The sequence below is a fragment of the Janthinobacterium sp. LPB2021202312-11-4 genome, from assembly GCF_037049705.1.
In the GTDB taxonomy this organism is placed as follows: domain Bacteria; phylum Pseudomonadota; class Gammaproteobacteria; order Pseudomonadales; family Pseudomonadaceae; genus Aquipseudomonas.
Genome location: NZ_JBAGKV010000036.1, coordinates 1 through 55,452 on the forward strand (window position 1 = coordinate 1; position 55,452 = coordinate 55,452).

General features: G+C 58.9%; 54 protein-coding genes and 2 pseudogenes. 21 read left to right on the forward strand and 35 right to left on the reverse strand.

Translation table 11 applies throughout. From position 1 onward, the window contains the following. Positions 1 to 339 (reverse strand): annotated as a pseudogene (locus V5E99_RS26950) (hypothetical protein); the annotation flags it as partial. Between the two features lie 45 nt (positions 340 to 384). Next, positions 385 to 981 (reverse strand): TetR/AcrR family transcriptional regulator, encoded by a 597-nt coding sequence (locus V5E99_RS26955; protein WP_499805345.1) that lies wholly within the window; start codon positions 979 to 981, stop codon positions 385 to 387. Positions 982 to 1,601: 620 nt separating this feature from the next. Between V5E99_RS26955 and V5E99_RS26960 the strand changes: the two genes are divergently transcribed. The 8 genes from V5E99_RS26960 (at position 1,602) to V5E99_RS26995 (ending at position 12,595) form a co-directional block, all read left to right on the forward strand. After that, positions 1,602 to 2,615 carry an SDR family oxidoreductase gene (locus V5E99_RS26960; RefSeq protein ID WP_499805346.1) on the forward strand — a complete coding sequence of 338 codons (1,014 nt, stop codon included), beginning with the start codon at positions 1,602 to 1,604 and terminating at the stop codon, positions 2,613 to 2,615. Between the two features lie 79 nt (positions 2,616 to 2,694). Then, the gene (locus V5E99_RS26965; RefSeq protein WP_499805347.1) at positions 2,695 to 4,218 is read left to right on the forward strand and encodes a class I adenylate-forming enzyme family protein; all 1,524 of its coding nucleotides are present in this window, start codon (positions 2,695 to 2,697) and stop codon (positions 4,216 to 4,218) included. Next, the gene (locus tag V5E99_RS26970) at positions 4,205 to 4,816 is read left to right on the forward strand and encodes an HAD-IB family hydrolase (RefSeq protein ID WP_499805348.1); all 612 of its coding nucleotides are present in this window, start codon (positions 4,205 to 4,207) and stop codon (positions 4,814 to 4,816) included. The genes V5E99_RS26965 and V5E99_RS26970 overlap by 14 nt, the downstream gene beginning before the upstream one ends. Before the next feature lie 3 nt (positions 4,817 to 4,819). Continuing rightward, positions 4,820 to 6,580, forward strand: coding sequence for an FAD-dependent monooxygenase (locus tag V5E99_RS26975; RefSeq protein WP_499805349.1), 1,761 nt, complete (start codon positions 4,820 to 4,822; stop codon positions 6,578 to 6,580). A 118-nt stretch (positions 6,581 to 6,698) separates the two neighbouring features. Continuing rightward, complete coding sequence (locus V5E99_RS26980) at positions 6,699 to 7,784, forward strand: acyl carrier protein (RefSeq protein ID WP_499805350.1); 1,086 nt, start codon at positions 6,699 to 6,701, stop codon at positions 7,782 to 7,784. Positions 7,785 to 7,904: 120 nt separating this feature from the next. Beyond that, entirely contained in the window at positions 7,905 to 11,276 is a 3,372-nt protein-coding gene (locus V5E99_RS26985) for a beta-ketoacyl synthase N-terminal-like domain-containing protein (RefSeq protein WP_499805402.1), read from the forward strand. 58 nt (positions 11,277 to 11,334) lie between these two features. Then, entirely contained in the window at positions 11,335 to 11,808 is a 474-nt protein-coding gene (locus V5E99_RS26990; RefSeq protein ID WP_499805351.1) for an SRPBCC family protein, read from the forward strand. A gap of 136 nt (positions 11,809 to 11,944) precedes the next feature. After that, on the forward strand, positions 11,945 to 12,595 hold the full coding sequence (locus tag V5E99_RS26995) for an outer membrane protein (RefSeq protein WP_499805352.1): 651 nt from the start codon (positions 11,945 to 11,947) through the stop codon (positions 12,593 to 12,595). 28 nt (positions 12,596 to 12,623) lie between these two features. Here the strand turns inward: V5E99_RS26995 and V5E99_RS27000 are convergent, their stop codons facing one another. The 3 genes from V5E99_RS27000 to V5E99_RS27010 form a co-directional block, all read right to left on the reverse strand. Then, positions 12,624 to 13,577, reverse strand: coding sequence for a GGDEF domain-containing protein (locus V5E99_RS27000; RefSeq protein ID WP_499805354.1), 954 nt, complete (start codon positions 13,575 to 13,577; stop codon positions 12,624 to 12,626). Between the two features lie 3 nt (positions 13,578 to 13,580). After that, positions 13,581 to 14,573 (reverse strand): response regulator, encoded by a 993-nt coding sequence (locus V5E99_RS27005; RefSeq protein ID WP_499805355.1) that lies wholly within the window; start codon positions 14,571 to 14,573, stop codon positions 13,581 to 13,583. Between the two features lie 267 nt (positions 14,574 to 14,840). After that, on the reverse strand, positions 14,841 to 15,797 hold the full coding sequence (locus V5E99_RS27010) for an AraC family transcriptional regulator (protein WP_499805356.1): 957 nt from the start codon (positions 15,795 to 15,797) through the stop codon (positions 14,841 to 14,843). Positions 15,798 to 15,894: 97 nt separating this feature from the next. Here V5E99_RS27010 and V5E99_RS27015 point away from each other — a divergent pair, with 97 nt between their 5' ends. After that, the gene (locus V5E99_RS27015; RefSeq protein WP_499805357.1) at positions 15,895 to 16,641 is read left to right on the forward strand and encodes an SDR family oxidoreductase; all 747 of its coding nucleotides are present in this window, start codon (positions 15,895 to 15,897) and stop codon (positions 16,639 to 16,641) included. A gap of 68 nt (positions 16,642 to 16,709) precedes the next feature. Here the strand turns inward: V5E99_RS27015 and V5E99_RS27020 are convergent, their stop codons facing one another. After that, on the reverse strand, positions 16,710 to 18,197 hold the full coding sequence (locus V5E99_RS27020) for a DASS family sodium-coupled anion symporter (RefSeq protein WP_499805358.1): 1,488 nt from the start codon (positions 18,195 to 18,197) through the stop codon (positions 16,710 to 16,712). 235 nt (positions 18,198 to 18,432) lie between these two features. Here V5E99_RS27020 and V5E99_RS27025 point away from each other — a divergent pair, with 235 nt between their 5' ends. Then, entirely contained in the window at positions 18,433 to 19,302 is an 870-nt protein-coding gene (locus tag V5E99_RS27025; protein WP_499805359.1) for an AraC family transcriptional regulator, read from the forward strand. A 96-nt stretch (positions 19,303 to 19,398) separates the two neighbouring features. Here the strand turns inward: V5E99_RS27025 and V5E99_RS27030 are convergent, their stop codons facing one another. Then, the gene (locus tag V5E99_RS27030) at positions 19,399 to 20,301 is read right to left on the reverse strand and encodes an AraC family transcriptional regulator (RefSeq protein ID WP_499805360.1); all 903 of its coding nucleotides are present in this window, start codon (positions 20,299 to 20,301) and stop codon (positions 19,399 to 19,401) included. Positions 20,302 to 20,423: 122 nt separating this feature from the next. On the opposite strand from V5E99_RS27030, the gene V5E99_RS27035 reads away from it, so the two are divergent. Next, positions 20,424 to 20,924, forward strand: coding sequence for a hypothetical protein (locus tag V5E99_RS27035; RefSeq protein ID WP_499805361.1), 501 nt, complete (start codon positions 20,424 to 20,426; stop codon positions 20,922 to 20,924). Between the two features lie 97 nt (positions 20,925 to 21,021). Here the strand turns inward: V5E99_RS27035 and V5E99_RS27040 are convergent, their stop codons facing one another. Both V5E99_RS27040 and V5E99_RS27045 read right to left on the reverse strand, forming a co-directional pair. After that, positions 21,022 to 21,240 (reverse strand): hypothetical protein, encoded by a 219-nt coding sequence (locus V5E99_RS27040; protein WP_499805362.1) that lies wholly within the window; start codon positions 21,238 to 21,240, stop codon positions 21,022 to 21,024. A gap of 102 nt (positions 21,241 to 21,342) precedes the next feature. Then, positions 21,343 to 21,555 (reverse strand): hypothetical protein, encoded by a 213-nt coding sequence (locus tag V5E99_RS27045; protein WP_499805363.1) that lies wholly within the window; start codon positions 21,553 to 21,555, stop codon positions 21,343 to 21,345. Positions 21,556 to 21,850: 295 nt separating this feature from the next. Here V5E99_RS27045 and V5E99_RS27050 point away from each other — a divergent pair, with 295 nt between their 5' ends. After that, the gene (locus tag V5E99_RS27050) at positions 21,851 to 22,048 is read left to right on the forward strand and encodes a hypothetical protein (RefSeq protein ID WP_499805364.1); all 198 of its coding nucleotides are present in this window, start codon (positions 21,851 to 21,853) and stop codon (positions 22,046 to 22,048) included. 51 nt (positions 22,049 to 22,099) lie between these two features. Here the strand turns inward: V5E99_RS27050 and V5E99_RS27055 are convergent, their stop codons facing one another. Continuing rightward, on the reverse strand, positions 22,100 to 23,098 hold the full coding sequence (locus tag V5E99_RS27055; RefSeq protein WP_499805366.1) for an acyltransferase family protein: 999 nt from the start codon (positions 23,096 to 23,098) through the stop codon (positions 22,100 to 22,102). Between the two features lie 198 nt (positions 23,099 to 23,296). Between V5E99_RS27055 and V5E99_RS27060 the strand changes: the two genes are divergently transcribed. Next, positions 23,297 to 23,497, forward strand: a complete 201-nt coding sequence (locus V5E99_RS27060; protein ID WP_499805367.1) for a hypothetical protein — start codon at positions 23,297 to 23,299, stop codon at positions 23,495 to 23,497. Positions 23,498 to 23,534: 37 nt separating this feature from the next. Here the strand turns inward: V5E99_RS27060 and metC are convergent, their stop codons facing one another. The 11 genes and pseudogenes from metC to V5E99_RS27115 all read right to left on the reverse strand — a co-directional run bounded on the left by metC (position 23,535) and on the right by V5E99_RS27115 (position 34,218). Further along, positions 23,535 to 24,731 carry a cystathionine beta-lyase gene (gene metC, locus V5E99_RS27065; RefSeq protein ID WP_499805403.1) on the reverse strand — a complete coding sequence of 399 codons (1,197 nt, stop codon included), beginning with the start codon at positions 24,729 to 24,731 and terminating at the stop codon, positions 23,535 to 23,537. Continuing rightward, positions 24,717 to 26,270, reverse strand: a pseudogene (locus V5E99_RS27070) (rhodanese-like domain-containing protein); the annotation flags it as partial. The pseudogene V5E99_RS27070 and the gene metC, both read right to left, overlap by 15 nt. A gap of 24 nt (positions 26,271 to 26,294) precedes the next feature. Then, positions 26,295 to 26,951: a glutathione S-transferase N-terminal domain-containing protein gene (locus V5E99_RS27075; protein ID WP_499805368.1), complete on the reverse strand. Its 657-nt coding sequence runs from the start codon at positions 26,949 to 26,951 to the stop codon at positions 26,295 to 26,297. Further along, positions 26,948 to 27,544, reverse strand: a complete 597-nt coding sequence (locus V5E99_RS27080) for a cysteine dioxygenase family protein (RefSeq protein ID WP_499805369.1) — start codon at positions 27,542 to 27,544, stop codon at positions 26,948 to 26,950. Before V5E99_RS27080 ends, V5E99_RS27075 begins: the two co-directional genes overlap by 4 nt. 15 nt (positions 27,545 to 27,559) lie before the next feature. Continuing rightward, a complete protein-coding gene (locus V5E99_RS27085; RefSeq protein WP_499805370.1) occupies positions 27,560 to 28,396 on the reverse strand; it encodes an amino acid ABC transporter ATP-binding protein in 837 nt (278 codons plus the stop codon). After that, positions 28,383 to 29,171, reverse strand: coding sequence for an amino acid ABC transporter permease (locus V5E99_RS27090; RefSeq protein ID WP_499805371.1), 789 nt, complete (start codon positions 29,169 to 29,171; stop codon positions 28,383 to 28,385). Before V5E99_RS27090 ends, V5E99_RS27085 begins: the two co-directional genes overlap by 14 nt. Then, on the reverse strand, positions 29,161 to 29,895 hold the full coding sequence (locus V5E99_RS27095; protein WP_499805372.1) for an amino acid ABC transporter permease: 735 nt from the start codon (positions 29,893 to 29,895) through the stop codon (positions 29,161 to 29,163). Before V5E99_RS27095 ends, V5E99_RS27090 begins: the two co-directional genes overlap by 11 nt. Then, positions 29,892 to 31,103 carry an aminotransferase class I/II-fold pyridoxal phosphate-dependent enzyme gene (locus V5E99_RS27100; RefSeq protein WP_499805374.1) on the reverse strand — a complete coding sequence of 404 codons (1,212 nt, stop codon included), beginning with the start codon at positions 31,101 to 31,103 and terminating at the stop codon, positions 29,892 to 29,894. The genes V5E99_RS27095 and V5E99_RS27100 overlap by 4 nt, the downstream gene beginning before the upstream one ends. Next, positions 31,100 to 32,524, reverse strand: a complete 1,425-nt coding sequence (locus V5E99_RS27105; RefSeq protein ID WP_499805375.1) for an FAD-binding oxidoreductase — start codon at positions 32,522 to 32,524, stop codon at positions 31,100 to 31,102. The genes V5E99_RS27100 and V5E99_RS27105 overlap by 4 nt, the downstream gene beginning before the upstream one ends. Next, entirely contained in the window at positions 32,521 to 33,372 is an 852-nt protein-coding gene (locus V5E99_RS27110) for a transporter substrate-binding domain-containing protein (protein ID WP_499805376.1), read from the reverse strand. The genes V5E99_RS27105 and V5E99_RS27110 overlap by 4 nt, the downstream gene beginning before the upstream one ends. Positions 33,373 to 33,417: 45 nt before the next feature. After that, positions 33,418 to 34,218 (reverse strand): transporter substrate-binding domain-containing protein, encoded by an 801-nt coding sequence (locus V5E99_RS27115; RefSeq protein WP_499805377.1) that lies wholly within the window; start codon positions 34,216 to 34,218, stop codon positions 33,418 to 33,420. Positions 34,219 to 34,499: 281 nt separating this feature from the next. On the opposite strand from V5E99_RS27115, the gene V5E99_RS27120 reads away from it, so the two are divergent. After that, positions 34,500 to 35,351: a LysR substrate-binding domain-containing protein gene (locus tag V5E99_RS27120; protein ID WP_499805378.1), complete on the forward strand. Its 852-nt coding sequence runs from the start codon at positions 34,500 to 34,502 to the stop codon at positions 35,349 to 35,351. Positions 35,352 to 35,566: 215 nt separating this feature from the next. On the opposite strand, the gene V5E99_RS27125 is transcribed toward V5E99_RS27120, so the two are convergent. Together V5E99_RS27125 and V5E99_RS27130 are read right to left on the reverse strand one after the other, a co-directional pair. Next, positions 35,567 to 35,764, reverse strand: a complete 198-nt coding sequence (locus V5E99_RS27125; protein ID WP_201119648.1) for a YbdD/YjiX family protein — start codon at positions 35,762 to 35,764, stop codon at positions 35,567 to 35,569. Between the two features lie 15 nt (positions 35,765 to 35,779). Next, positions 35,780 to 37,837: a carbon starvation CstA family protein gene (locus V5E99_RS27130; protein ID WP_499805379.1), complete on the reverse strand. Its 2,058-nt coding sequence runs from the start codon at positions 37,835 to 37,837 to the stop codon at positions 35,780 to 35,782. Positions 37,838 to 38,115: 278 nt separating this feature from the next. Between V5E99_RS27130 and V5E99_RS27135 the strand changes: the two genes are divergently transcribed. Both V5E99_RS27135 and V5E99_RS27140 read left to right on the forward strand, forming a co-directional pair. Next, entirely contained in the window at positions 38,116 to 39,471 is a 1,356-nt protein-coding gene (locus V5E99_RS27135) for a cache domain-containing protein (RefSeq protein WP_499805381.1), read from the forward strand. Positions 39,472 to 39,508: 37 nt separating this feature from the next. Further along, entirely contained in the window at positions 39,509 to 40,141 is a 633-nt protein-coding gene (locus tag V5E99_RS27140; RefSeq protein ID WP_499805382.1) for a response regulator, read from the forward strand. A gap of 89 nt (positions 40,142 to 40,230) precedes the next feature. Here the strand turns inward: V5E99_RS27140 and V5E99_RS27145 are convergent, their stop codons facing one another. After that, a complete protein-coding gene (locus V5E99_RS27145) occupies positions 40,231 to 40,446 on the reverse strand; it encodes a TOBE domain-containing protein (protein ID WP_034150404.1) in 216 nt (71 codons plus the stop codon). Positions 40,447 to 40,673: 227 nt separating this feature from the next. Between V5E99_RS27145 and V5E99_RS27150 the strand changes: the two genes are divergently transcribed. After that, positions 40,674 to 41,627, forward strand: a complete 954-nt coding sequence (locus tag V5E99_RS27150; RefSeq protein WP_499805384.1) for an aliphatic sulfonate ABC transporter substrate-binding protein — start codon at positions 40,674 to 40,676, stop codon at positions 41,625 to 41,627. A gap of 167 nt (positions 41,628 to 41,794) precedes the next feature. Here the strand turns inward: V5E99_RS27150 and V5E99_RS27155 are convergent, their stop codons facing one another. Genes V5E99_RS27155 through V5E99_RS27175 form a run of 5 tightly spaced genes read right to left on the reverse strand, consistent with a single transcriptional unit; the run spans position 41,795 to position 46,219 of the window. Beyond that, entirely contained in the window at positions 41,795 to 42,568 is a 774-nt protein-coding gene (locus tag V5E99_RS27155) for an ABC transporter permease (RefSeq protein WP_499805386.1), read from the reverse strand. After that, positions 42,568 to 43,767: an ABC transporter substrate-binding protein gene (locus tag V5E99_RS27160; RefSeq protein WP_499805388.1), complete on the reverse strand. Its 1,200-nt coding sequence runs from the start codon at positions 43,765 to 43,767 to the stop codon at positions 42,568 to 42,570. Before V5E99_RS27160 ends, V5E99_RS27155 begins: the two co-directional genes overlap by 1 nt. Beyond that, complete coding sequence (locus tag V5E99_RS27165; protein ID WP_499805390.1) at positions 43,733 to 44,575, reverse strand: ABC transporter ATP-binding protein; 843 nt, start codon at positions 44,573 to 44,575, stop codon at positions 43,733 to 43,735. The genes V5E99_RS27160 and V5E99_RS27165 overlap by 35 nt, the downstream gene beginning before the upstream one ends. Then, positions 44,572 to 45,642, reverse strand: coding sequence for an acyl-CoA dehydrogenase family protein (locus V5E99_RS27170; protein ID WP_499805391.1), 1,071 nt, complete (start codon positions 45,640 to 45,642; stop codon positions 44,572 to 44,574). The genes V5E99_RS27165 and V5E99_RS27170 overlap by 4 nt, the downstream gene beginning before the upstream one ends. A gap of 19 nt (positions 45,643 to 45,661) precedes the next feature. After that, positions 45,662 to 46,219 carry a carboxymuconolactone decarboxylase family protein gene (locus tag V5E99_RS27175; RefSeq protein ID WP_499805392.1) on the reverse strand — a complete coding sequence of 186 codons (558 nt, stop codon included), beginning with the start codon at positions 46,217 to 46,219 and terminating at the stop codon, positions 45,662 to 45,664. Between the two features lie 103 nt (positions 46,220 to 46,322). On the opposite strand from V5E99_RS27175, the gene V5E99_RS27180 reads away from it, so the two are divergent. Beyond that, on the forward strand, positions 46,323 to 47,240 hold the full coding sequence (locus V5E99_RS27180; RefSeq protein WP_499805393.1) for a cupin domain-containing protein: 918 nt from the start codon (positions 46,323 to 46,325) through the stop codon (positions 47,238 to 47,240). Positions 47,241 to 47,387: 147 nt separating this feature from the next. Here V5E99_RS27180 and V5E99_RS27185 read toward each other — a convergent pair whose 3' ends face one another. The 6 genes from V5E99_RS27185 to V5E99_RS27210 are packed head-to-tail and all read right to left on the reverse strand — an operon-like array spanning position 47,388 to position 53,407. Then, positions 47,388 to 48,149, reverse strand: a complete 762-nt coding sequence (locus tag V5E99_RS27185) for an ABC transporter ATP-binding protein (RefSeq protein WP_499805394.1) — start codon at positions 48,147 to 48,149, stop codon at positions 47,388 to 47,390. Positions 48,150 to 48,155: 6 nt separating this feature from the next. Further along, positions 48,156 to 49,487 carry an ABC transporter substrate-binding protein gene (locus tag V5E99_RS27190; RefSeq protein ID WP_499805396.1) on the reverse strand — a complete coding sequence of 444 codons (1,332 nt, stop codon included), beginning with the start codon at positions 49,485 to 49,487 and terminating at the stop codon, positions 48,156 to 48,158. Between the two features lie 45 nt (positions 49,488 to 49,532). After that, complete coding sequence (locus V5E99_RS27195) at positions 49,533 to 50,600, reverse strand: branched-chain amino acid ABC transporter permease (RefSeq protein ID WP_499805397.1); 1,068 nt, start codon at positions 50,598 to 50,600, stop codon at positions 49,533 to 49,535. Positions 50,601 to 50,621: 21 nt separating this feature from the next. After that, positions 50,622 to 51,503, reverse strand: coding sequence for a branched-chain amino acid ABC transporter permease (locus V5E99_RS27200; RefSeq protein ID WP_054050750.1), 882 nt, complete (start codon positions 51,501 to 51,503; stop codon positions 50,622 to 50,624). Between the two features lie 2 nt (positions 51,504 to 51,505). Next, entirely contained in the window at positions 51,506 to 52,306 is an 801-nt protein-coding gene (locus tag V5E99_RS27205; RefSeq protein ID WP_499805398.1) for an ABC transporter ATP-binding protein, read from the reverse strand. 9 nt (positions 52,307 to 52,315) lie between these two features. Further along, the gene (locus V5E99_RS27210) at positions 52,316 to 53,407 is read right to left on the reverse strand and encodes an AMP-binding protein (protein WP_499805399.1); all 1,092 of its coding nucleotides are present in this window, start codon (positions 53,405 to 53,407) and stop codon (positions 52,316 to 52,318) included. Between the two features lie 283 nt (positions 53,408 to 53,690). Between V5E99_RS27210 and V5E99_RS27215 the strand changes: the two genes are divergently transcribed. From V5E99_RS27215 to V5E99_RS27225, 3 genes are all read left to right on the forward strand, one after another. Next, a complete protein-coding gene (locus V5E99_RS27215; protein WP_403018647.1) occupies positions 53,691 to 53,852 on the forward strand; it encodes a hypothetical protein in 162 nt (53 codons plus the stop codon). Then, complete coding sequence (locus tag V5E99_RS27220; RefSeq protein WP_499805400.1) at positions 53,849 to 54,496, forward strand: helix-turn-helix domain-containing protein; 648 nt, start codon at positions 53,849 to 53,851, stop codon at positions 54,494 to 54,496. The genes V5E99_RS27215 and V5E99_RS27220 overlap by 4 nt, the downstream gene beginning before the upstream one ends. Positions 54,497 to 54,704: 208 nt before the next feature. Continuing rightward, positions 54,705 to 55,214: a hypothetical protein gene (locus V5E99_RS27225; RefSeq protein ID WP_499805401.1), complete on the forward strand. Its 510-nt coding sequence runs from the start codon at positions 54,705 to 54,707 to the stop codon at positions 55,212 to 55,214. Positions 55,215 to 55,452 lie beyond the last annotated feature (238 nt).

Here is a 55,452-nt window from a genome sequence, read left to right on the forward strand (position 1 = left end):
AAGGCGTTCGACCACAACCAGCGGTGTCTTGCTGGTTTGCGAATACAGTACCGCGAAGTTGTCGGAACACAGGGTCAAGGGTTTCATCGTGGCCGACACAATCGCCGTGCTGATCGGTTTTGCTGCCGGGAATAGATCGGCGCAACCGTCAAACGATGCCTGTTTCTGTTGGTTTGAATAGAGGTCCAGGGCCGCGCTCTGGCTGATCGAGCCCGAGCGTGACGCGTGTTCCTGATGCTGGGTGGGCGCGTTGAAAAGGTCCAGCAAACCTCGGGCTTCTGCCCCGGTGGAGAGCAAAACAAGGGCCGACAGCCCAACTGCAATTTTGCGTAGGTGCATGGTTTAATTCTTCAATTGGAACAAAGGTGGGAATTGGTAAATATTTTATAAGGGCTCTGCTGTCTGGATAAGCGAGTTCAATACCAGTTTTATTTCAGAGGCCGGGTCTTTATGCCCCTGCAGTATCAAACCTTCCGACAGCGCAGTGAACGTCTTTGCAAGCGTGGCACACTCCAACGGAGGCTTCTTTCCTGCATGATTGAAGATAATCGTAATCAACTTACCCAAGGCTTCACTATTTTCCTCATGCAGTGCGTAGTAATGCGCTGAGAACTCCTCGTCACGCAAAGCAATTAGTTGTAATTCAGCATCAAGAATCGCACAACAGGTATTATTTTTGAGTGTATCAATGTAAGCATTCAACCCGTGAGTCAGTTCTTCCGATGAATACCCAGCAGCCAGAGTAACCCCCAATCGATCGATTTCAACCCGCTTGAATCTCTGGGTGAGTTGTAGAAGCAAGTCTGACTTGCTTGTAAAGTTTGAAAAAAAAGCGCCCTTTGAAAAACCAGCCTCTTCAGATATCGCGTTGACACTGGCGGCATGAAAGCCTTTCTTAACCATAAGATCAGTAGCAGTATCGAACAACTTGTCTCTTGTTACTTGCTGACTTTCTTCGCGACCTAATCTCTTCTTAATCACACCTTCGGCTCCTCTGGCCAAACAAAATAATATCTACTTGTAACTGAATGCAACAATCTTGCTATTCACTGAAAAATATGGCTTTAACCACTATACCTGATACTAGCCCATCTTAATCAATTTACATTTAAGCTTTTAACAGTGCCATGTAAATGCCATGTAGGGGAACGACGGCTGCGAGATGGGCTGCATCGACAGGTAGCGCCAGTAATGCCAGCGCTTGCAACTACTCATAAAGAGGCGTGATCTCCAGCGTGCTCGGGCATTCCGGCATCCGGCCCCCCCGCGTCCCCCCCCTGATCAATCGAATCGACAAACCCGCCTTGCGACGCTCCCGAGATAAAGACGACAAGCGGAAAAAATTTCCGGCCGATGACCTTGCTCCGCCCACCTCAAGTGAAATCCATGCAGCCTTTAAGTCGTTAACATTATGATTTTTATCGCTTTAATTCAAAATCATGAACATCACTTCTAGGGCTATAACGAAATACCGCTTGATTTTCAGATACCGAATGGTTTTTACTTGCATCGTTGGTTCAGCCAACACCTGATCAGAGCATCGAGGCCCGAGACATCAATCTCAATGCTGCAGCAGGTTACCCCACAGGAGCTGGATTTTAATGGAATATGCCTTTGTTACAGGCGCTACTGGCCTGCTCGGTAATAATTTGGTGCATGCGCTTTTAAAGCGAAATATCAAAGTAAAAGCACTGGTTCGTTCCGTAGAAAAAGCCAAGAAGCAGTTCGGCAATCTGCCTGTCGAGTTTATTGAAGGCGACATGCTTAATGTCGACGCCTTCAGTTACGCCCTACAAGGTTGTGATGCCTTGTTTCATACAGCCGCCTATTTCCGCGACAGTTACAAAGGTGGAAAACACTGGCAGAAACTATATGACACCAATGTCACTGGTACCGAGCGATTATTACAAGCCGCTTATGCCGCCGGCATTCGTCGCGCAGTCCATACTTCATCCATTGCCGTATTGAAAGGCAACAAAGACCAACTCATCGACGAGACGATGTCTCGCAGTGCATCGGACGCCGACGATTACTACTTGAGCAAAATACTGTCCGAGCAAAAAATCCAGGAATTCTTGTTGCAACACCCGGACATGTTCATCGCAATGGTATTACCGGGCTGGATGTTTGGTCCCGGGGATATTGGTCCGACGTCATCAGGACAGTTCCTGCTCGACTTTGTCGAAATGAAATTACCTGGTGTACTGCCTGGAAGCTTTTCCGTAGTCGATGCCCGGGATGTGGCGGAACATCAACTCGCGGCAATGACACGAGGCAGGTCCGGAGAGCGCTATCTGGCCGCCGGTAATCATATGAACATGAAAAGCATTTTCCAGGCGCTCTCCAGTGTCAGCGGTGTAAAAGCACCGGAGCGAAAAATCCCGCTATTCATGCTGCGAGTAATTGCCTTGGTGTATGAAGGCTATTACCGAATCACGAAAAAGCCGGTACTGATCAGCACCTCCACCGTCAAACTGATAGAGCAAGAGTTGGGACGCACTAATTTCAGCCATAACAAAAGCCTGAAAGAATTAGAGTGCAAATTCCGCCCCGTCGCTGAAACACTGACCGACACCCTGGACTGGTATCGGAAAAACAACTACATAAAAGCTTAATTGATATAACTTTTATAATGTCTGCCTCTGTAGATTTTTTTGTCTAACCATTACTTCAAGGATTGAGAGAGGTTGGTAAATGAAAAGCCTTTCATATAAAGAAGGTTTTCTGCATCGTTTCGTCGGTTTTTCAGAATCTTTCCCAGACCACATCGCTATCAGGAACCTGGACGCGGAAGCAGAAACTGTCACCTACCGTGAGTTGCGAATAAAGGCTGAAGAGTGCAACGGTGCACTCAAAAGTCTAGGTGTATTACCAGGCGACAAAGTAGCGGTTGTTCTACCCAATGGGGTGGAGTTCATCGCTTACTACCTGGCGATCATCGGGCGTGGGGCGACTCCGGTTATCCTCAATTACAAACTGACGTCATTCGAAATGAACAGCGTCATCAGCATTGCCCGGCCGGCGCTGGTCGTGACGACCGAAACACTGTTCGAACAACATCGCGAGACATTTCAGCCGGACTACGGTGTTCATCACGCCTTGTTGTTGAACGCCGCAAGCGAGCCATCCTCGCCGCTGCCCGACAACGCAACGGCCGATTCTCGACTGGTTAGACAGGCCGAACCGTTGTTACTGCCCGAAGGCAATCCGATCGTGTCGGTGCAGTTCACCTATAGGGGCACCGGTAAACCTCTGGCCGTTTCCCACCGTTACCTCGACCTGACGCAATCGAGCGATGGTTTGCATGAGCAATTTCACCTTCAAGGGGTCGGCTCCGTTCATCTGGTGACGCTGCCGCTGTATGCCATCTTCGGACTGTCCGTGATGATGGTCTTTCCATTGAGCGTGGGCGCCACCCTGTTAATGACCAACACCCTGCTCAACAGGGACCTGGCGGAGATCTTGTCCGAGCATCAGGTCACCTTTGCCTGCCTGGTACCCGACGTCATTCGCTACTTCAATACGCGACTGGCCAAACGCAAAGGCGCGCTTTTGCCGATGCACCCGCAACTGATGATTTATTCAGGAGGCAGCCATCTACCGGCGGACGAAGCCGAGAAACTCGGAAGGCTGCTGGGGTGCAATCCGGTGCTGCAAGGCTATGGCTTGACCGAAAGCATGCCGGTGATTGTCCAGAGTTCGATTGGCGAGGTTCATCGCGGCGCCATGGGGCAACCGATTCGTAACGTAGAGCTGAGGGTCGTCGACGCACAAGGTCTAGACGTCGCGCCCGGGCGTATCGGCGAACTGCTGATACGCGGCTCGATGGTGATTGACGGATACAACGACGCCGTGGACGCCAATGCCCGGTTCTTCCGGGATGGCTGGCTACACACGGGGGATCTGGTCTGGCGGGACGACGATGGACATGTGTTTTTCTATTGCCAACGCCTGCGAATCTCGAAAATAAAAGCACAAATGGTCGACCTGACCGAAATCGAATCCATTGCCCTGAAGCATCCTGGCGTGGTCCGCGCGAAGGCTTACATCGTTCCAGACACCAAAGAGGTCAACGTGTTGCACCTGTGCGTTGCGGGGTACGGCGACCTGACCCAGAGCGCTATTTCCACCCAGCTCTCGCGTTACCTCTCAGGCTTCAAACTGCCCAGAACCATCGAGATTGTCTCTCTCAAGGAAGAGATCCATGCAAGCAACTAGCACACAACCGGTACTGGCCGTTTTCGACTTCGACGGCACATTGACCGACAGGCACACGTTCTGGCGGTACATGCGTTTTATCGTCGGGACGCAATCGTTTTGGCTGAGGATCGTTCCGCTGCTGCCAAAAATGCTCAGCGTGATCGTTGGCATCACACCGTTGATGCAGGCACGCCTGGCATTCATTGCCTGTTACCTGGGCGGCCTGTCAGTTGAGCAAGAGCGCGAACACGCCAAGTATTTCATTACCGAACAGCTACCCCTCTGGCTCAGGCCCGAGGCCCTGCGCCGCCTGCAATGGCACCAGTCCATGGGGCATGTCACCGCGCTGGTCAGCAACTCGCCGGAGAACTACCTGCTTCCCTGGGGGCAGGCAGCAGGTTTTGACTACGTATGCGGCACCCGCCTGGCGACCGCGAAGAACAAACTGACCGGCGGGATATCGGGCACTAACTGTGTTGAGAGAGAGAAAGTCACACGGCTCAAAGGCTGTTTGAACAACCTTGATGACTTTTACATTTATGCCTACGGCGACTCGTCAGGCGACGATGCGCTGCTCGGCATTGCCAACTCTCCCTTCTATAGAAACTGGTACTGACCGATGAACACTCTGAGCACCTTGGCACCCAAGCATTTCGGCCCCGGTAACACTCCGACAGTGATGATCGTCGGCGCTGGCCCTATTGGCCTGTCCCTGGCAATCATGTTGAAAAAGTGGGGCGTCTCCTTTCGCATTATTGAAAAGAATGCCGGCCCCTCGACCGCAACCAAAGCGATGGCCATCCATTCCAGAACCCTGGAAATTTTTCGAGATCTGGGGGTTGCCGATCAGGCCATCAGCGACGGGTTCACGATCAACCAGTTTTCGGTGCAGTCGAACGCCAAACGGGTGCTCAACTACAACTTCTCCTACCTGGATACCACCTATCCCCTGCTCCTCAGCCTGCCACAGCCGCAAACAGAAAAAATTCTGCTTGAGCGACTTAATGCGCTGGGGGTGGATGTGGAGTGGAGTACCGAACTGGTCGACATAGAAAACCAGCCGGGATCTGTGCGAATGACGCTCCATCATGCCGATGGCCGCGACGAAGCCTTCGCCAGTCGCTGGGTAGTCGCGTGCGACGGTGCTCGCAGCAACATCAGAAAACGTCTTGAGATGACCTTCGAAGGATCGTCTTACGACCGATTCTTCATGCTGGCCGATGCCGATATCGAGTGGTCTGGAAGCAAGGACGAAGGGGCTTTCTTCCTCGGTGCGCAGGATGGTTATGTGGCGGTCGCGCCGATCAGCGCCCAGTCCCGTTATCGGCTGTTCATCGAGATGCCCTACGACCTGCCGCCAGAAGGTGAGCGCCCGTCCCTGAGCCTGGAGAACTTTCAGCGGTTGTGCGAAGGACGCGGGCAAAAGATGACGCTGTCCAATATTTCATCGACCACGATCGCCTCTTTCCAACATCGTCGCGTGCAGTCGCTGCAACAAGGCTCTGTGTTTCTGGTGGGCGATTCGGCGCATATCGGCAGCCCGATCGGTGGGCAATGGATGAACCTGGGCGTTTCCGAAGCCTACAACCTGGCGTGGAAAATGGCCTATGTCGATCAGGGCCTGGCGGATCAATCACTGCTGGATAGCTACAACGAAGAGCGCTACCCGGTCGCCCTGGAAGTGGAGAACACCGCACACCGACTGACTGGGCTGATTACGCTTAGGCATCGCGCCCTCGTCTGGCTGCGGGACAATGTTCTGCCACTGTTGAGCAACCGACGTAAAGTTCAGCGCAAGTTGCCTACGATGATTTCCGGCCATCAATATCACTACGGTAAAAGTGATTACTTTCAAGAATCGCTGACAAAAAAGCAGCGCATGAATTGGGACAAAAAAGGCAAGAAACCCGAATTCCCGACGTCTGCGCCCCGCGCAGGTCAACTGGCGCCGGATGTCGAGTTGTGGCAACTGCAAGGGTTGCCGCCTAAACGCTTGATTGACTTGTTCCAGGGCACTTTCACGCTGCTGATTTTTAGCGCGGCCGATCAGTTTTCACCCTTGTTACCGGGCTATTACTCGCTGGCCGAGTCGGTGGAGAAGGATTACCCAGGCATCAAGGCGTATTGCATCATCGATGCTCTGGGCAGCGCCGATCTGCCGCGTTGGCACTCGACGTTGCTGGACCCCGATTGGCGGCTGCACAAGCGCTACCATGCCAAAGAGGGCACATTGATGCTGATTCGTCCTGACGGCTACATCGCTTTCCAGGGGGCTGATGCAATCACGCTCTTCACTTATCTGAACGTAAGATCCGGGCTGCTCAAGGGAGCCAGAAAAACAACATCTTCCGAGATCGACATAGTAGAACTCCAACTTTAAGTCTCTATATGGCTACTGCCGGTTTGCTTCATTGAGTGACACAAGGCCCGCCCCTGGGCCATGACTTTTGATTTCTTGTTGATAGAAAACATATACCGACTTTGGTTAGGAGAACCTCATGCGCGTCCAACTCAACGATGTTGTGCAGGAATTCATCGTGTCCAATGGAAAAATAGCCCATAGCTATTTCTCTCTTTCAGAAAAAATCATTGATTCACTTTGCGATTCCAATATCGAAAAAGAATCAATATTGATGCGTGTACTGGAGCAGGCCGAATCGGTCACTGCGCATTACTTCAATGCGCATCAACAAGTCCTGGAAGGCGTTTATGCCCACGGGGTTGAAGCGCCAGTCAACAAAAGTTTGCCAGTCCTGGAGCCCGTGCACTCGAACCCGGTAGTGCTGGCATCGGCCCCCGTTGTGCAGCAAACGCCTGCGCTCAGCTACGGGCAATGGCTGCGCGCCGAAATAAGCTCGGTCACTGGATTCAAAAGGGAACAAATCGACTTCGATCAAAGTTTCGAGAGTCTGGGCATCGACTCCTTGGGGCTGGTCGATATTTTCGAGTCCCTGGCTCAGCACTTCCCGGAAAAGAAAGAGCTCACCTCATCGCTCTTTGATGCGCCCTCGCCTACTGTTTTGCTGGCACGGCTTGACGCCAATCCGCAGGCACCTGCCCTGGATGTCGAAGCCTGGGTACTTGATCAACTGGCGACGATCACCGGTTTTACGGTTGAGCAGATCGACCAGAAGCAAAGTTATGAAAGCCTGGGCCTGGACTCCCTGGTGCAACTGGACTTCCAGGAAGCCGTTGTCGCTGTGTGGCCGCAACTCAAGGCCAACAGCACTGAGTTGGTCAACGCCAAGTTTCCACAAGAAACTATCGCACTGATTAAAGCCGCCCTGGCCTCCCCCGAGTCGACCTCAGTGGTACTCAGCGAAGCACAACCAACAAGCACCACAGCCCCTCAAGAGCAGATAAGCCATCAGCTTTTAAACGCCCTGTCCCCGCTGATCCCCGACGCCCAAACGTCGATCGACATCAAGATGCCTTTCGCACAGTTGGGGCTCAGCGGTTTTGCCCGAGAAACACTCTGCCAATCAATGGCGCAACAGTGCCCTGTCAGCGAATTTGCCGGTGAGGCGCTGATGTCACGGCGTACCCCGCAAGACGCAGTGTCGTTGCTGACAAGACTGGGCTGAGCCGTTGTAGCAAATGGAATGGAATCCGGGTGATCGCAAAGGTCACCCAGCATTTTGACAACCGGGAGAACGGATATGAGTGGCGCGGTAGCGACAGAGGACGATTTTTGTTTCAGTGCAATGGCAGGAGAGTTTCCCGGGGCACCGTCAACGGATGCGCTTTGGCACTTGCTCTCGCAGGGACAGGTGGCGCCCATTCATTCGATGCTGACACGCTGGGAGCTGAACAAAGCGTCCATCTATTCAGCCAAGAAAGGCGAAAAAGATCGCACTTACCTGGACAGTGCTTATTGCCTGACGGACGACGCATCGACCCCCTCGCGGCATGAAGGACGGCAGGTCGCCATCGGCAAGAAAGTGCTCCAGACACTCCTCACCCAGCTCGCCGCGCAAGGCTCGGTATTGATCAACGAGCGCACGGCGTTGGTGGTCGCGACGTCTTGGAGTGATGAGAGTTACTTCGTCACGGGCGTCAGCGGAACAGCCGATACACCACGGGGCTATACGCCAGGTGAACAAGTTGCCGAGCTGGCGGCGACTTTCGCTTTGGGTGGCCCGGCATTATCGGTAGACACCGCCTGCAGTTCGTTCCCCTACGCCATCGACATGGCTCAAGCCTTAGTCAACAGCGGCCAGGCGGATAACGCGATTGTCATGGCACTGAACACCGTACTGCCGCCAGCGCTGTTTCTGGGATTCTCGCAGCTCACAGCCTTTTCCTCCCGAGCCCAAATGCAGGCGTTCGGACAGGACGCTGACGGCATTGTGCCCGGCGAATGCGCGGTTGCCTTTCTGGTCGAGCCAGTCTCCGGGGCCTTGATTGCCAAGCGCCGCCCCCTGGGGGTTTTGCGGGCATTGGGACTCTCGGCCGATGGCGCCGAAGGCTCAGTGTTTGCGCCTGGCAAACAGGCTCAGTGCACGGCTTACCAGCGTGCCTATGCCGGTATTGATCCCAACGACGTGGACTACATCGAGACCCATGGCACCGGTACTCCGCTGGGGGATGCGACAGAACTGGATTCGTTGAACAGCTTCTTCGCCCCTCATCGCACCGCTGGCAAAAAGATAACGATCGGTTCGATCAAGTCGGTCATTGGTCACCCATTGGCCGCCGCTGGAGGCGCTTCACTGGCCAAAGCGCTGATGATCTTGCGTCACAAGGGTATTCCACCTCAGCCCGACTACCGCCCCAGCGCAAAAGTCGATGAGACTTGCCTGCAGTTGGCCACAGAGCAGGTACAACCCCTTGCCGATCGTCAGTCGGCGATCCGGGTCGGCATCTCCAGTTTTGGTTTTGGCGGCGCCAATGCGCATCTGGTGGTGGAGGAATACATCCCCGACAACCGCCCTGCCATCCCCCGGGTCGCCCCCGGCGTGCTGATGCTGGACTTGGCCATTGTCGAAGCCGAAGCGGCGATCGGCAGTCACTTCTCCTTGCAGTCACTCAAGCAACAACTCGATCATCCCGCAGCACCGTCAGTCAGCTTCCCTTATGGACGCTTCGTTGATTGCGCGGCCACTGCGGGTCAGCCTTTGCTGGGCCAATTCCTCGCGCAGGATCGCGTCATTGATATCGACGGTTTCGGCATGGGCCCAAAACCACTGGCACATGTCGATCCGTTCAAGCTGTTGATCACCGATCGGATCAATCATCTACTGCGACGCTTGCCGGGTGTGGCCGGTTCATCCGGGACCGCGATGGTCATGTGCTGCAACATGGGTGGGGAGCGTTTCAGCAATGCGTATAGCGGCGCCCACACGTTCTACTCCCAGGCCCAAGGCGTGCCACCGGGTGTCGAAGTGACGGACGTGGCAACCATGTTGCCGAACATGCTGTCCGGCTACCCGGCGAAAATTTTTGACTTCAAAGGCTTCCATCAAACCCTGGTTGGCACTCCCGGTTTGTTTTGGCAAACCTTGCTGGCATCGCCGCAATGGTTCAAGGAAGGCGTGACGACTCTCTTGCTCGGTGCCGGGCGTTTTATCAGTGGCGAAATAGAGATCGAACGCGCCCGGCACTCGGCGACACTGCAAGGTGAAGGGTTGGGGGTGATTGCGCTGCGTCCCTATCGACCAGGCTCCAGCGACAAGCCTTTACTGGTGATCCGCGCAGCGGTGCTGGGCCATGCGGCGAACTCGCTGGAAGAAGCTTGCCAACTGCTGGGCAAAGAACGGAGTCAATACCAGCACATTGAGGTCTGCGAGCTGCAACCGGACGCAACGCATCCAAGCAGCTCACTGCAAGAGATGACCGGTTTCCTGGCGGAAGCCAGTGGCATCGAAACCCTGTTGGCGGTGCTGTTGCGTGCCTCGGCTCACACGGTGATCGAGGTGCGCGAGGCCGGCAAGGCCGTGCTGTGGTTATTTACTGAAAAGCTTCAGGAATGGCGACCGGCTGCAATCGAATCCGCCACTGCCGTCAAGCACCCGTTCACGTTGCGTTTCGCTCACGCGGCGCCCCAGGAACTGCAACCCGTCATTCCGCCTGCCCGTCCTGTCAGCCTGGTCAGGGAACCGCGTCACGACGGCGTCGATGTGCTGGAACTCAGTAACTTGCTGACCAGCACCGTGCTCTCAGGACTGCGTGTCAGAACTCGTGCCATGGAGGGGCTTTTCGCCCTGCACCGTGGGTCTGATGCCCAGCGCCCCGCGCACTGGAAACGTCGCCCGGAAAATAGTGTGATCACCAACGTCCAGCGTGGCCCTCAGTCACTGCACGCCCAGCTTGTGGTGAATGAAGCGCACCCGTATTTCTTCGACCATCCCCTTGATCACATCCCTGGCATTTTATTGCTCGAAGGCGTGTTGCAACTGATTGAACTGGCCACGCCGCCCCTGAGTGGCCGAGTCGCCTATGTCAAAACCCTGAGCATCAAGTTCCAGCAATACGTGCAGAAACAGGGCGCGATTGATATTCATCTGGAACAAGGCAACGACCCACAGGTGTTCAATGCCAAGGTCATGCAGACCGGCAAGCTGATGTGCACGTGCGTTCTTGGCATGGCCTACAACTCGGCGTTCGAGACGTCGCCCGCCGGCGAGTTCACGGCTACACGCTGCCGCGACAAGGCGTTGCTGCACAAGGCCCGAGAAGAAAACATCATCGTCAGTGACATGAGCGGTATCACCCAGGGCTTGAGCGTAGACACGGTAAAAGTGCCGGAGGAGCACATCTTCCAGGAGGGCGACCCGGAGCACTATTCGATGGTCTATTTCCTCGAAGTTGCTCGCCAGTGCTACATGCAGATTGCCCACCGTTATCTGCAAATCCCACTCAATACCCCGATGAACCTGCTGGCCTTGAGTTTCACCCTGGATCGGCCCATCCCCAGGAACAGCCCTCTGTCGTTGGCACCGCAAGCCGGTTTTGACGCACAGGATCAGCCATTCAAAACGAACCGCATCTATATCGACCTGTTCAATCGGGGCGAAAAAATCGGTCAGGCCAGTATTACCGCTCAAGTGTTGAGTCAATCCGCGCCCGCTGCGTAAGGCATTGAGTTGCCTCACGCTCCAGCATGACCGCGCCCCACACAACGAAGGTGTCGCCGTGAACGATGTAAATGTACAAGTCAGCGTCAAATCGCCGCCTTCTGAAATCTGGAAGATCTGGAGCAACTTCTCCGACGCGCCGTTATGGGATACCGACGTCCGCCATTGTGAACTCGATGGTCCGTTCCAGCCTGGAACACGGGGCAAGTGCATCCTCAAGAATGGCCTGAACATGCCGCTGAAACTGGAAGCGGTGCGAATGCATGAAAGCTATCGGAACACCGCAAGACTGCTTTGGATCGACCTCGAGTTCGATCACCAGATGTATCGACTTTCCCCCGCTGAAACCCGGGTCACCCACAGCGCAAAAATCTCCGGCCCCTTGAGTTTTTTATACCGCGCGCTGTTACGAAAAATGCTGACGGCAGCCATGACCACCGCACTGGAAAACCTGCGCACGCTGGCAGAACAACGAGCGCATGTGATGAGCCATCTCGTGCCTGACAATCCTGACACGCATTGGCAACGCTGATGAAAGACCCCGGGAGCGGGCGTGTTGAACGCTCACGCCTGAGCCCCCCTTCGCTTACTTATCGATAACGGCACACTTCGGACCGAGCATGAACCTACTCAAAAGCACTCAGTATCTTGTTACAGGAATCATTGGCATGGGCTTTATCACCCCGGCGTCCAGTTCCGCCGACACGCTCGGCCCTTACATCGGTGTCATGGGCGGCCTGAACTGGGTTGCCGCGCAGGACCTTAATCAGAACCACCTCGATTTTGTCGAAATGCAGTTCAACCAACCGCTGGACTCCGGCTACGCCACCGGACTGGCACTGGGCTGGCGATTTCCCGTCGGCCTCAGGCCTGAACTGGAGCTCAGCTACCGCAAAAACACCCTGACCCAGTTCAATCACCGGGTCTACGAAGGCGGCGGGAGCATCCCCGGCAAAGGCAAAGAGGAAGTCACCAGCCTGATGGCCAACCTCTGGTATGACGTCTTGAATCTGCCGGCGCCCTTCAGTCGGTTCACGCCCTACATTGGCGGCGGCCTGGGCTACAGCACTGTGTCGATCAGTGGCCTGGAAGCCGGCGGCGTGCACTTCGGCGATACTCATCGCGACACCGTATCGGCCTACCAACTTGGGGCCGGGGTAGGTTTCGAGCTCACCGATCAATGGTCCATGTCCCTGGATTATCGATACCTCAAGACTCGCGATGCGCACTTCGGTGACATTCAGGGCCTGCCCCAAGGCGATGTACGCACGGGCTACAGCGCCCAGTCATTAATGCTCGGCCTGCATTATGGGTTTTAAGCGGTTACACAGATCGGCGCCTGGCACGCTACTCGGATACCGTCACCCGATTACGCCCGGCGCTCTTCGACACATATAGCGCCTGGTCCGCCCTGGCAATCAGGTCGGCGTGGCTGGTCGAAGACGAGCTCAGGTCGGCCACGCCCAGGCTGATAGTGAAACGGATGCGGTGCCCATCATGCAGGACTTCCAGCGCTTCGACGGCCTGGCGCAGCCGCTCGGCAAAAAAATGGGCGCCGACCTTGTCGGTGTCCGAAAGCATTACTGCGAACTCCTCCCCTCCATAACGCCCCGCTACATCGCTGTCGCGCACATGTTCGCGGACCAGCCTGGCCACTTGTTCAATGACCTGATCGCCCGCCGGGTGGCCATAGGTATCGTTGACGCGTTTGAAGTGGTCGATATCAAACATCACAAGGCTGGTGGCATTGCCATAGCGCTGATGTCGGGCAAAAGCGACTTTCAGGCTTTCCTCCCAATGGCCGCGGTTATACAGCCCCGTCAGCCGATCAGTACTGGAGAGTTGTTGTAATTGGACATTAACCGCCTGGAGCTGATGCCGATTGGTTGCGACATCGGTGACGTCATAGATCACCAGGCAAATATGATTGATGTGGCTGTCGGTGGAGCGTAACGGCAACAACGTAGTGTTCTGGTACATGAACTCTTCCTGGCCGGTGATCGGCTGGTAGTTCTTGAAACGCACCAGATAAGGTCGCTGCTCCCAGATCGTGAACGCTGGCGTCCCCAGAGTGGCGACACTTTCCACCTTGCGGGTGAACCATTCGCGATTCACTTCGGGAAACAAACCAAAAAAACACTGATTGTGAGCGTCCTTGGGCTGCACGCCGGAGCGGTTCTCCATAAAGGTGTTCCACACCTGCACACGATAATCACGGTCCAGCACCACCACCCCGACATCGATGCTCTGGACGATCGCCAGCAACCAATGGAATTCATTCAGATCGATCGAATCGTTCATGGCTCAGTTCATCAGGTAGGCGAGTTTATGGGTTAACCGTTCGATGGAGTCTTCCGTAAACAGCAACAACAAGTCGAAGCGAATATCGTGCCCTTCCAGGCTGTAGCTGATTTCCACCGCCAAGGTCTTTTTCCAGTGCTGCCGGTTGACCCGGATCAGTTCGTCGATAGCCGTGTGTTGGCCGAGGACTTGTGGATGGCCTTGGGAAAACACCACATCAATCTGTTCCGCAATACTGCTCAGGCAAGCGCCAATCAGAACACTGGCCAGGTCCAGCAGCATTTCCAGGTCCGAATACTCGGCGCTTTGTCGTTGCATCAATTGGGCGATGTCGGCAATTTCCGAATCGTGGAACATCAGCAACGCTTCGCCGGCGATGCCACTGCCGATAAATCCCTGGCAGATGGCCGTGAGATCCTTGCAACTGCCGGCGTCGCTCAAGGCCATGTGCAATTCGCCGACTTCAAGGATGTTCACGTTCGGTACCGGTAACTGGACAAAGACCCCCAACACTTTTGCGATCAATGCTGCCGCCCGGCCGATGGCAACGTTAACTGTTTCGCGGAATGCATCTTGGAAACTGATGACCGTGCTCGCCGCCGGACGACTCCCTGGAGCAGGCTGGCCGACTTCTGCCAAAAGGCCCAGTTGGCTAAGCGTCTGGCGCAACTCGCTTTCGTCGAAAGGCTTTTTCAGGAACGCCAGTGCTCCCAGCTCATGCACCCGGCGCACCGCTTCTTCCTGAACGTCACCGGAGATCACGATGACTTGCGCCATCAATCCTTCGGCACGTATAGCGCTCAATACTTGGTAACCGTCCATTTCCGGCATGGTCAAGTCAAGCAGTACTACCTTGCCCAGCCCCTGCCGGATAGCGTCCATTCCCTGGCGACCATTACTGGCCTCGGTGACCGAAACCGGCCAGTCAGCCGGCAGCGCCCGTAACACCTGCTTTCGGGCCATGTTGGAGTCGTCACATACCAGTAGAGGGATCACTAACCATCTCCGCGTTCATCGCCTTGGGCATCAGGAAAAACCTGTGACATAGCGGCATTTTTTATAAAAGACAAACTAAGTTGTGGTTTTTTCTTCAACACACACGCCGAGTGTTCATTCAGGGACAAGATTGATAACGCTTGTGAGTCGCGGCCTCCCTGTCGTGGCCGATGTATTCATCAACATGAAAGCATAAAGCAGTCCAGCAAAGTCATTGTGATGGTGATCAACACACTGAATGGCTTGGGAATTAGAACACTGCACGGTTTATTGCTTCCCGTTGAGAGGGGTTTTCGTGGGCCGGGGGTCTGTCGTCAACGGCCTGAGACCCGCGCCTCTGGCGTAGTGGCTGGGCGGCACGCCAACGTGCCGGGTGAACGCGGTGCTGAACGCACTGGCGGAACGGTAGCCGACGCCTTCAGCAATCTCGGCCATGCCCTGTTGCGTGCGACGAAGCAAATCCTTGGCGACGGCCATCCTCCACACCAACAGGTATTCCATCGGCGCCTGGCCCAGGGTGCTGATGAATCGCTTGAAAAACGCAGAACGCGAAAGTGTGGCAATGCCTGCCAATTGCGCCACCGTCCACCCATGTGCGAGGTTTGCGTGCATCTGTCGCAGCGCCTTGGACAGGCGCGGATCAGTGAGCCCGCGTAACAGGCCAGGGGGCGTCTGCTGCGCCGTTATGGAGCGCAACGCCTCGATCAGCAGCACCTCGACCAACCGCGTCAGAATCAACTCACGGCCCACTTCCTGCGCCGTCGACTCTTCACGCAGCAGCCGCACCAGTGTCGCCAGGCGCTCGACGCCGCGCACGTGCACGCACCCCGGGAGCATCGCCACCAGCAACGCCGCGTCGGGAGACTCAAAGTCGAAATGACCACCCAGCAGCCGCACATCCGCAGGCCCCTCGGGATCGCCGTGGCGCAATTCGTCTGTCTGAGTGGTGCCATAAACCGGCACCATCGCGACCGGTTCAACAGGATCGAACCCGGAGAGTGTGAAAGCAGGTGTCTTCGGCAACAGCAGAAAATCACCCGCTAGCAGGATCATTTCAGGCTGCCCATCGACGGCCAAACGACAACTGCCCTCCAGGACTGCACAGAAACTCGGCAGGCCAAATTCGCAATAACGCACGCCCCAGCGCCCGGCGCCGCTGATGCCTTTGGAAAACACGGCGCGGGGTTTGAGCAGCGCGATAACGTCAGACAGCGGATCGCTCATAAGGAGACTTATACGAATGAAATGTGGACTTCAGATTATAGAGAGTCTTAAGCGGTAAGGTTATCTTCGTCATGGTACCCACCACCTGGAAACACCCATGAAAACCGTTCTAATCACTGGTTGCTCGTCTGGTTACGGCCTTGAAACAGCGCGTTACTTCCTCGCCAAAGGCTGGAACGTGGTCGCCACCATGCGCAGACCCGACACGGCGCTGCTGCCAGCCTCGGAGCGCCTGCGTATCCTCGCGCTCGACGTGACCGAGCCGCAGAGTATCGCCGCAGTACTTCAAGCCAGTGGGCCGATTGATGTGCTCGTCAATAACGCCGGCATCGGCCTGTTCGGTGCTTTCGAAGCGACGCCTATGGCCACTGCACGACAAATTTTTGAAACCAACACTTTCGGCGTGATGGCCATGACCCAGGCAGTGATCCCGCAGATGCGCGCCCGCCATTCAGGGGTTGTGGTGAACGTCACCAGCAGTGCGACCCTGGTGTCCATGCCGATGGTCGCCGTGTACACCGCCAGCAAACAGGCCATCGAAGGTTTTACCGGCTCACTGGCCCTGGAACTGGCCACCTTCAACGTCAGCGCCAAACTGGTGGAACCTGGCTACGCCCCCACCACCCGCTTCAGCGATAACGCCGGCGAACGTATGGCGGGGATGATTCCCGAGGCGTACGTCGACTTTGCTCAACGTATTTTTGCCACGTTGGGCGCCGCACAATGCACCACCGAACTCGACGTGGCTGAGACCGTCTGGCGCGCGGCAAACGATACGACCGGGCAATTGCACTTCCCCGCAGGTGCGGATGCCCAGGCATTGGCGGCTAAATCACGCCTTTGATGCAGTACAGCGAGTGCCTGCCCTTTGGCAAGGGCGACGTCAACGATCAGGGGTGGCTCGGGGTCGCCTCACATCCACCCCAGCCACGCCCAGTAAGTACTGGCAAACACCAACAGCAAGCCATAACCGATCAGCGTAATCACCACGCCAACCCGGGCGAATTGTTTTGGATTGAAGGTGTCTGTGCCCAGGCACACCATATTTTGCGGCGCATTGATGGGCAGTATGAAGCCGAAGCTGACGACGAATCCCAGCAGCATGGTCATGCCCAATCGACTGAAATCCCCGGGCAGGGTTTGCAGGACAGCCATCAGGATCGGAAGCAACGCCGAGGTCAGCGCGGTGGCACTGGCAAAGCCCAAATGGATCAGGATGAGAAAAGCACTGAGGACCGCAAACACCCCCAACGTGCCGATCTTGTCCAGGCCCGTATGGCTGACAACCTGGACACCCAGCCACTGCCCGGCCTGGGTGGTCAACAGCGCGGTCCCCAGGCTGATGCCGACGCCGAAGACAATTACCGTACCCCACGGAATCCGGGCTTGAACGTCTTTCCAGGTCATCACACCGAAACGGGGCAGCAACAACAGAACCAGCCCGGCATACGTGGTCGAGGTTGTATCGAAAGCATGCAACTTGCCTTCAGTCGCCCAGCCCAAAAGCAGCAGGCCAGAGACCAATGCCAGGCGTTTCTGCGCCCCTGTCATGGGGCCCAATTCAGCCAGGCTAGCCACGATGGCAGCCTTGCCACCGGGCACGGTGTCAGTTTCGGGGGGCAACATTTTCAGCACAATGAAGATCAACACCATCGACATGATGATGGCCCATGGCGCGCCGGCGATAAACCAGTCGATCCATGACACACGCTGGCCGAGCATCTTGTCCATGAAGCCGACTGTCAGCAAATTCTGCGCAGCGGCGGTTTGAATGCCGACGTTCCAGATACTCGTCCCCTGCGCCACGATGATCATGATGCCCGCAGCGATATTGGAACGCTTGGCGACCCCGAATGCGGCGATCACACCCATCATGATCGGTACCACGCAAGCGCTTCGCGCCGTGGCGCTAGGCACTACCAGACTCAGCAACACGATGACAACCATGGCGCCCAGCAGTATTCGCCGAGTACTGCCGCCGACTTTCGCCAGCGTTACCAACGCGATACGCCGATCCAGCCCGGTGTGCGTCATCGCGGCGGCAATAAACAGCGCACCGACCACCAGCGCCAGGGCCGGATTGGAAAAGCCGCTGAGCGCCATCGTGATCCCGGCCGACGAACCATACGTCAGTGAAGGGTTTTGAAGCGTGGGTGCCGTGCCGATCAGTAGGGCCATCAGCGACGTAATCATGATCGCGCTGGCTTCGTAAGACACCGCTTCGGTAACCCACACCGTCACCGCAAATACGAGAATGGCCAACATCCGTTGCCCGGCAACGGGCAGATCCGCAGGCAATGGCAGGATCAATACGATCACTAACGCAAGGCATGCCGCGATCAGCCCTGACGGAAACTGAACCGATACCGATGGTGTCGCCTGGGGGCTTGGGTCGCTCATCAATTGCTTCCCTCAAAGGGTGCCGAAAGGCTGACTGAATACTGTATTCATATTCAGCCACCAACGGCGGGTGATGAGTTTGAGCCAGGTCAAGGTTGCGGAGCACAATGGGAAACGTGCAGGTGTGGAAAGGTTAATCGCAGCGCAAAGAGCGCCTTGAGCAAACCCGGCTAGGCACATTCACGTCGCTATAGTCGACTCTATTGCCGACCGCACTTCCAGGAGCCTTGTCCCAGTGTCCGACACGCCGATTAACTTCGCTTACACAAAACGCTTCAACGACGTACTCGCCTACATTGATGACCATCTCGAAGGTGATTTGTCGGTGAAGACGCTGAGTCATGTGGCGAATTTTTCGGCGTTTCACTTCCATCGCCAGTTCACCGCATTCGTCGGCGTGCCTGTTTCACGTTATGTGCAACTGATGCGGCTACGACGCGCGGCACACCGGCTGGCCGCCCTCGCGGATTACTCGGTATTGGAGGCGGCACTCGGTGCTGGTTTCGAAAGCCCCGAGGCATTTTGCAGGGCGTTCAAGCGGGCGGTCGGTATGACGCCGAGTGCGTTCAGGAAGGCGCCGAACTGGCAGGTCTGGCATGCGGTGTTCGCCATCCCTCACTTTTCCAGGACCCTCATCATGCAAGTACGAATCGTGGAATTCCCCGAAGTCCGGGTCGCAGCACTTGAACACTGCGGCCCCACCGGGCTCGTCAATGAAAGCGTGCGCACGTTCATCGAGTGGCGTATGCAGAGCGGGCAGTCGCCGGTGGCCTCGAGTCGCAGCTTTGGCATTCCCTACGGCAACCCCGACACCACAACGGCGCAAGCATTTCGCTTCGCAATCTGCGGCGAGATTCAAGAGGCCGTGAAACCGAATGAATTCGGCGTGCGCGAGCTCGTCATTGCTGGCGGTCGCTGCGTCGTGGTGCGGCATGTAGGGTCACCGGACCACATCGGCGAATCGATCTATCCGATCTATCGCGACTGGCTTCCGGCCAGTGGCGAAGAACTTCGCGATCAGCCGCTGTTCTTCCATTATCTGAGCGTCTATCCGGAGACACCGCAGGATCAATGGCAAACGGATGTGTATATTCCGCTGCAATAACGGAGCACCTAAGCTCAATGGATTTTCCAGGCGGCTCATGGCACGGGTGCTGAAAAGAGCGTTTCAGCAGCGATAGAGCGGGGTCCCGCGCCTGATTCAAATGTGCTCTTCCGCCCCGCCCAGGCTGTTGTCGTCCCGTGGCGAGCGTCCGAAATACGCCTTGTAGGCGCGGCTGAAAGAAGCCTCGGACTCGTAGCCAATCGCAAACCCCACTTCGCCGATGCGGCTGTTGTGCTTGGCCAGCATCGTTTTTGCCAGGGTCAGTCGCCATTCATTCTGGTAACGCAGCGGTGAGCGTCCCACCAGCGCGCTGAACCGATCGCAGAAGCTTGACCGTGACATGCCGGCGATTGTGGCGAGTGCATCGATGCGCCATTGTTGCTCGGGCTTTTCATGGATGGTTCTGAGGGTCCGAGCGATGCGCTCGTCGGACAAGCCCCCTAGCCAGCCTGAGGCCATGCCGTGCTGAACCCAGGTTCGCAGGATGCGAATGACGGTGAGGTCAATGAGGCGCGAAACCATCAACGCGCCTCCAGGCTGCGTGTCATTGGCCTCGATGAGCATGAAATGCAGGATACCTTCTGCCCACGCGGCGGCTTCGGCTTGCTTGATATGGATCAGCCATGGCAGGGCGAACAGCATGGCCTGGAAGCTACTGGCATCGAACCAGAATCGACAGATGACGAGCGACGCAGGCCCCTTGGAGGCCGTGATGCTCAACGAAGACGGGTCGTGGGGCAACAGCAGGATGTCGCCCTGTTCGATCGTCTGGACCTGCCCGTCAGCGCCTTCGATGTGCAGCTGTCCCTTTTGCAGGACGCAGATGTGCGAGCTCTTTTCGTCCAGTTTCAGGCGTTGACCCAAAGCCTGTGTGGTGGAGTAGACGCGATCCCCGGTCAGACGAATCTGCGCCAGTACCTGCGAGAGCAGATCCCCTGTGGCCAGCCCCTCTAACTGCATCTCTGGACGAATGGTCAAGTCTTCGAGTAGATCCGTCATGTCAGTCCGGCCACGCCTTCAATAGTCTGAGCCCCGAATCATAACGCTTTCACGCGGTTGATCGGCAACGCAACAGCGTTCGCTGCGTTATCTACATCATCCAATCAAAAAGGAATAGTCGAATGTTCGGGATCTCTGCCCTTGGCTGGGTACACACCCTTGGAAGCTTGCCAGCCATTCCCTTGGCCGCCTGCATGTTCATCAAACACGGACGCATCGTCCCACGGTCGCGGGCCGGCCTTGCCTATTTCGTGTCGATGCTGATCGGCGGCTTGACTGTGTTTCTGGTGGCCCATCAACCGATCAGCCCGGTGATCGGGGCGGTCACGATCGTGCTGTTGCTCGCCGGTTACGGGGTTGGCTTCGTTGCCTGGCTGGGCCGAGCAGGGGTATACCTTGAAACCATCCTTTTGAGCTTGACGGCGTTCTTGCTGATGGTCCCGACCGTCTCGGAGACGTTGCGTCGAGTCCCCGATGGCCACCCCATCGTCACTGACCCGAATTCGCCATTGCTCAAAGGTGCGCTGGCTTTTATAGCCCTTACGCTCATTATTGGCGTGACGGCTCAGGTATTTGCTCTGAGAAAAGACGGCGCGCGCCTGGCTCGACAGGCACAGGGCTGACCCGGTATCGCTTCATTTGGCAAACAATTACAGCAGCCGAGTCTCTTGCGGCGGTGTCGACGCTTCAACAAATCGACGCGCGGCTCAAGCAGCCTGTTCAGACAACGGGTGGCGGCACAGAAGGATCGGTCCCGTCACGACTATTGATAAACGCATTCCAGTGCACATAGGCATCATGCTGGCGTTTGACCGCCTCCTCCCACACCGGTCCCGATACCGAGCGGGATGAGATCAGCCGCATCATCTCCGCTGTGGCCGCATCGAGATCCACCAGAAGCGCATGTGACTTGATCCTGAAATCATCGACTGATGTCATGGCGTCAACCCCTTGGGAATATCCGTCGCAGAGAAGCGAATGCTTCTGGATCTATGGAGCCTGAGTTCGAGAAATGATTCACGACTGCCGATCACCGGCAGCTCAGACCACCGGGGTAGTCTTGTCGGTGATGGCTGGAATATTCAGAAAAGCGTTCCAGCGTTCGTAGGCCTCGTGTTGTCGCTGCGTGGCAGCGTCCCATTCCGGACCTGAAACGCACTTTGATGTCACCAACGTCATCATTCCCATGGTTGCGGCATCCAGCTCGATCAAAAGCTCATGGGATTTGATGCGAAAGTCGTCAAATGAAGTCATTAATTTGCCTCGAGGCGGAGTTCACCGCCATTGAGGAACTGCTGCCCCTCAAGCCATGGAGTCCGGCGAGTCTCGATAATTCAAGCAGCCTGACGGTTGGTGCGTTTGAACCGGCACTCTGAGACGCCATTCGTCGCCTGTAAAAGCATAGCGCCCAATACCTGACGCCATCTGGCTCAAGGATTGCAAAGGCCGGTGCTAGCAGCCCCAGAACGACGTAATTCTGACGCGGCAGCAATCAAATCAACGCTTAGGACTCCAGCGATACGCTTGGTCAGTCACCGGGAGATGTAACGTGTCAACTCTCAATGAAATCGCAATGAACCACGCGAGAATGGCTAAGGCAAAGGAAGAAGAGTCGACCGGGCTGAGTGAGCGACAGCTTCAAATTGTGGGCAGTTTCGAAGTGCCTGTCATTGAAGTGCAACAGCACATCCCGCTTCACCTCATCGCTGGGGCGCAGGACAGCCATCTCGGCCAAGCCTGCGCCTGATCCCGTACGGATTTATCGCGCGCCAGTCCAGCGCGCGATAAACGCCCTCCCCTAAGCCGCAGATCCGCTGCCCAGTTCTCGACCCACGCCATCTCGGGTGCCCGTGCGCAGTGCATGACGAAACGTCAACGCTGGCCGCTCGACGAAGTAATACGACAGACCGCTCAGCACAAATGACAACACCAGAACGGCTGTGATGATCGGCGCGTCGTAGGCGACAGGCCAGAATGCGCGCAGCACATACATCACCACAAAGTGATTGAGAAACACCCCATAGCTGATGTTCCCCAGCAACTCGTCTATCCGGTGGTACTTCAATAGGCTCAGGAAATACACGACCGGGATGCCCAAAGCGATGCCCATGGTCACTTCCGCGTTAAAGGGGCGCCGAGCAATAACGCCCGTGATAATGGCCAGGAACATTAGTGCAGCAATCGCGGCGGTGCCGGCGACAATGACCTTCCCTTTAGTTTGCAACCGGTACAGGTAGCTTCCGCAAAGGAAGATAAAGAGAACGCCCGGCAGCAATCGGTAGCCGTAGACATCGGTGTTGATGTAACCCAGCAACGCGACCATAAAAACCGCCACGGACACCGCGAACGCAATGCCCCGCAGTTTGTAGACGAGCAGAAACGGTATCAGCAGGTAGAAACACGTTTCGAGCCCCAGCGACCAGCCCGGCGGCAGTATCTCGGGCACGGTGATGCCGTACATGTAGAAACCCATCGGCACGATTGGCAGGCTGGTGACGATATTTTTGACGGTCAGCGCCGCCGCTTGAGGCGTGCCGGGCAGCAGGAAATAAATCACGGTGCAGGAACTGACAAAGTAGAGCAGAAACTGCGGGTAGAGCCTCAACAGCCTATCAATGTAAAACAACGGAAACTGCTCGGATGCGTTGTAGTTCCGCTCGATCAAAGCGGTCATCACAAAGCCGCTGATCAGCAGGAAAGAAACCACCGCAATGACGCCTGGATTGAACCCCGCAAACGTCATGCCCATATGAGAAATCGCCACAAGCATCGCCAACAGCAGCCGATAAACCCCCACGCACATCATCCTTAAACAGTCATGATTATTTGGCGCGGGAAGTTACGTTGCTTTTAGCCCGAAGAGAAGTTTTATTCCGGTCAAAAACATGACTCGATAGTCACGCCAGGCTGGCACCCAGCGCTTTCCTCAACTAACGTTTCTACCTCATCGAACAGCGCCCTCATTGTTGGCGGGCGCTTAATCAAGGAGAGATAGATGACCGCCGTTCGTCTTGCCGAGCAAACCTATCGCGCCTGGTCCAGCCCCATCCTGCTTGAACTCAAGGAGCGAGAGCATCAACTGGAACCCGCCGCCCGCCAGGCGTTACAGAATGTGCTGGTGGAGAGAAGGCTGGTGAACACCGGCAACCCCGCTGGCCCGGAACGACGCGATGTGGGAAGCGACAAACTCTGGTAGCTGCCGCCCATCACTGATTCGCTGCCTCGACCTCGGGTTACCTCGCCGCAGCGAATCCCCGCGCCAGATCCTCGATCAACGCCTCGACGTCTTCCAGACCGATGTGCAAGCGCAGCACCGGGTTCAACAAGGGATCTGTCGGGCAATCCCGTTCCTTGAGATCGGCGACGGTGATCAAGCTTTCATAACCGCCCCAGGAAGCGCCCAGGCCAAACAGTTGCAGCGCATCGATGAAGCGCTCGACATAAGCCGCGTCGGCATCGCGTAATTCGAACGAGAGCAAACCGTTGCTGCCCTTGAAGTCGCGCAGCCACAAGGCATGATCGGGGTGATCGGGTAATGCCGGGTGGAACACCCGTTTCACTTGGGGTTGAACCTGGAGCCAGTGGGCGATTTCCAGTGCCTGGCGTTCGTGGACCTCGAGGCGAGTCGCCAGGGTTCGGGCGCCGCGTAGCACCAGATAGGCGTCGTCGGGGCTGACGACGTTGCCGAAGGTGTCGCCCATGGCCGCCAGCGGTTGCCAGACCTCCTGACGCGTGCAAACGCTGCCCATGACCACGTCGCTGTGACCGCTCAGGTACTTGGTCAGCGCCATGATCGAGATGTCCGCACCCAGGGTCAGCGGCCGGTACAGGTAGCCCGAACCCCAAGTATTGTCCACCGCCAACAGGATGCCGCGCGGTTTGCACAGGGCGGCGATGGCCGGCAAATCGCAGAGTTCATACAGCAGCGAACCGGGCACTTCGGTGTAGACCATTTTGGTGTTGGCTTGCAGCAGCGCTGGCAGGTCGCTGCCGTCCGGCGCGAAGTAGCTGACCTGAATGCCGAACGGCTGAAGAAACTCTCGAGCCAAGCGCCGCACGGGCGAATACACCGCGTCGGTGATCAGCACATGATCGCCGGGCCGCAGGTAGGCCAGGAATGTTTGCGCCACCGCTGCCAGGCCTGTGCCGAACAAGCGCGTGCGATAGCCGCCCTCAAGTTCGGTGACCAGGTCTTCCAAGGCGAACGCCGTCGGGTTGCCTCGGGCGCCGTAGCTCAGGACGCGCTCATGATCCCGGCGGGAACGGGCGTCGCGCATCTGCGCCAGGTTGTCGAACAGCACCGTGCTCAACCGCGTCACCGGGACGTTGACGCCGCGAGCACCATTGCCCTTTTCAGTGCGCGCGCAGTGGATCAGCCGAGTACGGACCCGCTCAGCACTGGACGCTTTCAGTGGCTTGAGACTGGCAATTTCCTCCTCGCTCATCTGCGCCAGCAAACCGATTTCCCACGCCAGGTATTGCCGCGCCGCGTCCTTGTTGCCGGAGTGGCGATCGTGGGTGAAGAACAGGAAGTCGATGCACTGCTCATCCGGCGGTGTGTTGCCCTCCTCGTCCAGTGCCAGGCCTTCCGCACGCCAGTCGCCGTCCAGCCGTCGAGTCTGCTTGCGCTGACGCTCGGGCAATTCCAGGGCCGCAAAAGCCGCCAACGCCGGATCGTCCGCCAGCAACACCACTGGCCGCTGTTCCCCCGCCAATTCGGCCGCCAGCAACGAACGGATCGACCAGCGTGAACCCGCGATATGACCTTTGCGATAACTCATGCTCGGGCGCAGATCCATCAGCGCGACCGCATCGTCCTTCAACGCATCGGCCAGTGCCTGCGGTGTGATCAGTGGCAACGCTTCAGTGGCGGCGACTTCAAGCCCGGGCAACACCAAACCACTGCTCGTGCCACCCTCAAGCACATCAGCCTCATGCCCCAACTGCCGCAGCCAACTCGCCACAATCGGCGCACGCACGCCATCGCTGTCGATCAGCACCAACCGCGCCTGGCGCACGCCGACATACAGATCCGTGGATTGAATCAACTGCCCGCCCGGCGTGTGTTGCGCCCCCGGCAGACTGCCGGCGGCAAACTCCTCAGCGGTGCGCACATCGCACAGAAACAAACTGCGGCCAGCCTCCCGCGACCACTGCTCAACCTGCGCCGCCGCAACCGTTTTCACACCAGCCTTTTGCGCCAGTTGCGCGGCGGCCAAGCGCTGAGCCGGCAAGGCGTCCGACGACACCTCATCGGCATAGCGCCGCGTGCTGCCGTGTTCCAGTTGCAAATCTTCCAGATACCAACCTTGCGTCCCGTTCTCCAGCGCATAGACCGGGTTCTTCACGCCCAGATTGATCAAGGTCTGCGCGCCGATAATGCTGCGGGTTCGACCGGCGCAATTGACCACGATGGGCGTGCTGTCGTCCGGCACCAGATCGTGCACGCGATAACCCAGCTCACCGTTCGGACAGCACACCGAACCGGGAATGGTCATCTTGCGGTATTCATCGAATGGCCGACCGTCGAGCACCACCAGCGGCTCGCCCCGGGCTTGCCATTCGGCGAGTTGCGCGGCGGTGACATGCGGCGTATGGCTGGCCTCTTCCACCAACTCGCCAAACGCCTTGGAGGGCACATGTACGCCGGCAAACAGCTGGAAACCGGCGGCCTGCCACCCCTCGGCGCCGCCCTCGAGAACATGCACGCAGCCATAACCCAACGCCTGCAAACGCCGGGCGGCACGCGCCGCAACATCGCCGCCGTCCTGGTCATAGATCACCAGCCGTACCTGAGGATTCGGCGCCAGACGCCGAGCCTCCAGCTCCAGGCGGCTGTAGGGCAGGTTCACGCCGAAAAACAGATGGGCTTCGCCATATTGGCCATGCTCACGCACGTCAAACAGGGCGATTTCCTGCCCGTCGAACAGCCACTGCTGCAGTTGCCCTGGAGTTACGGTCTGGCTCATGGAAGTCCCGCTTGAAAAATAGAGTTATTGAAGCGCGAGGGAGCGCTCATTGGCCGCGATGGCGCGGCCCTTGGCGTAGGCACGCTGAATGGCGGGCCGGGCCTTGAGGCGTTCGCGCCAGGCGTGGATCTGCGGGTAGTGCGCCAGGTCCTGGCCCTGTCGCAGCGGCTGAATCCACGGGAAGATCGCCATGTCGGCGACGGAGTATTCTCCCGCCACATACAGCACCTCGGACAACCGCGTTTCCAGCACCCGATACAGCCGCGTCGCCTCGGCATTCAGTAGGTCGAGGGCGAACGGAATCGGCTCCGGCGCCTTCTCCTTGAACAGTTGCAACTGGCTCAGGTACGGCGTGACATGTCCGACCTGCCAGAACAGCCATTCCTGGACCTTTTGCCGCTCGGCAGTCCCCGCTGGCGGCAGAAAACGCCCGGCCTTGTCGGCCAGGTAATTGAGGATCGCGCCAGATTCAAACAGGCTCAGCGGCGCGTCCAACGCCTCAGGTGAATGATCGACAATCGCCGGAATCCGCCCATTGGCGCTGATGCGCTGGAACGCTGCCTGCTTCTGCTCGCCTTCGCGGATGTTGATCGGCAATAGGCGATAATCCAGCCCAAGTTCTTCAAGCAGGATGCCGATCTTCAAGCCATTGCCAGTCGGCCAGTAATACAGATCGATCATGCGTAGGCCTTGATCGACGGGGCCATTTGCGAGGCGTTGTAGTTGAGAATCCGCCCGTCCGCCTCGACGCCATAACGGCCGTTGAGGGATTCCAGCGGCAAGCCATACAGGTGGAAATGCAGGGTCGCGGACTCGCCTTCGACACGAATGCCATGCAGGTCTTCGCCCAGGAACGCGATCGAGGTGCCGGGTTGCACGATCACTTCTTTTTCCAGGTGCAACGTGGTGAAGCCAGGCTCGCGGCCTTCATCGCTGCGCCCGTAGACGTAGTTGATTTCCTGGCCTTCGACGGCGCTGATGATCGCCCAGGTTTCGTGGTTGTGCGGCAGCGTACTTTTGCCCGGCAGCAACGAGTTCAGGTACAGCGTCGGCGTGTCACCGTCGTCATTCAGGCGATAGCGGAACGCGGTGTTGCCCTGCCCCGGCACGGGCGCCGGGAACGTGTGGAAATTGAACAGGTCGCGGCGCTCGGCCAGGGTTTCGAGCAAAGCGACGATTTCCACCAGCGCGGCGCGGTCAACGCCCCGTTGATTGATGACGCGGATTTTCTTGAGGAAATCCTCGATGACGACGGCACGGTTATCGGTACTCATGAATTAGCTCCTCGGTTACACGGACAGGCTGTAGCGGCTCAGGTTGGTCAACAGGTACGGATCGTTGGAATGTGCCGGGCGGCGTCCCGGATCACCCAAGGCATGGCGCAAGAACTCTTGGGTTCGTTCGCTGCCCGGGTGCTGGAAAATTTGTGCGGCGCTGCCATGTTCGACGATCACGCCGTTTTCGGTGAAGTAGACGATGTCGCTGATCTCTTCGGCAAAGCGCATTTCGTGGGTCACCAGTACGCAGGTCATGCCCTCTTCGGTCAGCTCGCGAATCACCGTCAGCACCTCGCCGACGGTTTCCGGATCGAGGGCCGAGGTCACTTCATCAAACAGAATCAATTCCGGGCGCATGGCCAAGGCCCGGGCAATCGCCACCCGTTGTTGCTGGCCACCGGACAACTGGCCCGGATAGGCATCAGCCTTGTGTTCCATGCGCACTTTGGCGAGCAATGCCCGGGCTTCTTTCTCGGCGTCAGTCCGGCTGCGCCCCAAGACCTTGCGTGGCGCGATCATCAGGTTTTCCAGCACCGACAAATGCGGGAACAGGTTGTACTGCTGGAACACAAACCCCACGCGCTTGCGCAACTCGATGCGCTGGGCTTCCTTGGCCAGGGTGTGCACGTCGGTGGCGCCGACGCGGATGCTGCCCCGTTGAGGCTGCAACAGCCCGGTGATGCAGCGCAGGATGGTCGATTTGCCGGAGCCCGACGGGCCGATGATCGACACGGCCTGGCCGCGATGAACGTCGAGGTCGATGCCCTTGAGCACCGGGTTGGCGCCGAATGACAGGTGCAAATCGCGCAGGCTGACCAGGGGCTCGGCGACGGTTTCAATAGAAGGCATAACGTCGCTCCAGGCGTTGGGTCAGTCGGGAAATCGGGTAGCAATAGGCAAAGAACAGCACCAGCAAACTCAGGTAAATCACTACGGTAAAACCGGTCATGTTCACGGTGTTGCTGGCGATCTGCGCGGTGTCGATCACGTCATGCACCCCCACCAGCGAGGCCAGCGCCGTGCCCATGGTGATCACCGCGTAGAGGTTCATCCACGGCGGCAACATCCGCTTGAAACACTGCGGCAGGATGATCGAACGGAAAATCTGCCCACGGGTGAAGGCCAGGGACCGCGCCGCTTCCCATTGGGTGCTGGGGATCGAGCCGATGGCGCCGCGGAAGATTTCCGCGACGTTGGCACTCGCCGGCAACGCCAGGCCAATGGTGACTTTCACCCAGTCCGGGAATGAGACGTAGGTGCTGCCGAGCTTGATTTCGAACGGGAACACGTAGGTGGTGAAATAGATCAGCACCAGCCACGGTGCATTGCGGAAAATCTGCACCCAGATCTGCGCCGGCAAGCGCAACAGTCTTAGCGGCGATACGGCCAATGCGCCCACCAGCAAGCCCAACAACGAACCCAGACCGATCGCCACCAGGCTGATCAGAATGTTCTGGCCGAAGCCCACGGCCAAGGCCGGCGACCATTGCAGCAAGGCCTTGAACACCGGACTTTGCGGGGCGAAGTACAGCAGAAACAACACCGCGCCAGCCAACAACAGCAACTTGCCGACATGCCGGCGCGGCCAGGCCAGCGGTGCGCTGACGGACGATTCAATGGCCATAGCCGGGCATCCTCAGGCGCGCTTCGAGCAAGCGCCCCACGCAATTGACGATAAAACTCAGCAGGCCGAAAAAGCTCAGGATCAGGATCATCAGTTCCAGCACGTTATCGCTTTGGGTCCAGATCATGATTGCCGCGTAGGTGATGTCACCGACGGCAATCGCCGAGGCTACGGCGGTCATTTTCACCAGGTCGATCAGGTTGTTGATCAGCGACGGCAAGGCAAAGCGCAGGGCCAGTGGCAGTTGCACGTTCCAGAGCAACTGGCGGCTGCTGAAGGCCAGGGAGCTGGCGGCCTCGAGGGTCACCGCTGGCACCGCCTCGATGCCGGCGCGCAAGGCTTCGGCGTGGAACGCACCTTTGTGCAGCGAGATCACGATCACCACCCAGGCAAACGGGGTCAGCGGGTTGGCCGTGCCGACGGCTTGAGTCAGCAGCATGTTCAGCACCAGGAACGCGCAATACAGCTGCACCAAGGTCGGTGTGTTGCGGGTGACTTCGATAAACACCCGTGCCGGTTTTGCCAGCCAGGGTTTGCCCGAGGTCAGCATCGCCGCCAACCCGACACCAGCCAGCAAACTGCCGACGATGGTGAACAGGCACAGCAGCGCGGTGGTCAGCGCGCCCTGCTCCAGCGTGCCGCGTTGATAGGCGTCCAGCAGGAAGTTGTAATTGAGGCCAAACCCGGCAGTCCAGTGGACGAACAGCTCCAACAGATGACTCATGCGTCGCCCCGTAATTGCCCGCAGGCGTGAGCGATGCGGCGTCCGGCTTCGGCAACGCTGTCGGTCGCGGTGGCGATGGACAGGCGAAACCACGGCGACAAGCCATAAGCAATGCCCGCGACACCGGCCACGCCCTCCTCCAGCAAATACGCGACGACGTCGGCGTCGTTTTGCAGGCGTTCGCCGTTCGGGCGAAAACGACCCAACAGGCCTTCGCAGCGCACAAACACGAAGAAGCCCCCATGGGGTTCAAGCACTTCCAGACCGTTCACGGCTTTTAACGCCGTCACCAACAGGTCCCGACGCTGCTGATAGGCTGCGACCTGGACCGGCAAGAAATCCAGCCCACCATCGAACGCGGCCAACGCAGCAGCCTGTCCGACCGAGGAAGCGCCTGAAGTCGATTGCGACTGCACCACCGCCATCGCGCTGGCCAGCACCTGCGGCCCGGCCCCGAAACCGATGCGCCAACCGGTCATGGCGTAAGTCTTGGACACGCCGCCCACCAACAGGCAACGCGGCTGCAGATCCGGCGCGACGTTCAGCAAACTCTGCGGTGGCTGGCCATCGAAGCGGATATGTTCGTAAAGCTCATCCAGCAGAATCAGCACCTGCGGATGCCGACGCAGCACCTCGGCCAACGCCTGCAATTCCGCAACGCTGTACACCGCGCCACTTGGGTTGCCGGGGCCGTTGAGGATCAGCCAACGGGTGCGCTCGCCGATGTGTTGCTCCAACTGGCCCGGCGTCAGTTTGCAGCCCTGGGCCAACCCGCATTCGATGAATACCGGCTCGCCGCCATTGAAGCGCACGCTGTCCGGGAACGACGGCCAGTACGGCGTCGGCACCAGTACTTCGTCACCATCGTCGAGGGTCGCAGCGAAAGCGTTGAAGATGATCTGCTTGGCGCCGTTGGCAATCACGATGGATTCGAGCGGGTAATCCAGCCGATTTTCACGCTGGAGTTTGCGCTGTACGGCCAGTCTTAACGCCTTCACTCCGGGCGTCGGTGTGTACTTGGTCGCACCGGCGGCGATGGCAGCGCAGGCCGCTTGTTTGATGTGCTCCGGCGTGTCGAAATCCGGCTCGCCGGTGGTCAGGTCGAGGATGTCGCGACCGGTTTCACGCAACGCCGTGGCTTGGGATTTGGCCGCCGCATTAGCCGACAACGACACCCGCTGCACACGTTTTGACAGACGAAGGCTCATGGCTTCAACACCTCCACGACTTTGCCCGGATTGAGCAGGTTTTTCGGGTCCAGGGCGTGCTTGATGCGGCGCATCAGGTCGAGTTCCACCGGGCTTTTATAGCGCTCCAGCAAACCGGTTTTGCGCTGGCCGATGCCATGTTCGGCGCTGATGGAGCCGCCGTGGGCGTGGGCGCTGTCGTGGACCAACAGGCTGAGCGCCGCGTAGTTGGCCATGTGCGCCTCGACCGTCGAATCCAGCGGATGAGAGACGTTGTAATGCAGGTTGCCGTCGCCCAAATGGCCGAAGGTGAAATTCCACACGCCGGGAAAATGCGTTTGCAACAGCGCATCGGTGTGCGCGACAAACGCCACCACCTCGGAAATCGGCACCGAGATGTCGTGCTTCATGTTGCGCCCGGCACGCTTCTGCGCCTCGCTCATGTTCTCCCGCAACAGCCACAACCCTTCGCTTTGGGCCAGGCTTTCGGCGATCAGCGCATTGGCCAGCAGTTTCAGTTCAAAAGCTTCACCGAGCACCGTTTCAAAGGCTTCGCGGGCATGGCTTTCGCTGTGGTTGTCGGAGAGTTCCAGCAGCGCGAACCACGGCTGCGCAGCGCCGAGAAACGGTTGCGGACCTTGGGGAAACTGCTCGCGCAGCAAGGCCAGGCAATCGGCACTGAGCAATTCGAACGCGGTCAGGCTGGCACCGAAACCGGCGCGGGCATGGGACAGAAATTTTACAGCCTGAGCTAATGAGTCAAAGGCCAACAGCGCAGTGGCCTGGGCCTTGGGCAGCGGAAACAGTTTGAGGGTCGCGGCGGTGATGATGCCGAGGGTGCCTTCGCTGCCGATAAACAGGTCGCGCAGGTCGTAACCCGTGTTGTCCTTGCGCAGACCACGCAGGCCATTCCAGATTTCGCCCTGGGCGGTGACCACTTCCAGGCCCAGGGTCAGCTCGCGGGTATTGCCATAACGCAGCACCGCCGTGCCGCCCGCATTGGTGCCGAGATTGCCGCCAATCGTGCAACTGCCTTCGGCGCCCAGGCTCAGGGGAAACAGGCGTCCGGCGTTACGCGCCACGTCCTGCACGGTTTGCAGAATGCAGCCGGCCTCGACGGTCAGGGTGTCATTGTCGGTATCAACGGCGCGCACCCGGTTCAGGCGATCGAGCAACAACAGCACGGCGCGGCCACTCGCATCGGGGGTCGCGCCGCCCATCAAACCGGTGTTGCCGCCCTGCACCACCACCGGCGTATCTGACGCCACGCAAGCGCGCACCACCGCCGCGACTTCCTCGGTGTTCGCCGGGTGTATGGCGGCGATCACCTGGCCGACGTAACGGCCCTGCTTGTCAGTCAGGTACGGCGCGGCCTCTTCGCCACTTTGCACGTGACGGGCGCCGAGCAACTGCTGCAATGTCGCGAACAACCCTTGGCTCATGGCTGAACCGCCAATGGCGCGGCGTTGCGGTATTGCTCATGCAGATCTCGCAGGGCCTGGGATGGCGCCATGCCGGTGCGCTCGCCCAACGCGATCAACCAGCCGCTGCGGTGCCAGTCGCGGACGATGGCATCCAGCTTGGCCTGGGTGTCGTGCTCGCCTTTGCGAATCCAGATCACCGAATTCGACGGGATCAAATCCCCCGGCAGCGGAATTTCATAACCGGCCCATTCGGCATCGCTCAACAACGCATGCATGGTCGGGCTGACATGCACCGCCGCCACACACCCATTGCCACGCAGGGACAACAGTGATTCGGATTGACTGCGGAAGGCCTTGATCTCGGCGCCGTAGGTTTCCTGCAACGGCTTGATGAAGTTGCTGCCCTGGGACACGCACACAGGCTTGCCCTTGAGATCGGCCCACTGAGTGATGCCCGAGCCTTTGCGAATCAAAGCGGCGCCGCCGACTTCTTCATAAGGTGTCGGCACGTAGTCGAGAATCTCGGCGCGCTCTTCGGTGAACTGCATGTTGGCGATCAGGATGTCGACCTTGCCCTGTTGCAGGAACTGCACGCGGTTAGGCGCCAGCACCGAAACGGTCTTGGTTTCGACCCCCAGCGCCTGGCCGATGCCCTTGGCCAATTCGACGTTATAGCCCAGGTGTTCGCCGGTTTTCGGGTCGATGGTGCCGAACGGCGGCCCGCTGAGAATCACCCCGACACTGACGGCGTGACGTTGCCCGATCTTGTCCAGGGTGGCGTCCGCCTGCACCAGGCTGGCGGCCAGCGCGGCGCACCCGGCCAGGCACAGGGTGGTCAGGGTTTTAGCGGAAAAAAGTGGCTTCATGCACGGCTACCTTGAGCGTTGATCGATTGAAAACGAGAGCCGGACTCAGGCGCCGTTGGCCTGGAACTGTTTCTGAAACTCGACCAGCGCCGGGGATGCCGGGGTGATGTGGTTGCGGGTCTGGGCTTCGATCAGCCAGCCGCTGCGGTGCAGCTCTTTGATGATCGGGTCGAGTTTGGCCTGGGTGTCGCTTTCGCCACGGCGGGTCCAGATCACCGACGGCGCCGGGTTGAGTTCCGGGGCGATCGCGCGATAGCCCTGCCATTCGGCGGTGTCGGCAATCAACGGGTTGATCAGCGTGGCGTCGTGCACGGCGGCGACGCAGTTGTTGCCGCGCAGGGCCAGCAAGGATTCCGACGAGCTCTTGAACGCCTTGATCTCGGCGCCCAACTCGGTCAGCGGCTTGACGTAGCTGCTGCCCTGGGAGGTGCAGACCGGTTGGTTTTTCAGGCCTTCCCAGCGGGTGATCTTGCTGTCCTTCAGGACGGCTGCGGTGCCGCCGACACGGTAGAACGGCGTCGGCACAAAGCCGAGGATTTCGCCGCGTTCGGCGGTCCATTCCATGTTGGCGATCAGCAAATCGACTTTGCCCTGTTGCAGAAATTGCACGCGGTTAGCCGGCAGTACCGGCACCAGTTGCACCTCGGCTTTAAGTTGCCGGCCGAGTTCTTCAGCCAGGTCCACGTTCAAACCGCGAGGTTTCTGGCTGGCGGGATCGATGCCGCCAAAAGGACCGCCGGACAGCAGCACGCCGACCACCAGCACATGACGTTGCTCGATTTTTTCAAGGGTGGCATCAGCCTGAGCGGCACTCATGCCAGCCAACGAGACCAAAGCGCCCAGCATGACAGGCAACAATCGTTTTACAGGTGAGCGCTCGAACAACATGGATTTCCCCTCTTGGATGATCGGCGTACCCCGACCTGATGAGTGGCATCCTAGGTACAGCGCTCAGGCAACGGAAATGCAAATATCTAATATCGTTATAACTCGGAAGGTTTTGTTTTTTAGAAAAATGCTTATAACGGCGCTTTTACTGGCTCTTCAGGCCACTCAATAAAATTCGTTTCGCCGAAAACATAAAAATATGTAATGTTTAGGTTCGTGCCCTTGATATAAAAACTGCCATGTCCACCCTTGATCTCGAATTACTGCGCACCTTCATTGCCGTGGTCGATTACCACAGTTTTGCCGAGGCCGGCGCGCAACTGGACCGTACGCAATCGTCGGTCACCCAACACATGCAGCGCCTGGAACAACAGGTCGGCGTGAGTCTGTTCGAGAAGCGCGGGCGGCAAAAGCAGCTCACGGAGGCCGGCCAGCAATTGCTGAGGCATGCGCGGCAGATGCTTTCGCTCAACGATGACGCGCTCAATTCCCTGCGGGAAAGCAGCTTGAGCGGTGTGCTGCGCATCGGTTCGCCCCATGACATCGCCGATACCATCCTGCCGCCGATGCTCAGTCACATCGCCCGTTCAGCACCGCGCTTGCGGCTGGAGATCGACGTCGGGCGCAGTCCGTTCCTGATGGATGACTTGCACCGGGGCAAGGTGGATATGGTGATTTCTACCCGCCAGGACCCGAGCCTTGAAGGCTTCGCCTTGCGCACCTCGCCGGTGTGGTGGATTTGCTCGGCGCAGTACATTCACAACCCCGGCGAACCGCTGCCGCTGATTCTGGTGGATGAACCGAGCATCTATCGTCGCTATGCACTGGAAGCGCTGGAGCGGGCGAACATTCCCTGGCGCCAGGCATACCTGGCGTCGAACCTGATCGGCATTAAAGCCGCGACCCACGCAGGGCTGGGCGTGACCCCGAGAAGCATGGAAATGCTCGGGCCGGACATGCGGGTATTGGGGGAAAACGATGGATTGCCGCGCTTGCCGGACGTGACGTATTACTTGTGGATTCGGCCGAATACGGTGAATCCGCTGGTGCGCCGGGCCTACGATCTGATCAAGAGCAATCAAGGCCACTGACAATACAAACCAAAACGGTAGGAGCAAGGCTTGCCCGCGATGGCGTCTTCAAGATCGTCATCGCGGGCAAGCCTTGCTCCTACAGAGGTTATGTTTACCGGTGATGGCGCCTGCAAGATCGCTATCGCGGGCAAGCCTTGCTCCTACAGAGGTCATGTTTACCGGCGATGGCGCCCCGAAGATCGCCATCGCGGGCGAGCCTTGCTCCTACGAGGTTAACAACACTTCGGCCCCGCCTTGCTGCCGTAGCGCGCCTCCTGACGTTCCCGGAAGAACATCTCGTAGCTCATCACCGGTTTGTCCGGGTGTTTGGTTTGCATGTGCTCGACGTAATTGTCGTAGTCGGGCATGCCGACCATCAGGCGCGCGGCCTGACCGAGGTATTTACCGAGGCGACTCAGGTCATTGAACATCGTGGCGATCCTCGATCACGCGTCCGGCACGGCCTGGAACGGCGATTCTTTATCCGTGCGTTCCTTGCTGCCCCAAGCCGAAATCCCGACCTTGAGCGCGTAGAACAGGATGCTGAACACCACGAACAGAAACAGCGCCGTCAGCGTTGCGTTGGTGTAGGCGTTCCAGATCACGTGTTGCATCTGGTCGATGCTTTTGGCCGGGGCGAGGATCTGACCGCTGGCCAGGGCATCGCTGTATTTCTTCGCCAGGGCCAGGAAGCCAATCGCCGGATTAGCGTCGAACAACTTGATGAAACCGGCGGTGGTGGTGCAGATCAACAACCACGCCGCTGGCACCAAGGTCACCCAGATGTAGCGCTGGCGTTTCATTTTGATCAGCACAACCGTGGCGAGCATCAGCGCGATGCCGGCGAGCATCTGGTTGGAGATGCCGAACAGCGGCCACAAGGTGTTGATGCCGCCCAGCGGATCGATCACGCCTTGATAGAGCAAGTACCCCCACATCGCCACACAACCGGCGGTGGCGATCAGGTTGGCGGTCCAGGATTCCGTGCGCTTGAGCGCCGGAACGAAGGAGCCAAGCAAATCCTGGAGCATAAAACGTCCGGCCCGCGTGCCCGCATCGACGGCGGTCAGGATAAACAGCGCTTCAAACAGGATCGCGAAGTGGTACCAGAACGCCATGGTGTTTTCACCCGGCAGAACGCTGTGCAGGATCTGCGCAATGCCGACGGCCAGGGTCGGCGCACCGCCGGCGCGAGCCAGCACGGTGGTTTCACCGATGTCGTGGGCCACCGCTTGCAGCGCTTCCGGCGTAATCGAAAAACCCCAACTGCTGACGGTTTGCGCCACTTGAATCACGTCACCACCGACCACGGCGGCCGGGCTGTTCATGGCGAAGTACACGCCCGGCTCGATCACCGAGGCGGCAACCATCGCCATGATCGCGACAAACGATTCCATCAACATGCCGCCATAGCCGATGTAACGGGCATGGCCTTCGCTGGCGAGCAACTTCGGCGTGGTGCCGGAGGCGATCAACGCGTGGAAACCCGAGACCGCACCGCACGCGATGGTGATGAACAGGAACGGGAACAAACCGCCCTTCCACACCGGGCCGGTGCCGTCGATGAACTGGGTCAGGGCCGGCATTTTCAGCTCGGGCATGGTCACCAGGATGCCGATGGCCAACGCGATGATGGTGCCGATTTTCAGGAAGGTGGAGAGGTAGTCACGCGGGGCCAGAATCAGCCACACCGGCATGACCGCCGCAACGAAACCGTAGCCGATCAGCATCCAGGTGATCTGGATTCCGGTGAAGCTGAAGGCCTTGGCCCAGACCGGATCAGCGGCAATCTGCCCACCGACGAAGATCGAACCGAGCAGCAGCGCCACGCCGATCACCGAGATTTCACCGATGCGGCCCGGACGGATGTAGCGCATGTAAATGCCCATGAACATCGCAATCGGGATGGTCGCCATCACGGTGAACATGCCCCACGGGCTATCGGCCAAAGCCTTGACCACGATCAGCGCCAGCACCGCGAGGATGATGATCATGATCAGGAAGCAGCCAAACAGCGCGATGGTGCCGGGAACCCGGCCCATTTCTTCGCGGACCATGTCACCCAGGGAACGACCATTGCGGCGGGTGGACATGAACAGGACCATAAAGTCCTGAACCGCACCGGCGAACACCACCCCGGCAATCAGCCAGAGCGTGCCGGGCAAGTAACCCATCTGCGCGGCCAGAACTGGACCGACCAAAGGCCCGGCGCCGGCAATCGCGGCGAAGTGGTGACCGAAAAGAATGTGTTTGTTGGTCGGGACGTAATCCAGGCCATCGTTGTTGAGGACGGCGGGAGTGGCTCGATTGGGATCGAGTTGCATCACCTTGGTGGCGATGAACAGGCTGTAGTAGCGGTAGGCAACAAGGTAGATGGCGGTGGCGGCGACGACAATCCAGAGGGCGTTGATCGCTTCGCCGCGGCGCAGGGCCACGACACTCAGCGCAATCGCTCCAATGACAGCCACGACAAACCAGGCGAGGTGTTTAACCAGACGGGTCATTGCGTGTCTCCTGCCGGCAGTCCGATAGGCCGCGGCGATAATTTTTATAATTGGTGCCCGTTATGCGAGCCTGCCTAATATCCGCGCATGTCGCCATCAGTGAAATCCGCAGTACTACGTAAGGCCCTTCTACGTAGTACTACGCAGATCGCCCGATCCCGTTAGTCCGCCCGCGCTTCAGGCTGGCGAAGTAAAGGTCTTTTTGGCCTATCATGCCCCCACCACGACACCCGCCAACGGCCCTGCCGCACCGTCGCCCGGTCTGGACAGGAGTAGATATGCAGCTCAAACACAAAATCGTTGCCCTCGGCATCCTGCCGCTGATCCTGGCGATTGCCGTCATTTGCGCGTTGGTTATCGTCCAGAATCGACAGCTCGGCGAGCAGCAGGCGCAGTTGATCGAGGACAGCATCCTCGCCAGCAAACGGGCCGAACTGAAAAACTACGTAGAAATGGCCAAGAGCCTGATCGAACCGCTGTACGCCGACGGCAAGGGTGACGAAGTCGCGCAGCAGCGCGTGCTCGAAGAGCTGCGCAAACTGAGCTTCGGGATTGACGGCTACTTCTTCGTGTATGACCGCCAGGGTCGCAGCCTGATGCACGCGCGGCAGTCCGAACTGGTCGGCAAATACCTCTGGAACATGACCGACCCCCACGGCTTGCCGGTGATTCAGGCGTTGCTGAAAAGCGCCGAATCCGGCGCCGGTTTTCAACGCTATGCCTGGAAAAAACCCTCGACCGGGGCGGTCACTGACAAGCTCGCCTATGTGGTGATGCTGGACCGTTGGGGCTGGATGCTCGGCACCGGCATCTACCTTGAAGACGTCGAACAGGCAACTCAGCAAGCCCGTAATGAAGTCGCCCAGGGCATCCACGGCACCATGCTTGCCATCGCCGCTGTCGCGCTGATTGCCGTGCTGCTGGTGTTTATCAGCGGCATGACCCTGAACGTCAGCGAACATCGCCTGGCCGACAAGAAACTCCAGCGCCTCAACCAGCGCATCGTCAGTCTTCAGGAAGAGGAACGCTCGCGAGTGTCCCGCGAACTGCATGACGGCATCAGCCAGTTGCTGGTGTCGATCAAGTTCCAGTTCGAACTGGCCAGCCACTTGATCGAGGCCGGCCGCGACAATGGCCTGAATGTTTTACACGAGGCCACCGAGCGCCTCGGCAGTGCCATCGGCGAGGTGCGAAGCATTTCCCATGACTTGCGTTCATCGCTGCTCGACACCCTGGGCCTGCCCGCCGCCATGGGTCAACTGGCCGCCGAGTTCCAGCAACGCAGTGGTTTGCAGGTGAACTATGAAAGCGAGTTGGTCGAGTGTGATTTGGTGGACGGCGCGGCGGTGGCGCTGTTCCGCATCGCCCAGGAAGGCCTGACCAATATTGAACGGCATGCCCAGGCGAGTACGGTGTCGATCACGCTGCAAGGTTCCGACGATGCACTGCGCCTGGTCATCGTCGACGACGGCATCGGTTTTAACGTCAATCGCGTCGAACGCCTGAACGCCGGTATCGGCTTGCGCAATATCCGTGAACGGGTGGAGCACTTCGGTGGCCGACTCGACCTTCATTCAACGCCGGGCCGCAGCGAGCTGAATGTGCTGCTGCCCCTGAGTGTGACGGCCGCCTGAGCCGATCACCGTTGCACAACAATAAGAGAAATAACTGATGAGCCTTCCCTTTCCGATCCGCGTCGCCCTCGTTGACGATCATTCCCTGGTCCGCGACGGCATTCGTGCCTTGCTGGCGGTAGTGGATTTTCTCGACATCGTCGGTGAAGCCGACAGCGGTGCCAGCGCGGTTGAAATGGTCGCCCGGACCCTGCCCGATCTGCTGCTGGTGGACATCGGCCTCAAGGACATGAACGGTCTTGAGCTGACACGGCTGCTGCGCCGCGAACATCCGTCGATCAAGATTCTGATTTTGAGCATGTACGACAACAACGAGTACGTGAGCGAGTCGGTACGCTCAGGCGCCAGCGGCTACGTGCTGAAGAATTCGCCATCGCGGGAAATCATTGCGGCGATCGAAGCGATTGCCAGCGGCGGCACGTTCTACAGCGCCGAAATCGCCCAGAAACTGGCGGCCGAGCGCCCCACCGACAACGAGCTCACCCCGCGTGAAAGCGAGGTGCTGTGCAAAATGCTGTTGGGGCTGAACAACAAGGAAATGGCACGCGAGCTCGACATCAGCGTGCGCACGGTGGAAACCCATCGTCTGAGCATCCGCCGCAAACTGAACATCGACAAACCGGCGGCGTTGCTCAACTACGCGATTGAGCGTGGGTTGATTTCCCGCTGAGAATCTCGAGTCACACAAAATGTGTGATCAGGAGGCTTCTCTGTGGCGAGTTCCCTCGCCACAAGGACAGTGTTTCCTCTAAACAGGATTTAGAGCTTGGCAATCGACACTTCGGTGGATTTAACGAACGCGATCACTTCACTGCCAATTTTCAATTCCAGATCGCGCACCGAGCGGGTGGTGATCACCGAGGTAACGATGCCGGACGCGGTTTGAACATCGATTTCGGAAACCACTTCGCCTTCCAGGATTTCCTTGATGACGCCTTTGAACTGGTTACGAACGTTGATCGCTTTGATAGTCATGTTTGAGGCTTCCTGTCTGATGTGGGGCAAAACCGCACTGAGGTGCAGGCCTTCAAAATGCACCTGATCAAAGAACATTAAAAGGAATAAATAACGATTTGGTTATTCCTGTATAGAATATTAAAAACCCTTAAGCTCAGACCTAAAAATTATTTAAAGAATAATTCTTAGAACCTTATGCTCATGACAGATAGCCACCTTCTCCTTTGCTAACTGTTGAGTCCGCCATGTCGAAGCCCCTGAAAAACGCTGTCCTGACCGGTCTGGTTGTTGCGCTCGCCTTGTCTTTCACGCTCCAGGCCCAGGCGCGAGAAACGGTGCGGATCGGTTACCAGAAATCATCGACTCTGATCACCCTGCTGAAAACCCAGGGCACCCTGGAAAAGACCCTTGCGCAGAACAACATCGATGTCACCTGGCACGAGTTCTCCAGTGGCTTGCCGCTGCTGGAAGCGTTGAATGTCGGTAATGTCGATATCAGCGCCGACGTGGCCGACACCGTGCCGATTTTCGCTCAGGCCGCCCAAGCCAAACTGACGTATTTTGCCGAGGAGGCGCCCTCGCCTTCAGCCCAGGCGATTGTCGTGCGCAAGGATTCGCCCTTGCAGCGACTGGTGGATTTGAAAGGCAAAAAAATTGCGGTGACTAAAGCCGCCGGCTCGCACTACCTGCTGATCGCGGCGCTGAACAAGGCCGGTTTGAAATTTTCCGACATTGAGCCGGCCTACCTGTCACCGGCCGATGGCCGGGCGGCATTCGAGAACAACAAGGTCGATGCCTGGGTCACCTGGGAACCCTTCCTCACCGGCGTACAACGTCAACTGCCGACCCGCACCCTGGCGGACGGCACCGGTCTGGCCAGTTACAAACGCTACTACCTGACCAGTAACACCTACGCCAAGGCCCACCCTGAAGTCTTGAAGCTGGTTTACCAGCAATTGCAGAAGACCGGCGACTGGGTGAAACACAATCCCCGCGATGCCGCGCAAGTGCTCGGCCCGCTCTGGGGCAACCTTGATGTGGAAACCGTCGAGGCCGCCAATGCCCATCGCAGTTATCAGGTTGAACCGGTGAAAGCCGATCAGTTGGGCGAACAGCAAAAAATCGCCGACGCATTTTTTGCCGAAGGCTTGCTGCCCAAGGCAGTGGATGCCAAAGACGTCGAGATCTGGAAACCCTAGAACTTGGCCCTGAGGGAAGTGCTCACAAATATCTGACTCACCCAGAATCAATTGTGGGAGCGGGCTTGCTCGCGAAAGCGGTGTGTCAGTCAGCATAAATGTTGAATGACCGATTGCATTCGCGAGCAAGCCCGCACACAGCGAGATTGCTGTTTGTTGCTCGCGATCTACCCCAGGTTCGCATGCCCCCAACGCCGATGCAGCCCGCGCGCCAGTGCATCGAGGGCAAAGCCCAGCACGCCGATCAGCAGCACCATCGCCATCAGTTCCGAATAGGCCAGTCGATCCCGCGTATCAAGAATGAAGTAGCCCAACCCGGCGCTGACGCCGAGCATTTCGCACGGCACCAGCACGATCCACAGAATGCCGATGGACAGCCGCACGCCGGTCAGCACATGCCCAAGCACGCCCGGCAAAATCACCTTGCGCAAGGTTTCCCAACGCGTTGCACTCAGGCTGCGGCTCAGTTGCAGCCAGCGCGGATCGAGCTGACGCACCCCGGCCACGGTGTTGAGCAGGATCGGCCAGACCGCAGCGAAGGTCAGCAGGAAATAGATCGGCTGGTCTCCCACCCCCATCAGCATCACCACCACCGGCATCCATGACAGCGGCGAAATCATCCTCAGGAACTGAAAGGCCGGCGTCGTCGCGGATTCAAGATGTCGATAACTGCCGATCAGCAGCCCCAACGGCACGCCAATCAGCAATGCCAGCAGCAGCCCGACGAGGATGCGCTTGAGGCTGACGAACACATGCTCGTACAACTCGCCGCGCCCGAGCAATTCCACCAGGCTGACCAGCGTCGCTTGCGGTGAGAACCGCGCTGCCAGGCCCTCGGTACCACCGAACAGTCGTACACCCAGCCACCACCCGAGCAACAGGCACAACAGCCCCGCCACACCCAGCCCCCAATGCAGGAGCGATGAGGTTTGTTTGCGCATCAGAGACTGAACTCCTCGCTGCGTTCGAAGCTGTCCGGCAAGCCGAACGCCTTAAGCCCCCCGACGGCGGCGATGGCGTTACGCACAAAGCGGTCGTCCACCAGATCCCGGGCGGTGTGCTGCGGGTCGAGGCTGGCGAGGAAACCTTTATCACCTTCGATCAGCGTGTCCTTGAGGCGCCGGACCAGTTCTTCGGTGTAACTCGGGAACGGGTATGGCTGGAAGTCGATGCGCTGCTCGTCCCAGTGGCTGTGCTGGATCGCGCCGCTGGCCAGGTATTGCTCGCGGTCCACCGGATTGGGCGCCAACACCCGGCTCAACACTTGCTGAGCGTGGGGCGTGTAGCGGTTTTCGCCGTCCTTGGAGAGTAATTTCGCAGCCTCGGCGCGGTTGTCGCGGGTCCACAGTTGCGCCTTGACGATGGCGTTGACCACTTTCTGCGACCACTCGGGGCGGTTGTTCAAATCCTGCTCGTGCATAAACACCACGCAGCAGGCGTGATTGCGCCAGATGTCCCCGGTAAAGCGCTGGACCCGGCCGACCTTAAGCTCTTCAGCCAGGGCATTAAACGGCTCGGCCACGATGTAGCCGGCAATGCGTTTGCTGGCCAGGGCCGGCGGCATGTCCGACGGTGGCAACACCAGCAGATTGACTTCGTTCGGCGCAATTACCGAGTTCGCCGATTTGCTCACGGGCACCAGTGCGTGATCACGAAACAGTTGCTGCACCACCACGTTATGAATCGAGTACCAGAACGGAATCGCCACCGATTGCCCGCCCAGTTGCTTGACCTCGGTGATGCCCGGCGCCACGGTCAAACCCGAACCGCCCACATGGTTCCAGGCCACGACTTTGGCCGGGACTTTGCTCCCGTAGCGCGCCCAAACGGTCATCGGCGACAACAAGTGAATCACGTTGACCTGGCCGGAAATAAACGCCTCGATCACCTGCGCCCAACTGCGCAGCAACACCGGGCGCTCAGCCTGGATGCCTTCGGCTTCGAACAGACCGTTGTTGTGCGCCACCAGCAGCGGCGTGGCGTCGGTGATCGGCAAGTAGCCGATCCGCACCGGGGCGTCGGGCTCTGAGGCGGCGCGGGCTTGCAGACTGTTGAGCAGCGGCAAGGCGCCGGCGGCGGTCAGCAAGGCGCTGAGTTTAAGGAAGTCACGACGTGTGTGAGTGAAGTCGTCCAGGCACATGGTCAATCTCCGACGGTTCAGGCAAGGGTTGGGTTTGGGGATTGCGGCTCGCCCGCCGAAGGGTTTTGAGAATCTCGATACGCAGCGCGCCCAGTTCGTCCACCAGCTCGGCACGGGGCTGAGGCAGGTCGATGCGCCACTCACCGAGGGTCCGCGCCGGGCTGTTACCCAGTAGCAGAATCCGCTCGGAAAGCAGCAGGGCTTCATCAATGTCGTGGGTGATCAACACCGCAGCGGTGTTGTGTTCGGCAATGACGTGAAGCAGCAGTTGTTGCATGTCGGCGCGGGTCACTTCATCCAGCGCGCCGAAGGGTTCGTCCAGCAGCAACACTTGCGGCTGACGGGCCAGGCAACGGGCAATCGCAGTGCGCTGGGCCATGCCGCCGGAGAGTTGCGCCGGGTAATGTTGCCGGGCGTGTTGCAGGCCGACGGCAGTGATGGCGTGGTCGATTCGCCCCTTGAGTTCAATCGCGCTCAGGTGCGGTTGGCGAGCGAAATCCAGGCCGAACGCGACGTTCTTTTCCAGGGTCAGCCAGGGCAACAGGCTCGGGTCTTGAAACGCCACCGCAACCCGGGGATGCGGGCCGTTCAACGGTTCGCCGAGCAAACTGACGCTGCCGCGATGGGCCGTCTGCAACCCGGCCAGCACCCGTAGCAAGCTCGACTTGCCGACGCCGCTGGGGCCGAGGATCGACACCACTTCCCCGGGCCGCAATTGCAAGTCGAAATCCTCCAGCACCGTTTGCCAACCGGACTCCCGTGGGTAACCGAGGCTGATGCCGCTGGCCTGCAATAACGGGCCACTCATGCCAGCGTTTCCCGTTCCTGGCGTTGCAGTTCGGCGCGCAATTGCACCAGGCTCGGCGTGACAATCGGCACAAAAGCCGACTCGCGCCAGCGCCGGGCGAAACCGCTGCCATGCTCGCTCAGGTAGGCCTTGCCGCCACTGGCCTGCAACTCCAGTTGCACCGCGCTGGCGGCGGATTCGGCCAAGGCAATGCGCAGGCGGAACAGCGCGGCCGGACGCGCCAGGAAGCGACCCTCCAACAGCCCGTTTTTCAGTTCGCTGACGGTGTGTTCCAACTGGGCGCGTTGTTCGCTCAAGGGTTCCAGCAAGATTGAGCGACCGTCCTGCAAATGCGCTTCCACTTCCTGCAATGAGCGGCGCGCCAAACCAATCGCCAAGCCGCATTGCAAGCCGAGAAACGCCGGCCGCACAGCAGGCAGAAACACTCGGGCGTCTTCGTGCAGCAACCAGTCCCGATCGACCTCGACCCGGTCCAGATCCAGCGCTGCCGTGTTGCTCGACTGCAAGCCCATCAACTGCAAATCCGCCGAGCGTTTCACTCCGGCCAGCGCATCCGGGATCGCCAGTACAAACGGTGGGCCGCCGGCCTCGTCGTCGATGGCGGCAGCCACCACAAAACCGCTCTTGCGCAGGTTCGTGACCCAGTGCAGCCGACCGCTCAACGACCAGCCGCTGTCCCGAGGCTGAGCGCGCACTTGCAAGGTCTCGATCCCCGAGAGGAATTTCATCGCGTTCGACAGCCCGGTCGCACCGGCCAACTCGCCCACCAGCAACGACGGCAGCAGGCCTTCGCGCAGCAGCGTGTTAGGGCTTTGCAGCAGGTATTCGATAAAGGCGCGCTGGCCCCAGAAGACAAACGCCGCCGCCAGGGAATGGCTGGCGACTTCGGCCAGCACTTCCACGGCATCGGCCAGATTGCCGCCACTGCCGCCCAGTTCCTGGCTGATGCCGACGCGCAGTACATCGGCGCTCGCCAGGCGCGACAGCACCTGTTGCGGGTCGCCCTCGCCGACATCCAGCGCGTGGGCCTGGGCGTCCAGCCATTGACTCAATGCCGGATTGAGCATGGTGTTTTTCTCCTTTGAATCATTGACCCGACTGCCAGCGATACTTGGCCAACTCAGGATTGAGCGGTGTCCCGGCAAAGACGTTAGCAAAGTTGCACAAGGTCGCCAGGCTGACACCGAGGATCACCTCCAGCGCATTGCCCTCGGTGTAACCGGCGGCTTTGAAATCACTGAATGTCTGCTCGCTGACCTTGCCGCGCGTGGCGATCACTTCACGGGCAAACGCCGCCAGGGTTTCGAGTTTGGCCTCAGGCACGGTGCCTTGTTCACGCAACGCGCTGACCACGTCATCCGGCAATTTCGCTTTGTTCAGGGCCACCGCCGTATGGCCGGCCACGCAGAAATCGCAACCGTGGGTGGTGGCGGCAACCAGTTGCACCACCTCGCGCTCGGCCAGGCTCAGTTCAGCCTTGCCATTGAGCGCCGATACCGTAACGTAGGTTTCCAGCGCCGCCGGGGCATTGGCCAGCACCGCCAACAGGTTCGGGATAAACCCGGAGGTCTTCTGGGCGTTTTCCAAGAACGGTTTAGCCGCTTGCGGGGCGCTTTGCAGGGTGTGTAGCGTGACGCGTGACATGGTCGGACTCCCGTTGTTGAGGTGTTCGGCCAGTCTGTTTGTTATAAGAATTGCAATCCATATTCTAAAGTAGCGATTACTTGCTTCTGAGTGTTTCCATTAGATGATTTCGTCCAGCCCCCTGGTTGATTGGTTATTAGAAAGCCTCGAATTGCAGGCCAGCCTGTTCCATGTCGGCCGTTATTGCGGCGGCTGGCACGCCAGCACCCACGGCTTGGCGCGGGCCAGTTTTCATTTGGTGGTGCAAGGTCATTGCTGGCTGCACATCGACGGCCAGGCGCAGGCCCAGCGTTTAAATGCCGGGGACGCGGTGTTTCTGCTCAAGGATTTGAACTATCGATTGTCCAGTGCCGAACAGGCCGACGACGCCCGGCGCTTGCCGCGCATGGCCATGACAGCGCTCGACAGCCAGGCCCAGGACGGCGTCGGGCTGGTCTGCGGCTTCTTCCACTTCAAGTCCGGGTTGTCGTCGTTGATCATCGAGGGCTTGCCGGACTGGATCATCCTGCGCGCAGGCGATCCGTCACTCAGCGCCGCGCGGGCCTTGTTCGAGCTAATCCTTGAAGAATGCCAGCGACTGCCAGCGCCCTCCTCGGCCTTACTCGAACGCCTGAGTCATTTGCTGTTTCTCTATGTGCTGCGCCAACAAGTGGCCGACAACCAGAACCTCGGCGGCCTGATGGCATTGGCTCGGCACCCGGCGTTCGCGCCGCTGCTGGATCAGTTGATCGAGCAGCCGCAACAGCCGTGGTCGCTGGAAAACATGGCGGCGTGCACCGGGCTTTCGCGCTCGGCGTTCTTCAAGCGCTTCAGCGAATTGGCCGGTCAGTCGCCGGGCCAGGTGCTGCTGGCGCTGCGGGTTCGCCATGCATGCCAGTTACTCAAGACCAACCACACCGTCGAGCAAGTCTGCGCGGCAGTGGGGTATCAATCGATTGCTGCGTTTACCCGCGCATTTGCCAAAGCGGTGGGCGTGCAGCCAGGGGCGTATCGCAAGCAGCATGAAGCGATGCCCCGATGAACGATGACGCGATTCGCCAGACCTGACGCCCTGACCGTAGGAGCAAAGCTTGCTCGCGATGAACGATGACGCGGTGTGTCAAGCCAGACGCCTTCGCGAGCAAGCTTTGCTCCTACAGGGGATCGGGTTTGATCTGTAGGAGCCAGCCTACCCCGCTGCGCCGAGGTAGTAAGTATGCAAGTCCTCCCGCGCGGCCAACTCGGCCGCCGAACCTTCATCCACCACCCGGCCGTTTTCCAGCACAAACGCGTACTGCGCGTAATCCAGCGCGATGTTGATGTTTTGCTCCGCCACCAACAGGCTCAGGCCTTCCTCGCGATTAAGCCGGGCGAGGATCTCGAAAATCTCCTCCACCACCTGGGGCGCCAACCCCATCGAAGGTTCATCGAGCAATAACAGACGCGGCTCGGACATCAGCGCACGGCCAATGGCGACCATTTGCTGCTCGCCACCGGAGGTGTAGCCCGTCAGGCGTTTGCGCTGCAGGCGCAACCTCGGGAAGTAGCCGTAGATGCGCTCCAGCCGCTGACTCAGGACCTTGCGCGACGGCCGCCCGGCAAAGCCGCCGATCAACAGGTTTTGCTCAACGCTCAGGTGCGTGAAGCAGTGCCGGCCTTCGAGCACCTGAGCCAGCCCCGCCAGCACCAGGCTGGCAGGATCGGCTTCGGTAATCGCTTGCCCTTGGTAGACAATCCGGCCCTGGGTCACTTCACCGCGTTCGGCCCGCACCAGGCTGGAAATCGCCTTGAGCGTGGTGCTTTTACCGGCACCGTTGGCCCCGAGCAACGCAACCATTTGCCCTTGGCCAACCTGCAACGAAACGCCGCGCAGGGCGAGAATCGACTGTTCGTAAAACACTTCGACCTGCTCCACGCTCAGCAGCGGGTCGGCTATCGGGCTCTGGCTCATCGGACCTTATTGCTCCTGACTGCAATTGCGCGGGGTGATGCCTTTTTCCTTCGCGTATTGGGCGGCGGAAGCTTCGATGATCGGCCGCAACAGCGCGCGGTCGGCCTGGACCCAATCGCTGATCAGGTTCCAGCGCTGGCCGTCCCACTGCTGGAAGCGCACCGCACCGCCACCTTCATGATCGGCGCAAGACAGTTTCAACGGCTGCACCAGCCCTTTGGCGCCCAGTGCCTGCAACCGCGCATCGTCGAGGTTCAAGTGCTCGAAACCCCAGCGCACCTGCTCACCGGTCAGCGGTTTGTTGCCGTACTTTTCCTGGGCCAGGCGCACGGCTTCGACGTTGAGAATGCCGTTCACCACGCCGAGGTTGTAATACACGGTGCCGAAGCGTTTCGGGTCGGCCAGGTTGCCGTTGCCGGCGTCCACCACGCTTTGCTTGATGCCTTGCAGCACCGGGAAATCGGTGCCCGACGGGTGCGTGGTAATCGAGATAAAACCCTTGGCCGCCGCGCCGGCCGGCACCACGTCTTCTTCCGAGTTGCTCCAGATATTGCCGATGATGTGATCCGCCGGGTAACCGACTTTTTGCGCCGACTTCAGTGCCACCGGATTCATCACGCCCCAGCCGCGCAGGATCACCCAGTCCGGTTTGAGGCGACGGATGTTCAGCCATTGCGATTGTTGCTCGTTGCCGGGGTGCGGCACTTCCAGCAGGGTCAGTTCGAAACCGGCGTTCTTCGCCAGGGTTTCCAGCACGCCGTTGGTTTCCTTGCCATACGGCGAGCCGTGGTAGAGCACGGCGATTTTCTTGCCTTTGAGTTTGTCCGCTCCGCCTTCACGTTGGCCGATGTAGTTGATGATCGCCGAAACTTCCGAATACGGGTTGAGCTGCAGCGGGAACACGTAGGGGAAAACGCTGCCGTCGGTGGAGTCCGTGCGGCCGTGGTTGATGGTGATCAGCGGCAGTTTGTCGGCCGTCGAGCGATCGAGGGTCGCGTAGGCGATGCCCACCGACAACGGGTTGGTGGCGGCGGCCGGCGCACCGTTCAAGCCACCCTTGAGGCGCTCGTAGCATTCAACACCCTTCTCCACCACGTACTCGGTTTCGCATTCGCTCCAGGTCAACTTGACCCCGTTCACCCCGCCCTTGGCATTGACGTATTGCAGATAATCGATGAAGCCGCCGAAGAATCCGGTGCCGCCAGCGGCGTAAGGCCCGACCCGATAGCTTTGCAACGGAAAATACTGTTCGTTGGCAGCCTGCGCGCCGGCACTGAGCCCGGCGGTCAGTAAAGCCAGGCCCAATGCCAGGCGATGCAGCGTTTTGCGGTGAGTCATGAAGGCAGTTCCTCGTAATGGTGTTTTTGTCGGAGATAAAGGCAATCAGTAGCGCAGCGGCCAGACCCTGGCCCGTTGGCGAAAGCGCTGCCACAGTCGGGCCAGGCCTTCGGGTTCCTTGATCAGGAAGGCGATGATCAGCCCGCCAAAGAGCATTTTCTGGATGTTTTCCAACTGACCGGAATCGATCAGCCCCGTGGGCAGTAACCCGCAGACATTGGCCAACAGAATCGGAAATAGAACGATGAATGCAGCACCAAGGACGTTGCCGAGCACACTGCCGAGGCCACCGATAATGATGATGAACAAGACCTGGAATGAGCGGCTCAAGTCGAAGCCGTGGGGTTCCACGGTGCCCAGATAGGCGAACGCCCACAGCGACCCGGCCACCCCGAGGTAGAACCCGCTAATCGCAAAGGCCAGCAGCTTGGCCTTGAACAAACGGATGCCGATAACCGCTGCGGCGGTGTCCATGTCACGCACCGCCATCCAGTTGCGGCCCAACTCGCTGCGCACCAGGTTTTTGCCGAGCCAGAACAGCGCGACCACCACCGTCAGGGTCAGCAGATAGCGGCCCTTGGGCGAACTGAAATCCAGACCGGCGATCAGCAGCGGCGGCGAAGTTATGACCCCGGAGGCGTTGTCGTTGGTGAACCAACTGAAGCGGGTCAGCACCCATTCCACGACAAACTGCGCGGCCAGGGTCGCTACCAACAGGTAAAAACCCTTGATCCGCAGGCTCGGCAAACCGAACAGCACCGCCACCAACGCAGCGATCACGCCCCCGAGGGCGAAGCTCACCAGCAGCGGCAAACCGGGCACGCGCAGTTGCAGGTTGTAGGCGGCAAACGCACCCACCGCCATGAACGCCGCCGAGCCCAGGGAGAGCTGCCCGGCGTAACCGGTCAGCAGGTTCAGACCGAGCCCCGCCAGGGACAGCACCAGCAGTGGCACCAGAATCGCGCTGAACCAATAGTCATTACCGAGCCAAGGCACCGCGATAAAAGCAAAACCCAAGAGCAGCCACAGCGCCACGCGGTCCTGACGCAAACGAAAGGTCCGGCGCTCGGCGGCGTAGCTGCTGTTCAGTTGTCCGGCTTCTTGATAGAGCATGAAAGCATTCCTTGAAAAATGTCAGACCCGCTCGATGGCGCGCTCGCCGAACAAACCGGCAGGTCGCACCAGCAAGAACAGCAAGGCGAGGACGTAAGGCACCCAGTTTTCGATGCCGCTGCCGATGATCGGCCCGAGGTAGATTTCGGCGATTTTTTCCGCCGCGCCGATGATCAAACCGCCGACAATCGCGCCACCAATCGACGAGAAACCGCCGATGATCAGCACCGGCAATGCCTTGAGCACCACCAGCGACAACGAGAACTGCACCCCCAGACGCGCGCCCCACAACAGCCCCGCCACCAGCCCGACAAACCCCGCCACCGCCCACACCAGCGCCCAGATCCGTGGCAGACGAATGCCCACGGCCAGGGACGCCAGCGGATCATCAGCGACCGCGCGCAAGGACAAGCCCACCCGGGTCTTGTTGAACAGCAGCGACAAGGCAATCACCAGCGTCGCGGCGGTGCCGGCGGCGAACAGGTCGAACTGCGACAGCAGCATGCCGCGAATTTCCAGCGGCTCATCCGGGATGCCCAGTTCCAAACCATGGACCTGCGCGCCCCACAGAAACTGCGCCAAACCTTCGATCATGTAGGACAGCCCGAGCGTGGCCATGAACAGGATGATCGGCGGGCGATTGACCAAGGGCCGCAGCACCATTTTTTCGATCAGCAACGCCAGCACCACCATGCTCGCCAGCGTCGCGACGAAGGCCCAGAAGAACGGCAAGCCGCGTTCCAGCAAACTGACAAAGGTCAGCGCCGCGAACAGCACCATCGCGCCCTGGGCAAAGTTGAATACGCCGGACGCCTTGTAAATCAGCACAAAACCAATCGCGACCAAGGCGTACATCACGCCAGCCAGCAGCCCGCCAATCAGCACTTCAAAGAAAAACTCCATGTTCAGCGCACCTCCGCGCGGGAGCGGCGCGTGCCCAGGTAGGCCGCGATCACCTCCGGGTTGGTGCGCACGTGTTCAGGGGTGCCGTCGCCGATTTTGCGGCCGTAGTCGAGCACCACTACGTGATCGGAAAGGCCCATGACCACGCCGATGTCATGCTCGATCAGCACGACGGTGGTGCCAAACTCGCGGTTGATGTCGCGGATGAACTGGCTCATCTCGCCCTTCTCCTGCGCGTTCATGCCGGCCATCGGTTCGTCGAGCAACAACAACCTCGGCTCGGCAGCCAGGGCCCGAGCCAGCTCCACGCGTTTCTGCAAGCCATAGGGCAACTTGCCCACCAGCACATGACGCCAGGGATGGATGCGCAGGAACTCGATGACTTTTTCGGCGTGACGGCGTTGCTCGTCATCCTCCCGAGGCGCGCGGCCCAGGCGCAGCATCTGTTCGATCCAGCTGCTGCGGCGCTTGAGGTTGCGACCGGTCAGCACGTTGTCGAGCACGCTCATGCCTTTAAACAGCGCGATGTTCTGGAAGGTCCGGGCAATCCCGCCCTCGGCGGCCTGGTGCGGACGCATGCGGCGTCGGGTCTGCCCGGCATAGCTGACGCTGCCGCTCTGGGCCTGGTAGACGCCATTGATCACGTTCAGCAGCGAACTTTTGCCGGCGCCGTTGGGGCCGATCAGCGCGCAAATTTCCCCGGTCTTCACGGCGAAACTGATGGAGGTAATGGCCTTGACGCCCTTGAACGACAGGGAGATGTCATCGAGCCGCAGTAAAACGGATTCAGTGGTTGCGCTCATGGGGGCTCGTCAGACGGAGTGGGAAATCAGGTGCGCCGGAACATCGGCGGATTCGCGTGGGGCAGCGGGTTCCTGCCAGTTGCCGGGGCGAATGCCCAAGGCGCCGAAGAATGCGGCGCTTTCTTCGGTCAGCGGCGGCCCGACCAGCAACGGCACGCGCAATCGACTCATGCCCAGCACGTCGAGCAAGGGCCGGCGGATCAGCCAATGGCCGAGCCAGCGCCGCACGGGGTTTGCGTTCGCCAGCATTGCCCAGCGATACAGGCGATGGCTGAGCGTGCCCGGCAACGGCAAGCGTTCCCGCGCCCAGTGTTCAAGACGCGCATAGGACTCGCGGGTGCCCAGTACCAGCGTCGGCCCGAGTTCGCGGCGGTCGGTGTCGCGGGTGGCCAGGGCTTCCGGGAAATTCAGGCGAAACCCGGCGCTCAGCCACGGAGTCAGCAGGTAACGCGCCTGACCGCTGGCCGCGAAGACCCGGGCCGCCAGTGCTTCTTCGTCGGCGCCAAGTTGCTCGCGGGACAGCAACTTGCGCGCGCCCTCCAGCAACTGCCCGTGGCTCAAGCGCAGGGGCTGGCCGTCATGCACCGGATGAAAAATAAAGGCTGTGGACGCTGACTCAGAGACCGGCACCGGGGGCTCTGTCGTGATGCCAACCGTGAAGTCGGCATACGCGCTCAACCCGGAATCGCTGTCGGCATTCAGGCCGCGTCCGTCGAGGTACAGCAATAGCAGTGGTGAATGATCAGTACTGCGAACCTGCTGCACCGCGTCGAGGGTTTCGGCCAACACAAACGCCGGTTTCAGCCTTGTCAGGCGCTGCCGATGGTCGAGGTCCGGGTCCAGCAACGTGACGCTGCCACCCAGCCATTGCGCCGCCAGTGCCAGCAGCAAGGCTTCGGCCCGGGCCTGGCTGATAATGAGCAAATCATCACCACGGCTGAACCCGTGCTGCTGCAATGCGGCGGCGAGAAGGCTGACATCCTGCGCCAGTTCGCTCCAGCGCCGGACCTGCCAGATGCCCAACTGTTTATAGCGCAGGGCAATGGCCGAACCGCGAGTCGCGGCTTGTGACAACAAGGCCTGAGGCAGTGTCTGGGTCATGGGGCTATCCTTCGGAGGGCTGACTGCAAACAGCCATTGCAGCCTCCGTGCCAGCCACTAAACCTTTATTTATCAACGTGTTATGTCTTAACCCCGTTCCAGCCTCGTGTATCGCCCGAGCACAGCCTGCCGAATCCCTGTTGCCCCACCAACACTTGGGTCCTGTCGCCGACCTTTAAAGAACCAAAAAGAATTAATAAATACAAAATCAGTATTTATCGTTATAAAAATAGTTGGTTACTCTCGCTTCATCCCGTCATTCATCACCACAGTGAAGTGCCCCATGAATCCGACTGCCAACGTCATCGACTTCGCCAGCTACCGCAAACGCAAACAGGCTCAGCAACGGGCACGGGCGATGTGGGAAATGTACGCACGCAACGCCGGCTTGCAGGCCTTTCAGTGGGTGCAAGCAGCCAAGGCTTCCGAGACGCGTCACGCGTGAACGTGCAGCAACCCTCGCGCTTTCTGGCGAGCGCCGACGAACCCGTCGTGGACTTGAATAACCTGGAATCTCTTGAAGAAGATCCGATCTGTGATCGGGTCGCGCAGAACCTGCAACGCTTGCGCGGCAAGCGGCATCTGTCCCTCGATGCCCTCGCCCGCCAGTGCGGGGTGAGCCGGGCGATGCTGGCGCAGATCGAGTCCGGGCGCAGTGTGCCGTCGATCAAAGTGCTGTGCAAAATCGCCAAGGGTTTGAAGGTGTCGGTGGCCGCGTTTCTGGAGCATCGGGCCTTTGAAGGGGTGGCGGTGTTGTCGGCGAGCCAGAGCAAGCGGCTGGTCAGTGCCAGTGGCGCGTTTGTCAGTCGGGCATTGTTTCCGTTCGACGTGGCTCGCCAATCGGAGTTTTACGAGTTGCGCCTGAGCCCGTTGGGTGAGGACGTCAGCGAGGGTCATGGCCCCGGGGTTCAGGAGAACCTGGTGGTGTCCCAGGGCGTGCTGGAAATCAGCGTCAACGATGAACGCTACCTGCTCTCCACCGGCGACTCGATCCTGTTCTACGCCGACCAGCCCCACCGCTATCGCAACCCGGCGGACAGCGAAGCCGTCGCCTATCTGGTCGTCACTTACCCCGAACGCCTGGACTGAACACCAAATCTCTTGTGGGAGCGGGCTTGCTCGCGAAAGCGGTGTGTCAGGCAAAACAATGTCGACTGATACACCGCTTTCGCGAGCAAGCCCGCTCCCACAGTGGGGGTCTCTGTTTTACAGGGATTTTTGTGGTGTTGGCAGGAATGCAAAAGCCCCCGAGGCCTTATGGCCTCGGGGGCTTTTTTGTGCGGCCCGGGATCAGCAGGTGCAGCACATCAGCGGCATGCCGTTGCAGCTCATCATCATCGGCATGCTGCAGTCGTTCATCATTTTCATCATCAGGGCGCAGCAGTTTTTCATCATGTCCATATTCATGCCGGCCATCGGCATGATTTTGCACATCATGCAGTCGGCCATCATGGTGCATTCCATCACGCACTTCATCGAAGGCATCGGCATGCCCATCATCGGCATTGGCATCATCATGTTCATCATCGGCATGGCCATGGCCGACGGGGACATGCACATCATGCTCATGTTGCCGCAGTTCATCATCATCTGCATCATTTCAGCGCTGTTCATGAACATCGCCATGTCCATGCCAGCGGCCGGCATCATTTTGCACATCATGCCGTCGTCCATCATGTCGCAAGTCATGGTCGCCATCATCATCGGCATGCCCATCATCGGCATCATTGGCATGTTGGCGTTCATTGGCATCTGCATCTGCATGGCGTTCATCATGGTGGTATTCCCCGAAAGCGTTGAGATTTGAGAGTTGGACAAAGCTGATGGAGTGGATTCTAAAGATTCGCGCAGGGGCGACAAGAGGATGATCCAACAGCAAAAACGGTCGCCAGAGCCGAGTTAGTGTTGTATCCGGGACACTTCTGGCTGCTATAGCTTCTTATTGATCGTCATTGCAGATTTTATAAAGACGATGACGTTTTTTTATCGGTTATGGATATGCGACTGCCAGCTATATAAATAACTGAAAGAAATAATCGTTCTAG

Excerpts from the sequence above, each read along its gene's own strand:
- V5E99_RS26960 (WP_499805346.1), top strand. The coding sequence starts at position 1,602 with ATGGAATATGCCTTTGTTACAGGCGCTACTGGCCTGCTCGGTAATAAT.
- V5E99_RS26965 (WP_499805347.1), top strand. The coding sequence starts at position 2,695 with ATGAAAAGCCTTTCATATAAAGAAGGTTTTCTGCATCGTTTCGTCGGT.
- V5E99_RS26970 (WP_499805348.1), top strand. The coding sequence starts at position 4,205 with ATGCAAGCAACTAGCACACAACCGGTACTGGCCGTTTTCGACTTCGAC.
- V5E99_RS26975 (WP_499805349.1), top strand. The coding sequence starts at position 4,820 with ATGAACACTCTGAGCACCTTGGCACCCAAGCATTTCGGCCCCGGTAAC.
- V5E99_RS26980 (WP_499805350.1), top strand. The coding sequence starts at position 6,699 with ATGCGCGTCCAACTCAACGATGTTGTGCAGGAATTCATCGTGTCCAAT.
- V5E99_RS26985 (WP_499805402.1), top strand. The coding sequence starts at position 7,905 with ATGGCAGGAGAGTTTCCCGGGGCACCGTCAACGGATGCGCTTTGGCAC.
- V5E99_RS26995 (WP_499805352.1), top strand. The coding sequence starts at position 11,945 with ATGGGCTTTATCACCCCGGCGTCCAGTTCCGCCGACACGCTCGGCCCT.
- V5E99_RS27000 (WP_499805354.1), bottom strand. The coding sequence starts at position 13,577 with ATGAACGATTCGATCGATCTGAATGAATTCCATTGGTTGCTGGCGATC.
- V5E99_RS27010 (WP_499805356.1), bottom strand. The coding sequence starts at position 15,797 with ATGAGCGATCCGCTGTCTGACGTTATCGCGCTGCTCAAACCCCGCGCC.
- V5E99_RS27015 (WP_499805357.1), top strand. The coding sequence starts at position 15,895 with ATGAAAACCGTTCTAATCACTGGTTGCTCGTCTGGTTACGGCCTTGAA.
- V5E99_RS27020 (WP_499805358.1), bottom strand. The coding sequence starts at position 18,197 with ATGAGCGACCCAAGCCCCCAGGCGACACCATCGGTATCGGTTCAGTTT.
- V5E99_RS27030 (WP_499805360.1), bottom strand. The coding sequence starts at position 20,301 with ATGACGGATCTACTCGAAGACTTGACCATTCGTCCAGAGATGCAGTTA.
- V5E99_RS27035 (WP_499805361.1), top strand. The coding sequence starts at position 20,424 with ATGTTCGGGATCTCTGCCCTTGGCTGGGTACACACCCTTGGAAGCTTG.
- V5E99_RS27040 (WP_499805362.1), bottom strand. The coding sequence starts at position 21,240 with ATGACATCAGTCGATGATTTCAGGATCAAGTCACATGCGCTTCTGGTG.
- V5E99_RS27045 (WP_499805363.1), bottom strand. The coding sequence starts at position 21,555 with ATGACTTCATTTGACGACTTTCGCATCAAATCCCATGAGCTTTTGATC.
- V5E99_RS27060 (WP_499805367.1), top strand. The coding sequence starts at position 23,297 with ATGACCGCCGTTCGTCTTGCCGAGCAAACCTATCGCGCCTGGTCCAGC.
- V5E99_RS27075 (WP_499805368.1), bottom strand. The coding sequence starts at position 26,951 with ATGATCGATCTGTATTACTGGCCGACTGGCAATGGCTTGAAGATCGGC.
- V5E99_RS27080 (WP_499805369.1), bottom strand. The coding sequence starts at position 27,544 with ATGAGTACCGATAACCGTGCCGTCGTCATCGAGGATTTCCTCAAGAAA.
- V5E99_RS27085 (WP_499805370.1), bottom strand. The coding sequence starts at position 28,396 with ATGCCTTCTATTGAAACCGTCGCCGAGCCCCTGGTCAGCCTGCGCGAT.
- V5E99_RS27090 (WP_499805371.1), bottom strand. The coding sequence starts at position 29,171 with ATGGCCATTGAATCGTCCGTCAGCGCACCGCTGGCCTGGCCGCGCCGG.
- V5E99_RS27095 (WP_499805372.1), bottom strand. The coding sequence starts at position 29,895 with ATGAGTCATCTGTTGGAGCTGTTCGTCCACTGGACTGCCGGGTTTGGC.
- V5E99_RS27100 (WP_499805374.1), bottom strand. The coding sequence starts at position 31,103 with ATGAGCCTTCGTCTGTCAAAACGTGTGCAGCGGGTGTCGTTGTCGGCT.
- V5E99_RS27105 (WP_499805375.1), bottom strand. The coding sequence starts at position 32,524 with ATGAGCCAAGGGTTGTTCGCGACATTGCAGCAGTTGCTCGGCGCCCGT.
- V5E99_RS27110 (WP_499805376.1), bottom strand. The coding sequence starts at position 33,372 with ATGAAGCCACTTTTTTCCGCTAAAACCCTGACCACCCTGTGCCTGGCC.
- V5E99_RS27115 (WP_499805377.1), bottom strand. The coding sequence starts at position 34,218 with ATGCTGGGCGCTTTGGTCTCGTTGGCTGGCATGAGTGCCGCTCAGGCT.
- V5E99_RS27120 (WP_499805378.1), top strand. The coding sequence starts at position 34,500 with ATGTCCACCCTTGATCTCGAATTACTGCGCACCTTCATTGCCGTGGTC.
- V5E99_RS27125 (WP_201119648.1), bottom strand. The coding sequence starts at position 35,764 with ATGTTCAATGACCTGAGTCGCCTCGGTAAATACCTCGGTCAGGCCGCG.
- V5E99_RS27130 (WP_499805379.1), bottom strand. The coding sequence starts at position 37,837 with ATGACCCGTCTGGTTAAACACCTCGCCTGGTTTGTCGTGGCTGTCATT.
- V5E99_RS27135 (WP_499805381.1), top strand. The coding sequence starts at position 38,116 with ATGCAGCTCAAACACAAAATCGTTGCCCTCGGCATCCTGCCGCTGATC.
- V5E99_RS27140 (WP_499805382.1), top strand. The coding sequence starts at position 39,509 with ATGAGCCTTCCCTTTCCGATCCGCGTCGCCCTCGTTGACGATCATTCC.
- V5E99_RS27145 (WP_034150404.1), bottom strand. The coding sequence starts at position 40,446 with ATGACTATCAAAGCGATCAACGTTCGTAACCAGTTCAAAGGCGTCATC.
- V5E99_RS27150 (WP_499805384.1), top strand. The coding sequence starts at position 40,674 with ATGTCGAAGCCCCTGAAAAACGCTGTCCTGACCGGTCTGGTTGTTGCG.
- V5E99_RS27155 (WP_499805386.1), bottom strand. The coding sequence starts at position 42,568 with ATGCGCAAACAAACCTCATCGCTCCTGCATTGGGGGCTGGGTGTGGCG.
- V5E99_RS27160 (WP_499805388.1), bottom strand. The coding sequence starts at position 43,767 with ATGTGCCTGGACGACTTCACTCACACACGTCGTGACTTCCTTAAACTC.
- V5E99_RS27165 (WP_499805390.1), bottom strand. The coding sequence starts at position 44,575 with ATGAGTGGCCCGTTATTGCAGGCCAGCGGCATCAGCCTCGGTTACCCA.
- V5E99_RS27170 (WP_499805391.1), bottom strand. The coding sequence starts at position 45,642 with ATGCTCAATCCGGCATTGAGTCAATGGCTGGACGCCCAGGCCCACGCG.
- V5E99_RS27175 (WP_499805392.1), bottom strand. The coding sequence starts at position 46,219 with ATGTCACGCGTCACGCTACACACCCTGCAAAGCGCCCCGCAAGCGGCT.
- V5E99_RS27180 (WP_499805393.1), top strand. The coding sequence starts at position 46,323 with ATGATTTCGTCCAGCCCCCTGGTTGATTGGTTATTAGAAAGCCTCGAA.
- V5E99_RS27185 (WP_499805394.1), bottom strand. The coding sequence starts at position 48,149 with ATGAGCCAGAGCCCGATAGCCGACCCGCTGCTGAGCGTGGAGCAGGTC.
- V5E99_RS27190 (WP_499805396.1), bottom strand. The coding sequence starts at position 49,487 with ATGACTCACCGCAAAACGCTGCATCGCCTGGCATTGGGCCTGGCTTTA.
- V5E99_RS27195 (WP_499805397.1), bottom strand. The coding sequence starts at position 50,600 with ATGCTCTATCAAGAAGCCGGACAACTGAACAGCAGCTACGCCGCCGAG.
- V5E99_RS27200 (WP_054050750.1), bottom strand. The coding sequence starts at position 51,503 with ATGGAGTTTTTCTTTGAAGTGCTGATTGGCGGGCTGCTGGCTGGCGTG.
- V5E99_RS27205 (WP_499805398.1), bottom strand. The coding sequence starts at position 52,306 with ATGAGCGCAACCACTGAATCCGTTTTACTGCGGCTCGATGACATCTCC.
- V5E99_RS27210 (WP_499805399.1), bottom strand. The coding sequence starts at position 53,407 with ATGACCCAGACACTGCCTCAGGCCTTGTTGTCACAAGCCGCGACTCGC.
- V5E99_RS27215 (WP_403018647.1), top strand. The coding sequence starts at position 53,691 with ATGAATCCGACTGCCAACGTCATCGACTTCGCCAGCTACCGCAAACGC.